The 57,671-nt window shown below is 36.7% G+C and carries 50 protein-coding genes (1 of these 50 running past the window's edge); 26 read left to right on the top strand and 24 right to left on the bottom strand.

The window, feature by feature from the left end:
• Window positions 1–436 carry the 5' portion of an ATP-binding protein gene (locus IM793_RS09105; RefSeq protein ID WP_227256194.1) on the bottom strand. It extends 713 nt beyond the left edge of the window, so 436 of the gene's 1,149 nt are visible here — the first part of the coding sequence; its start codon is at window positions 434–436; the stop codon falls past the left edge of the window.
• A 353-nt stretch (window positions 437–789) separates the two neighbouring features.
• Here IM793_RS09105 and IM793_RS09100 point away from each other — a divergent pair, with 353 nt between their 5' ends.
• Both IM793_RS09100 and IM793_RS09095 read left to right on the top strand, forming a co-directional pair.
• Window positions 790–1,383 carry a hypothetical protein gene (locus IM793_RS09100; protein ID WP_193420685.1) on the top strand — a complete coding sequence of 198 codons (594 nt, stop codon included), beginning with the start codon at window positions 790–792 and terminating at the stop codon, window positions 1,381–1,383.
• Between the two features lie 123 nt (window positions 1,384–1,506).
• The gene (locus IM793_RS09095) at window positions 1,507–2,016 is read left to right on the top strand and encodes a hypothetical protein (RefSeq protein WP_193420684.1); all 510 of its coding nucleotides are present in this window, start codon (window positions 1,507–1,509) and stop codon (window positions 2,014–2,016) included.
• 87 nt (window positions 2,017–2,103) lie between these two features.
• Here the strand turns inward: IM793_RS09095 and alaS are convergent, their stop codons facing one another.
• Window positions 2,104–4,716 carry an alanine--tRNA ligase gene (gene alaS / locus IM793_RS09090; protein WP_193420683.1) on the bottom strand — a complete coding sequence of 871 codons (2,613 nt, stop codon included), beginning with the start codon at window positions 4,714–4,716 and terminating at the stop codon, window positions 2,104–2,106.
• A 116-nt stretch (window positions 4,717–4,832) separates the two neighbouring features.
• On the opposite strand from alaS, the gene IM793_RS09085 reads away from it, so the two are divergent.
• The 6 genes from IM793_RS09085 (at window position 4,833) to IM793_RS09060 (ending at window position 13,365) form a co-directional block, all read left to right on the top strand.
• On the top strand, window positions 4,833–5,168 hold the full coding sequence (locus tag IM793_RS09085) for a MerR family transcriptional regulator (protein ID WP_121284799.1): 336 nt from the start codon (window positions 4,833–4,835) through the stop codon (window positions 5,166–5,168).
• Window positions 5,169–5,326: 158 nt separating this feature from the next.
• Complete coding sequence (locus IM793_RS09080) at window positions 5,327–7,558, top strand: helix-hairpin-helix domain-containing protein (RefSeq protein WP_227256193.1); 2,232 nt, start codon at window positions 5,327–5,329, stop codon at window positions 7,556–7,558.
• A gap of 3 nt (window positions 7,559–7,561) precedes the next feature.
• Window positions 7,562–9,649 (top strand): ComEC/Rec2 family competence protein, encoded by a 2,088-nt coding sequence (locus IM793_RS09075; RefSeq protein ID WP_193420682.1) that lies wholly within the window; start codon window positions 7,562–7,564, stop codon window positions 9,647–9,649.
• A 1-nt stretch (window position 9,650) separates the two neighbouring features.
• The gene (locus tag IM793_RS09070) at window positions 9,651–10,427 is read left to right on the top strand and encodes an enoyl-CoA hydratase/isomerase family protein (RefSeq protein WP_193420681.1); all 777 of its coding nucleotides are present in this window, start codon (window positions 9,651–9,653) and stop codon (window positions 10,425–10,427) included.
• A 23-nt stretch (window positions 10,428–10,450) separates the two neighbouring features.
• Entirely contained in the window at window positions 10,451–11,098 is a 648-nt protein-coding gene (locus tag IM793_RS09065) for a DUF4412 domain-containing protein (RefSeq protein ID WP_193420680.1), read from the top strand.
• Window positions 11,099–11,196: 98 nt separating this feature from the next.
• Complete coding sequence (locus IM793_RS09060) at window positions 11,197–13,365, top strand: S9 family peptidase (RefSeq protein ID WP_193420679.1); 2,169 nt, start codon at window positions 11,197–11,199, stop codon at window positions 13,363–13,365.
• Between the two features lie 35 nt (window positions 13,366–13,400).
• Here IM793_RS09060 and IM793_RS09055 read toward each other — a convergent pair whose 3' ends face one another.
• Entirely contained in the window at window positions 13,401–14,111 is a 711-nt protein-coding gene (locus tag IM793_RS09055) for a DUF3307 domain-containing protein (RefSeq protein WP_193420678.1), read from the bottom strand.
• Window positions 14,111–14,722, bottom strand: a complete 612-nt coding sequence (locus tag IM793_RS09050; RefSeq protein WP_193420677.1) for a SatD family protein — start codon at window positions 14,720–14,722, stop codon at window positions 14,111–14,113. Before IM793_RS09050 ends, IM793_RS09055 begins: the two co-directional genes overlap by 1 nt.
• A gap of 156 nt (window positions 14,723–14,878) precedes the next feature.
• Between IM793_RS09050 and IM793_RS09045 the strand changes: the two genes are divergently transcribed.
• The 4 genes from IM793_RS09045 (at window position 14,879) to pdeM (ending at window position 21,038) form a co-directional block, all read left to right on the top strand.
• Window positions 14,879–15,907: a ligase-associated DNA damage response exonuclease gene (locus tag IM793_RS09045; RefSeq protein WP_193420676.1), complete on the top strand. Its 1,029-nt coding sequence runs from the start codon at window positions 14,879–14,881 to the stop codon at window positions 15,905–15,907.
• Window positions 15,908–15,909: 2 nt separating this feature from the next.
• Window positions 15,910–17,499: an ATP-dependent DNA ligase gene (locus IM793_RS09040; RefSeq protein ID WP_193420675.1), complete on the top strand. Its 1,590-nt coding sequence runs from the start codon at window positions 15,910–15,912 to the stop codon at window positions 17,497–17,499.
• Window positions 17,500–17,849: 350 nt separating this feature from the next.
• On the top strand, window positions 17,850–20,327 hold the full coding sequence (locus IM793_RS09035; RefSeq protein WP_193420674.1) for a ligase-associated DNA damage response DEXH box helicase: 2,478 nt from the start codon (window positions 17,850–17,852) through the stop codon (window positions 20,325–20,327).
• Window positions 20,328–20,399: 72 nt separating this feature from the next.
• Window positions 20,400–21,038 carry a ligase-associated DNA damage response endonuclease PdeM gene (gene pdeM / locus IM793_RS09030; RefSeq protein ID WP_121284789.1) on the top strand — a complete coding sequence of 213 codons (639 nt, stop codon included), beginning with the start codon at window positions 20,400–20,402 and terminating at the stop codon, window positions 21,036–21,038.
• Window positions 21,039–21,041: 3 nt separating this feature from the next.
• On the opposite strand, the gene trxA is transcribed toward pdeM, so the two are convergent.
• From trxA to IM793_RS09005, 5 genes are all read right to left on the bottom strand, one after another.
• Window positions 21,042–21,338, bottom strand: a complete 297-nt coding sequence (gene trxA / locus IM793_RS09025; protein WP_193420673.1) for a thioredoxin — start codon at window positions 21,336–21,338, stop codon at window positions 21,042–21,044.
• A 115-nt stretch (window positions 21,339–21,453) separates the two neighbouring features.
• Window positions 21,454–22,068 (bottom strand): hypothetical protein, encoded by a 615-nt coding sequence (locus IM793_RS09020; RefSeq protein WP_193420672.1) that lies wholly within the window; start codon window positions 22,066–22,068, stop codon window positions 21,454–21,456.
• 72 nt (window positions 22,069–22,140) lie between these two features.
• Entirely contained in the window at window positions 22,141–23,493 is a 1,353-nt protein-coding gene (locus tag IM793_RS09015; RefSeq protein ID WP_193420671.1) for a dihydrolipoamide acetyltransferase family protein, read from the bottom strand.
• 56 nt (window positions 23,494–23,549) lie between these two features.
• The gene (locus IM793_RS09010) at window positions 23,550–24,794 is read right to left on the bottom strand and encodes a competence/damage-inducible protein A (protein WP_193420670.1); all 1,245 of its coding nucleotides are present in this window, start codon (window positions 24,792–24,794) and stop codon (window positions 23,550–23,552) included.
• Window positions 24,795–24,798: 4 nt separating this feature from the next.
• Entirely contained in the window at window positions 24,799–27,369 is a 2,571-nt protein-coding gene (locus tag IM793_RS09005; RefSeq protein ID WP_227256192.1) for a putative LPS assembly protein LptD, read from the bottom strand.
• Window positions 27,370–27,533: 164 nt separating this feature from the next.
• Here IM793_RS09005 and IM793_RS09000 point away from each other — a divergent pair, with 164 nt between their 5' ends.
• The 3 genes from IM793_RS09000 to IM793_RS08990 all read left to right on the top strand — a co-directional run bounded on the left by IM793_RS09000 (window position 27,534) and on the right by IM793_RS08990 (window position 30,309).
• Window positions 27,534–28,397, top strand: a complete 864-nt coding sequence (locus IM793_RS09000; RefSeq protein ID WP_138822336.1) for an N-acetylmuramoyl-L-alanine amidase — start codon at window positions 27,534–27,536, stop codon at window positions 28,395–28,397.
• Window positions 28,398–28,408: 11 nt separating this feature from the next.
• Window positions 28,409–29,185, top strand: coding sequence for an N-acetylmuramoyl-L-alanine amidase (locus IM793_RS08995; protein ID WP_193420668.1), 777 nt, complete (start codon window positions 28,409–28,411; stop codon window positions 29,183–29,185).
• Between the two features lie 170 nt (window positions 29,186–29,355).
• Entirely contained in the window at window positions 29,356–30,309 is a 954-nt protein-coding gene (locus tag IM793_RS08990; protein WP_121284782.1) for an MlaD family protein, read from the top strand.
• Window positions 30,310–30,786: 477 nt separating this feature from the next.
• Here IM793_RS08990 and IM793_RS08985 read toward each other — a convergent pair whose 3' ends face one another.
• The 5 genes from IM793_RS08985 to IM793_RS08965 all read right to left on the bottom strand — a co-directional run bounded on the left by IM793_RS08985 (window position 30,787) and on the right by IM793_RS08965 (window position 34,575).
• Window positions 30,787–31,692, bottom strand: a complete 906-nt coding sequence (locus IM793_RS08985) for a ribonuclease Z (RefSeq protein WP_193420969.1) — start codon at window positions 31,690–31,692, stop codon at window positions 30,787–30,789.
• Window positions 31,693–31,762: 70 nt separating this feature from the next.
• Window positions 31,763–32,140 (bottom strand): STAS domain-containing protein, encoded by a 378-nt coding sequence (locus tag IM793_RS08980; protein ID WP_193420667.1) that lies wholly within the window; start codon window positions 32,138–32,140, stop codon window positions 31,763–31,765.
• A gap of 43 nt (window positions 32,141–32,183) precedes the next feature.
• Window positions 32,184–33,128 (bottom strand): phosphoribosylaminoimidazolesuccinocarboxamide synthase, encoded by a 945-nt coding sequence (locus IM793_RS08975; protein ID WP_193420666.1) that lies wholly within the window; start codon window positions 33,126–33,128, stop codon window positions 32,184–32,186.
• A 114-nt stretch (window positions 33,129–33,242) separates the two neighbouring features.
• Complete coding sequence (locus tag IM793_RS08970; RefSeq protein ID WP_193420665.1) at window positions 33,243–33,521, bottom strand: hypothetical protein; 279 nt, start codon at window positions 33,519–33,521, stop codon at window positions 33,243–33,245.
• A 94-nt stretch (window positions 33,522–33,615) separates the two neighbouring features.
• Entirely contained in the window at window positions 33,616–34,575 is a 960-nt protein-coding gene (locus IM793_RS08965; protein WP_132397547.1) for a PhoH family protein, read from the bottom strand.
• Window positions 34,576–34,678: 103 nt separating this feature from the next.
• Between IM793_RS08965 and IM793_RS08960 the strand changes: the two genes are divergently transcribed.
• Window positions 34,679–35,458, top strand: coding sequence for an S-adenosyl-l-methionine hydroxide adenosyltransferase family protein (locus IM793_RS08960; RefSeq protein WP_121284777.1), 780 nt, complete (start codon window positions 34,679–34,681; stop codon window positions 35,456–35,458).
• Between the two features lie 295 nt (window positions 35,459–35,753).
• Complete coding sequence (locus IM793_RS08955) at window positions 35,754–36,272, top strand: hypothetical protein (RefSeq protein ID WP_193420664.1); 519 nt, start codon at window positions 35,754–35,756, stop codon at window positions 36,270–36,272.
• A 176-nt stretch (window positions 36,273–36,448) separates the two neighbouring features.
• On the opposite strand, the gene IM793_RS08950 is transcribed toward IM793_RS08955, so the two are convergent.
• The 7 genes from IM793_RS08950 to IM793_RS08920 form a co-directional block, all read right to left on the bottom strand.
• Window positions 36,449–37,399: a D-2-hydroxyacid dehydrogenase gene (locus tag IM793_RS08950; RefSeq protein ID WP_193420663.1), complete on the bottom strand. Its 951-nt coding sequence runs from the start codon at window positions 37,397–37,399 to the stop codon at window positions 36,449–36,451.
• A 68-nt stretch (window positions 37,400–37,467) separates the two neighbouring features.
• On the bottom strand, window positions 37,468–38,541 hold the full coding sequence (gene serC / locus IM793_RS08945; RefSeq protein ID WP_193420662.1) for a 3-phosphoserine/phosphohydroxythreonine transaminase: 1,074 nt from the start codon (window positions 38,539–38,541) through the stop codon (window positions 37,468–37,470).
• A gap of 406 nt (window positions 38,542–38,947) precedes the next feature.
• Window positions 38,948–41,440, bottom strand: a complete 2,493-nt coding sequence (locus tag IM793_RS08940) for a TonB-dependent receptor (RefSeq protein WP_227256191.1) — start codon at window positions 41,438–41,440, stop codon at window positions 38,948–38,950.
• A 73-nt stretch (window positions 41,441–41,513) separates the two neighbouring features.
• The gene (gene rpe / locus IM793_RS08935; RefSeq protein ID WP_193420661.1) at window positions 41,514–42,185 is read right to left on the bottom strand and encodes a ribulose-phosphate 3-epimerase; all 672 of its coding nucleotides are present in this window, start codon (window positions 42,183–42,185) and stop codon (window positions 41,514–41,516) included.
• 300 nt (window positions 42,186–42,485) lie between these two features.
• Window positions 42,486–44,621: a polyribonucleotide nucleotidyltransferase gene (gene pnp, locus IM793_RS08930; protein WP_193420660.1), complete on the bottom strand. Its 2,136-nt coding sequence runs from the start codon at window positions 44,619–44,621 to the stop codon at window positions 42,486–42,488.
• Between the two features lie 177 nt (window positions 44,622–44,798).
• The gene (gene rpsO / locus IM793_RS08925; protein ID WP_055913898.1) at window positions 44,799–45,083 is read right to left on the bottom strand and encodes a 30S ribosomal protein S15; all 285 of its coding nucleotides are present in this window, start codon (window positions 45,081–45,083) and stop codon (window positions 44,799–44,801) included.
• Between the two features lie 350 nt (window positions 45,084–45,433).
• Window positions 45,434–45,637, bottom strand: coding sequence for a hypothetical protein (locus tag IM793_RS08920; RefSeq protein ID WP_193420659.1), 204 nt, complete (start codon window positions 45,635–45,637; stop codon window positions 45,434–45,436).
• A 113-nt stretch (window positions 45,638–45,750) separates the two neighbouring features.
• Here IM793_RS08920 and IM793_RS08915 point away from each other — a divergent pair, with 113 nt between their 5' ends.
• Both IM793_RS08915 and IM793_RS08910 read left to right on the top strand, forming a co-directional pair.
• Complete coding sequence (locus IM793_RS08915) at window positions 45,751–46,170, top strand: thioesterase family protein (RefSeq protein ID WP_132397533.1); 420 nt, start codon at window positions 45,751–45,753, stop codon at window positions 46,168–46,170.
• A gap of 288 nt (window positions 46,171–46,458) precedes the next feature.
• Entirely contained in the window at window positions 46,459–47,883 is a 1,425-nt protein-coding gene (locus IM793_RS08910) for an MATE family efflux transporter (protein ID WP_193420658.1), read from the top strand.
• 273 nt (window positions 47,884–48,156) lie between these two features.
• Here the strand turns inward: IM793_RS08910 and IM793_RS08905 are convergent, their stop codons facing one another.
• Window positions 48,157–49,065: a hypothetical protein gene (locus IM793_RS08905; protein WP_193420657.1), complete on the bottom strand. Its 909-nt coding sequence runs from the start codon at window positions 49,063–49,065 to the stop codon at window positions 48,157–48,159.
• Window positions 49,066–49,725 carry an ATP-binding cassette domain-containing protein gene (locus tag IM793_RS08900; protein WP_193420656.1) on the bottom strand — a complete coding sequence of 220 codons (660 nt, stop codon included), beginning with the start codon at window positions 49,723–49,725 and terminating at the stop codon, window positions 49,066–49,068.
• A gap of 229 nt (window positions 49,726–49,954) precedes the next feature.
• On the opposite strand from IM793_RS08900, the gene lepA reads away from it, so the two are divergent.
• The 4 genes from lepA to IM793_RS08880 all read left to right on the top strand — a co-directional run bounded on the left by lepA (window position 49,955) and on the right by IM793_RS08880 (window position 53,583).
• A complete protein-coding gene (gene lepA / locus IM793_RS08895; RefSeq protein ID WP_121284766.1) occupies window positions 49,955–51,742 on the top strand; it encodes a translation elongation factor 4 in 1,788 nt (595 codons plus the stop codon).
• Between the two features lie 129 nt (window positions 51,743–51,871).
• The gene (locus tag IM793_RS08890; RefSeq protein WP_193420655.1) at window positions 51,872–52,753 is read left to right on the top strand and encodes a bifunctional 5,10-methylenetetrahydrofolate dehydrogenase/5,10-methenyltetrahydrofolate cyclohydrolase; all 882 of its coding nucleotides are present in this window, start codon (window positions 51,872–51,874) and stop codon (window positions 52,751–52,753) included.
• Between the two features lie 146 nt (window positions 52,754–52,899).
• Window positions 52,900–53,160 (top strand): DUF6364 family protein, encoded by a 261-nt coding sequence (locus IM793_RS08885; protein WP_193420654.1) that lies wholly within the window; start codon window positions 52,900–52,902, stop codon window positions 53,158–53,160.
• 3 nt (window positions 53,161–53,163) lie between these two features.
• Window positions 53,164–53,583, top strand: a complete 420-nt coding sequence (locus tag IM793_RS08880; protein ID WP_132397523.1) for a PIN domain-containing protein — start codon at window positions 53,164–53,166, stop codon at window positions 53,581–53,583.
• A gap of 100 nt (window positions 53,584–53,683) precedes the next feature.
• On the opposite strand, the gene IM793_RS08875 is transcribed toward IM793_RS08880, so the two are convergent.
• A complete protein-coding gene (locus IM793_RS08875) occupies window positions 53,684–54,019 on the bottom strand; it encodes a Rieske 2Fe-2S domain-containing protein (RefSeq protein ID WP_193420653.1) in 336 nt (111 codons plus the stop codon).
• A gap of 107 nt (window positions 54,020–54,126) precedes the next feature.
• On the opposite strand from IM793_RS08875, the gene IM793_RS08870 reads away from it, so the two are divergent.
• From IM793_RS08870 to IM793_RS08860, 3 genes are all read left to right on the top strand, one after another.
• On the top strand, window positions 54,127–54,750 hold the full coding sequence (locus IM793_RS08870; protein ID WP_193420652.1) for a 7-carboxy-7-deazaguanine synthase QueE: 624 nt from the start codon (window positions 54,127–54,129) through the stop codon (window positions 54,748–54,750).
• Window positions 54,751–54,811: 61 nt separating this feature from the next.
• Window positions 54,812–56,674: an OmpA family protein gene (locus IM793_RS08865; RefSeq protein ID WP_227256190.1), complete on the top strand. Its 1,863-nt coding sequence runs from the start codon at window positions 54,812–54,814 to the stop codon at window positions 56,672–56,674.
• Between the two features lie 279 nt (window positions 56,675–56,953).
• On the top strand, window positions 56,954–57,604 hold the full coding sequence (locus IM793_RS08860; RefSeq protein ID WP_193420650.1) for a YceH family protein: 651 nt from the start codon (window positions 56,954–56,956) through the stop codon (window positions 57,602–57,604).
• Window positions 57,605–57,671: the final 67 nt, after the last annotated feature.

Genomic DNA, 57,671 nt, shown 5'->3' with positions numbered 1-57,671 from the left:
CGGCAGTAAAACCAAAAGCACTTTCCATTTCAGCAAAACTCCAATGCCCTAAATAAGTTAATTCGAATCTTCCAGCTAATGATTCAGTTAGTCCTTGTTGAATGAGCAGTCTGGAAGATCCCAATAAAACTACTTTTAAGTTTACTCCATTTCGCATGTCTTCATCCCATAAGCGCTTCACAATTTCACTCCAGTTGTCTATCTTCTGAATTTCATCAATAACAAGAAGATATTCATTAACTCCAGGTTCTTTTAGTACTTCTCTGGTATTAAACCAAATTAACTCTATCCAGGTTCTATCTGAAGCAGCAACAGCATCTGCAGACTCAAATATACAAGGCGTATCAATTTCTTTGATCAATTGACTGATCAAAGTTGTTTTGCCTATTTGCCGGGGGCCAACAAGCACCTGAATAAACCTTTTTGGTTCATTCATTACCTTTACAAGCTTCTGTAAATAAGATCTTTGGAACATTTTAAACAATTTACTCAATAAACTGAGTAAATTTACTCAATGCGTTAAGTAATTACAAATGTTACTTATTTTTAATTCTCATAATATGATTTATAAGGAAATATCATCAAATTGATTAATTAAAAATTATTTCATAAAACACTAAATATAAGTAAGTTATAATGGTTTAAACAATTTACTCAATATATTGAGTAAAATTACTCAGTTACATATTAATAGTTAAAAAAATGTTAAACGGGATTTTATAATTAAACTGCAACCAAGTATCGTAGTCTATCTAACCAAACACAAAAGAAACCTTTAATTAAAAAGTTATGAAAAAGTTAGTTTTATTTGCCGCAGTACTGATGGTTTCATTATTCGGCATCAACAATGCAAAAGCACAGGTTAGCTTAAATATTAATATTGGCTCACAGCCAGTTTGGGGACCGACAGGTTACGACCACGTAGACTATTATTATTTCCCTGATATAGATGCTTATTATTATGTTCCTTCAGGCCAATACATTTATTCGAATGGTGGACGTTGGGTTTGGACAAACAATTTACCTGCCCAATATGGGAACTTTGATTTATACCGTGCTTATAAAGTGGTAATCAACGAACCTAAACCTTATTTGAGAAATAATATATACGTAACCAGATATAGTAAATATAAAAACTATGGTGGTCGTCAAACCATTATCAGGGATAGTAGAGATACTAAGTACTATGTTGTAAAAGGACATCCTAATTATAACCAAAGGCCTGGAAGAAATGTTACTGTTATCAATAACCGCCCTAATCGTGTAGTGCGAAAAAACGTAATAAGACCTGCTCAAAATAATGGACGTCCTCAATTTAACAATGGTCGAGATAACCGCCCGGATAGGGATAACAGAAAAGGCCGTGATAACGAACGCCATTAAAATTAATATTTAGTTGTGGTTAAAGGAGTTTCGAAAGAGGCTCCTTTTTTTATATGTCTGTTACAATAGAAGTTTTGGCACAGCATTTGAATTAATGAAGTACACACAAATAAATAGATTATTATGAAAAAGCTATTCATCATTTCCGCGATTTTAGGTATCGTGGCTTTAACATCTAATCAATCTAACGCTCAGGTAAGTATCAACGTAAATATTGGCGCGCAGCCTGCATGGGTTCCCGCGGGTTATCAGAACGTTGATTATTACTATCTCCCAGAGGTACAATCTTATTATTACGTACCGCAAAGGCAGTTTGTTTATTTGAATGGCAACCGATGGACAAGATCGAGATATTTACCAGCAAGGTACAGAGGTTATGACCTGCGTCACGGGCGTAAAATTGTAATGCACGGAAATAACCCATATCGCTATTATAACATACATAGAGTAACCTATGTTAGCCGCAACAACTATTACCGTTCATCATACGGTGGTGGCGATAGGATCAGATATCGCGGTCCAAAAAATCATTACGAACCTCAGCATGTAGATCACAGACATCATGATAGAAGGGTAAATTCAGGTTTATTCTCCAGAGGACACCGGGAAAAACATGGTCATGGCAGACATTAAAACGAAAAAAGAGGCTTTTAGCCTCTTTTTTTATGGATATACCTGTTAATAAGATTGCTTCGTTGTTCCTCCTCGCAATTGACGATCTTAAGGAATAAAACTTTCTGCTTTTTCCAACACAACTTTTAATCCCGCTGGATTTTTACCGCCTGCTGTAGCATAGAAAGGCTGTCCGCCGCCGCCGCCTTGAATTTCTTTACCCAATTCGCGAACAATATTTGAAGCATTTAATCCTTTCGTCACCAGTTGATCAGAAAGCATTACCGTTATCCCTGGTTTACCATCAATTTCTGTTGTGAAAACCAGAAACAGGTTATCAACCATATCTTTCAAAGAAAAAGCCAGGTTTTTAATTGCTTCGGCACTTTGCAGATCGATGTGTTTTGCAATCAGGTTGATTCCATTAATTCCTCTTACATGGTGAACGATTTCATGTTTCAAAGTATTTACACGTTCTATTGTCGATTTTTCGATTTCCTTTTTCAGTTTTGCATTTTCATCCAATAAAGCCTGAACAGAAGCTGATAAATCTTTGCTCCCGTTTAATAAAGCTTTTAACTGTCCTAATTCTTTTCTTTGATCTAAGAAAAACTGCTCTGCTTTATCAGCGGTAATGGCTTCAATACGGCGAACACCTGCGGCAACGGCACTTTCAGAAATAATCTTGAATGAACCGATTTGTCCTGTAGCTTTTACATGTGTACCACCGCAAAGCTCTTTCGAAAAATGATCGTCAAAAGTAATCATACGAACAAAATCGCCATATTTTTCACCAAACAGAGCCGTTACACCACTTTCAATGGCATCCTGGTAAGGAACATTACGTTGTTCTTTTAACTTAATATTCTGGCGGATTTTCTGATTCACAATTACCTCAATCTGTGCTAACTCCTCGTCAGTAACTTTAGCAAAGTGAGAAAAGTCGAAACGCAGGTAATCTGCATTAACTAACGAACCTTTCTGGTTAACATGTTTGCCTAAGACCTGTTTAAGGGCTGCATGCAATAAGTGTGTGGCAGAGTGGTTATCTTCCGTTAAAACACGTTTATCTTCATCTACAACTGCCCAGAATTTGCCTTCCAGATTATCGGGTAAGATATCGGTAAAGTGAACCGTTAGTCCGTTTTCTTTTTTGGTATCGGTAATATCTACCCAAAACTGTCGACTATGGTCTTCTAAACGGCCTGTATCGCCAACCTGACCACCGCTCTCTGCATAAAAAGGCGTTTGGCGTAAAACGATCTGATATTGTTCTTTCCCTTTAGCTTTAACTTTACGGTATTTTAAAATTTCTGTTTCGATTTCTAAATCATCATAACCAACAAATTCGCTCTGCTCATCAGTATTTACGATAATCCAATCGCCCGTGTCAATGGCAGTAGCAGCACGGCTATCGTCTTTTTGTTTTTTCAATGCCTGTTCGTAGCCAACCAAATCAACACTCCAGCCTTTTTCTCTGGCCATTAATTCTGTTAAATCTACCGGAAACCCAAAGGTATCTGATAATTCGAAGGCAAAAGCTCCTTCAACCACATCATCATTGGCCTGGTATTTTTCGAAACGTTGAATTCCTGTAGATAAAGTTCTTAAGAAAGAAACTTCTTCTTCCATCACTACTTTCTGAACGAAATCCTGTTGAGAAATCAGTTCATCAAATACACCTTTAAATTGCTCAGCCAATAAAGGAACCAATTGATTCAAAAATGGCTCTTTAAAGTTTAAAAATGTATAAGCATAACGTACAGCCCGGCGTAAAATCCTGCGGATGACATAACCTGCTTTATTATTGGAAGGTAACTGACCATCGGCAATAACAAAAGAAATAGCACGGATATGATCGGCCATTACGCGCATGGCAATATCTGTTTTCTCGTCAGCACCGTATTTAATTCCAGCTTTTTCAGAGATAAATTGAATCATTGGCTGAAAAACATCGGTATCGTAGTTAGAGGTTTTTTCCTGTAAAACACGTACCAAACGTTCAAAACCCATTCCAGTATCAACATGTTTGGCGGGTAAACTTTGCAATGAACCATTTTTTAAACGGTTAAACTGCATAAATACATTATTCCAGATTTCGATTACCTGGGGATGATCTGCATTTACCAGGGAAGCACCATCAACTAAAGCTTTTTCTTCATCGGTACGGCAATCTACGTGGATTTCAGAACATGGTCCGCATGGTCCGGTATCACCCATTTCCCAGAAATTGTCTTTTTTATTTCCAGGTAAAATATGGCTTTCATCCACATATTGTTTCCAAAGGTCATAGGCTTCCTGGTCTTTTTCCAGACCTTCCTTCTCATCGCCTTCGAAATAGGTAACATATAATTTTTCTTTCGGGATTTTGTAAACCTCGGTCAATAATTCCCAACTCCAGGCAATGGCTTCTTTTTTGAAATAATCGCCGAAACTCCAATTACCCAACATTTCGAACATGGTATGGTGATAAGTATCAATCCCCACTTCTTCCAGGTCGTTATGTTTGCCCGAAACACGTAAACAGCGCTGGGTATCAGCAACACGAGAATATTTTATGGCGGCCTCCCCTAAAAACAGATCTTTAAATTGGTTCATACCCGCATTGGTAAACATTAAAGTTGGGTCGTTTTTAACCACAATCGGTGCTGAAGGAACAACATGATGTTGTTTCGATTCAAAAAAACTAAGGAATGCCTGTCTAATCTCTTTTGCTGTCATTTCAATATTATTGGAGGGAACAAAATTAAAATTTTATTGCGTTAATAAGGAAAAATCGAGCTACATTTGAATACTTTAATTAAACGATATAAAACACTCATAATCAACTACAAAATATGCCGTATAAAGAAAGAGACATTAATAAAATGTATTATACCATGGGTGAGGTGACTGAAATGTTTAATGTCAACGCATCGCAGATTCGTTTTTACGAGAAAGAATTCGATATCCTCCAACCCAAAAAAAACAAGAAAGGTAACCGCCTTTTTACACCAGAAGACATTGAAAACCTAAAAATCATTTTCAACCTGGTTGATGAAAAAGGTTTTACATTAAAAGGTGCCAAAGATTATTTGAAGAACAATAAAACAGGTGTTAGAGAGAATCAAAAGATTATTGATTCATTAGAAAAACTGAAAAGTTTTTTAGTAAATCTGGCAGAAGAACTTTAGGTACGCTATACTATTATAGTATAGATCTCTTTGCATTTATTGAAGTATTTAAGTAATTAAAAAAAATACATTTTTTGTAGTTTTTTAATTATTTCCCTATATTAGGATCACCAATACAAAATCACCCTATTTTTTATTAACCAGTTTAAACTCTGCTTATGAAAATATGGTATGTATTGTTGCCTGTTCCTTTTTCCCATTTTTTAGTTCCCAAAAAGCATTTGGGTGTTGGCTTATCTGCATTATTTTGTAGTAAGCTATCGCAAGTAAATTCCTTTAGAGGTTCCTTGTTCCGTAGCCGGGATCTGATCATTTCACGGCTAACTGACATTTATGATAAATTTATAACTGGAAGTGGTTATGCATTTAAGTTCTTAACTGTTGCCCTTGTAATGGTTGGATTTATGGCAAATGCCCAAACCAACACACAGGAAATAGCTATACGTGATATTTTGGAAAGCATGGCTGAAAACCTCCCCGATGATTACGATATGACCGAGTTGGTTGATGTGTTGGAGAAATATCGTAAACACCCAATTAACCTGAATCGCACTTCAGTAGAAGAATTAAATACTTTGGTATTCCTGTCTCCATTACAGATTGGTAATTTCTTTACCCATTTAAAGGAAAATGGTCTGCTTGCCGATGTGCTGGAATTACAAAGCATTGCTGGCTTTGATATTAAAACGATTCAAATGCTGCTCCCATTTGTAACATTAACCAATATTGCCGAATATCAGCAGCTCAGTTTTAGAAACCTCGTGCATACTGGTGAAAATGACCTGATGATGCGTTTCGCGCAAACTTTACAAAAACAAAAAGGTTATACTGATTTACCAGGCAACAGGTATTTAGGTTCGCCAGAGCGATTTCAGATGAGATACCGGTATCAATACAGTTCAATTCTATCGGCGGCCGTAACTTTAGATAAAGATGCAGGAGAAAAATTTATCGGTAAGCCTTTCGATTTTTATTCAGGAAATATTGCACTATTCAAATTAGGTAAATTAAAAAAATTGGTAGTTGGCGATTATACACAACAATTTGGTCAGGGCTTAACCTTATGGTCGGGTTTTTCTTTTGGTAAAGGACCTGATGTAACCAGTGTAGCTAAAAAAGATTTGGGGTTAAGGCCTTATAATTCTACAAACGAATATTCCTTTTTTAGAGGCGCTGCCGCAACGATTAATTTATTTAAGAATGTAGATATTACTCCTTTTATTTCGTTCCGCAATCTTGATGCGAGTCAAAAGTTAGATTCTGAAGGAAATTTAGTTCAGTCTACGATTAATCAAACTGGCTTGCATAGAACGCCTACTGAGATTAAGAATAAAGGTGTTTTGGCACAGCGCGTATTTGGTACAACGATTCAATATACCAAAAACGAACTTGCCGTTGGTGCAATCGCTTATCATACCAATTATAAGAATCGTTTTATTACGCAAACTGCAGCTTACGATCAGTATAGTTTCACAGGTAAATCGTTAACTAATTTGGGTTTATATTATAATTATACCTATAAAAACATGTATCTCTATGGTGAAGGAGCAAAAGGTTTGGGTGGTGGCTTTGCCTATATTAATGGAGTACTAATTAGTTTGTCGTCATCAGTTTCTGCCGCCTTAACCTATCGCAATTATGCTAAAGATTACCACAGTTTCTTTAATCAGGCAGTATCCGAATCAACCGAAGCAGTAAATGAAAGAGGATTGTATGCGGGCTTAAATGTTAACCCGAATAAACATTGGGCCTTTTCTTTCTACGGCGATTTATTTCGGTTCCCCTGGTTAAAATACCGGGTTGATGAACCTTCAAAGGGCTACGAAGTTTTAGCTCAGGCCATTTATATGCCAAGCAAAACCTTTAAAATTTTAGTTCGGTTTAAATCAGAAAATAAACAACAAAATACCGATGTGGATGTTCCTGTAAATTTTTTAGATCCTGTAAAAAGAGAAGGTTACCGGACCGAGGCAAATTGGCAACTGAACAAGAATTGGCACTTTCAAAACCGGATAGAGGTTTCTCAATATAAGAAAGGAAGTGCAAACAGGGAATTTGGGTATCTCATTTATCAGGATATTGACTATTCGCCAATGTTCGCTAAGTTAACCGGCAATATAAGGTTTGCCTATTTCAATACGCCGAGTTACAACAGTAGAATTTACGCCTACGAAGATGATGTTTTATACAGTTTTGCTTTTGGATTGTATAATGGAAGAGGTTTCAGAACCTACCTCAACCTGAAATACAACGTAATTAAAAAACTAAATGTTTGGATCCGATATGGGTTATTTGTATATAAGGACGTAGAAACAGTAGGTACTTATCTGGACGAAATTAAGGGTAATAAAAAATCGGAAGTTAAAATTCAAGTACGCTATCAATTTTAAACAATGTTTAAGACCGAGTATATTTTTGTCAGGATCTTGGTTCCTTTTATTTTGGGCATCTCTATTTTTTATTTCTTCCCGGCCTTAGCATATATTAAATGGTTGACCTTAACGCTAGTTGTTGTTTTACTAAGCATTTTATTTTTAAACGTTACTTATAAAAGATTCAATATCTATCGTTACAAAGGTGCAGTTGGTATTTTGATTTACATACTTTTTTTCAACCTTGGCAGTTTGTTTTGCCTGCTCAATAACGAAAGTTTAAACCAAAATTACTTTGCAAAAACCAATTGCAATTATTTAAAAGTTTGGGTTAACAATGAGCCTCAGCAAAGTGGCAATATTGTGCGCTTTAAAGCAAAGGTAAGATCTGGATATCAAAAAGATAAACAGATCAGCTTATCAGGACAAATGCTGCTTACCGTAAAATTAGATAGCCTTAAACCTATCCAACTAAAGTATGGAGACGAAATGATGATTTCGGTTAGCTATACCGAAGTGGAACCGCCATATAATCCTGCAGAATTTGACTTTAAAGCCTGGCTAGGCAGTCAGAATATTTATCATCAGGCATTTATAGATCAGAATCATATTGTTAGCACCAAAAATAATGTTGGTAATCCGATTATAAAGATGGCCCTAAACTTAAGAGAAAAACAAGTAGCAAAATACAGGACATTAATTAAAAGTGATGAAGCTTTTGCTGTGGCCTCTACCCTCATTTTAGGTTACCGTGCCGATTTAAGCAAAGAAACTTTGTCGGCCTATTCCAAAACAGGAACCATTCATGCTTTATCGGTATCAGGAGCGCATGTAGCTATCATCTATGTTGTTTTAGATTTTATGTTCTTCTTTTTGAATAAGAATAGGGCATTAAGAATATTGAAACTATTACTCCTCTGTACTTTGATTTGGGGGTATGCTTTGTTAACCGGATTATCGCCTTCTGTTGTTCGCTCAGCTATAATGATCAGTATTTTAATAACGGCTAAAGTTTTATCTAAGAAAACCAATAGTTATAATGTTTTGGCCTTTTCCGCATTTTGTCAACTCATTTACAATCCATTTTTAATCTGGGATGTTGGATTTCAACTCTCCTACCTGGCGGTATTTGGACTAATTTATCTTCAGCCCAAAATCTACAATCTTCTTTATACTGAACATAATTGGATAGATAAATTATGGAGTTTCACATCCATGTCTTTAGCGGCACAAATAGTCACGTTTCCATTAAGTATTTACTATTTTCATCAATTCCCATTTTACTTTCTCTTTGCTAATCTTTTCATCACTATTCCATTAATATTAATGATGTATTTAGGGATTGTAGTATTAATCCCATCATTCGGGTTTCTGGCGCAGATTTTCGAATGGATAATAAACTTTACGAATGCTGTATTAAAATGGATTGCCAGTTTGCCATATGCCAGCTTTTCATCAATATGGATTAATATGCCTGAATTTGCCTTGTTGAGCCTTTCGCTAGGATTGTTTATTTATGCATTGACAAAATTTAACAAACAACTTTTATTCTCTTCTTTATTTCTATTTGTTTGTTATCAACTTTTGATTGTGCGCGATGATCTAAAGGTTTTTCACCAGAGAAAAATCATTTTCTTTTCCTTAAGAAAAAATTATGCTGCTGCATTTATTAATGGAAAAGAAGCTGTTTTAATTTCAGATTTAAATAGTGAAGATAAAAACTATGTTTTCTCTGTTCAACCTGCATTAGCCCAATTACAATTAAAGAAGATATATTTTATTAATTTCAAGAAAGACACTGTTTTAAGGCATTTTACATTAAAAAACAACCAGATTACATTTTTTCAATATAGGATACTCCTGGTTGATGAAAAACTGAACAATAAAAAGATAAATGGAGATGCTACCTTTTCTAGTATCTGGTTAAGCGGAAATACTAAATTTAATTTAGGCAAAATAGATACTGGTATAAAATATAAAACATCAATAATAGATGCCACTAATAAAGATTATAAAATCCAGATCTTAAAGAAGGGCATGGAGAATAATGATAAAGATGTACATGTTTTAAAGAAAAATAAAGCATATTTGGTGCAACTAACCCAATAACATGGAAAATTTGGTTTTATATCAGGTTGCTGAAAGAATAGCAACGATAACGATCAACAGACCCGAAAAGAGAAATGCGTTAAACCCTCAACTTATCGCTGAATTAACTGCCGCATTTATAAGGGCATCAGAAGATGACCAGGTAAAAGTGGTCATATTGAATGCAAATGGTGATGCTTTTAGTGCTGGTGCCGATTTAGCATATCTTCAGCAATTACAGCACAATACATTTGAAGAAAATGTGGCTGATTCTGATCGTCTAAAAAAACTCTTTACAACTATTTATTACTTGCCCAAGGTGGTTATTGCACAGGTAGAAGGTCATGCCATTGCTGGTGGCTGTGGTTTGGCAACGATATGTGATATCGTTTTTGCTACTCCTGAAAGTAATTTTGGTTATACTGAAGTGAAAATTGGTTTTGTGCCCGCTATAGTTTCTTGTTTTTTAAAACAAAAGGTGAGCGAATCCATCGTTAAGGAAATTTTACTGACTGGAAAAACTTTCTCTGCAGAGCAGGCATTGAAATATAATTTGATAAATTTTGTAACAAATTCATTCGATATTCATCAAAGGGTAAGAAAATTTGCATTAAGTTTGTGCAGCGGGAGCTCTGGTAATTCGTTAATGATTACGAAACAATTGATTACGCAAACAACCAATCCCCTATTGGAAAAATGCTTGGAAACAGCGGTACAGATCAATGCCCGTGTAAGAGAAAGTGAGGATTTTAAAAAGGGGATTTCTTCGTTTTTGAAAAAAGAAAAAATTAATTGGTAAATAACTTAAACTAAAATAAAAACATGTTCAAATCAATCAAAACTAGTGTTGTAGCTTTAATCTTAGTAAGTACTGCTATAATTGCTCATGCACAAAAGAAAATTGCTGAAGGTACTTTGGTATTTGCTGTAACAGCTAATGGCGCAACAACCGACGTTAAAACTAAATTTAATGGAAACTTAACCAAAATAGAAATTGAAAATGGCCCTGCCATGGTTAACATTATTTCAAATACGGCAGAAAAAACCGGATTATTATTAATTGACGTTCCGGTAGCTCAAAAACAGTTTGCAGTAAAGGTGAGCAAAGCAGAAACAGAAGCACAGGAAGCTTTATTGCCAAAATATTCTGATTATAAAGCAACTGGTGAAAAACAAACAATTGCTGGATTAAGTGCTGAAAAATATACTTACAAAGACGATAAGGGTGGAGCTCATGAATTATGGGCAACAAAAGATGTTGATATTGCTTCAATTACCAATGGTGGTTTCTTTAAAGGCTTAGGTGCACTTCCTGTAAAATATTCTGCAGTAATTAATGGCGTAAATTCAGACCTGGTACTAAAATCTCTTTCTGAAGCCAAAGTTGGTGCCATTAGCACTGAAATTCCTGCCGGTTACGAAGTAGTAACCATGGAAGAATTGAAAGCCATGCAAGGTGGTGGTGAATAATTAACCAATTCCAGATAATTTACGGCTTTTTAACTGCCGGCTTTTTATTTAAATTAGCCGAAAAGTTAAAAAGCTTTTTTTATGCCCCAAAATTATATATGATTAAAAACTTATTACTCAGATTATCAATTGCCTGCATCGCAATATGTACGCTAATTGATGCAAAAGCCCAAAGTATCAACTGGGCAAAAGATGGTAACTCCTACTACCAGATTGCAAGCGGAGAAATTATTTCGGTTACCCTCCCTAAAAGCGACAAAAAAACAATTATTTCCAGAACGTTATTAACGCCAGCAGGAAAAGATAATGCCATTGCGGTAAGAAGTTTCCAATTGTCGGATGATGGTACAAAAGCATTAATCTACACCAACAGTAAAAAAGTTTGGCGTTATGATACCCGTGGCGATTATTGGTTGGCAGATTTAACCGCTAACAAGATTACCCAGATTGGAAAAGATAAACCTGCATCATCTTTAATGTTTGCAAAATTATCTCCCGATGGAAGTAAAGTAGCTTATGTAAGCAAACACAATTTATATGTAGAAAATATTGACGGAACTGGTGCTAAAGCCTTAACTACTGATGGCACAGACCGCATGATCAATGGTACTTTTGATTGGGTTTATGAAGAGGAATTCGATTGTCGTGATGGTTTTAGGTGGAGCCCTGACGGGAAATCTATTGCTTATTGGCAAATTGATGCGACCAAGATCAAAAACTTTTTGATGATCAACAATACTGATTCGATTTATCCGTATACCATTCCGGTTGAGTATCCGAAAGTTGGCGAAAATCCATCTGTTTGCAAAGTTGGTATAGTTGATATCGCCACTGCGAAAACAAACTGGTTAAACGTTCCGGGCGATAATATCCAGCATTACATTCCACGCATGCAGTGGGTACCAAACAGCAACAACATTATTTTACAACAGCTTAACCGTGAGCAGAACGAAAGTAAAGTATTTATCTGCAATGCCAGTACCGGAGATGCAAAAGCGGTTTATACTGAAAAGGCAAAAGCCTGGATTGATGCGCAGGATGAATGGAAATGGTTAAACGACAATAAAGAATTTACCATCGTATCAGACAAAGACGGTTGGAACCATTTGTATAGAATCAGTATTGATGGAAAAAAAGAAACATTGGTTACAAAAGGTAATTATGATGTAATTGATGTGAAGTTGATTGATGTAAAAAACAATACGGTTTATTTCCTTGCTTCACCAACAAATGCCACTCAGAAATATCTTTTTAAAACGAAGTTAGATGGCAAGGGAAAATTAGAGCAGGTTACCCCTTCTGTTTTACCAGGAACACATAATTATGATATTTCTCCAAATGCTGCTTTTGCCCGTCATACCTATAACAGTTCAATCGTAAGGCCAATTACCGAGTGGATGAACTTTACTACAGGTAATCCATTTACGATGGATGGAAGCATAACTACCCAATTATCAAAACAGGAAGCTGCTAAAAACAAAGTTGAGTTTTTCAAAGTAACCACTGAAGATGGCATTGAAATGGACGGATGGATGAAAAAACCTGATAATTTTAATCCTGCTAAAAAATACCCAGTTGTATTTTATGTTTATGGTGAACCTGCTTCGCCTACAGCAGCAGATACTTATGGCGCCGGAAGAAACTTTTTATACGCTGGCGATATGGCCAAAGATGGTTATATCTATATTTCAATGGATAATAGAGGTGCCCCTGTACCAAAGGGAAGCACTTGGCGTAAAAGCATTTATAAAAACATCGGCGTGCTTAACATCCGCGATCAGGCCATGGCAGCCAAAAAACTATTGGCTACCAATGCTTTTATGGATAAAGACCGTGTAGCCGTTTGGGGCTGGAGCGGTGGCGGTTCGTCTACCTTAAACCTAATGTTCCAGTATGCTGAAATTTACAAAACAGGTATTGCTATTGCAGCGGTTGGCAACCAGTTAACTTACGATAATGTTTATCAGGAACGTTATATGGGTACACCTTTCCCAAGTAAAGAAGCTTATGTAAAGGGCTCTCCTATTACTTATGCCAAAAACTTAAAGGGAAATTTATTGTACATCCACGGTACCGGCGATGATAATGTACACTATCAGAATGCCGAAATGTTGATCAATGAACTGATTAAAAACAGAAAGGTTTTTCAACTGATGAGCTATCCTAACCGTACACACAGTATCTCAGAAGGTGAAGGAACAAGCGAGCATTTATCGTTAACCTACACTAAGTTTTTAAAAGAAAACTGCCCTCCGGGAGCAAGATAGAAAATTTTAAAAAGCAGCTTTCGGGCTGCTTTTTTTTATGCGATAAAACTTTGGGTAAGCATAGCGGTTACAATAGCTATCCCGAAACTTAACAAAGTTCCGATCAGTACATATTCGGTCAGTTTCAGATCATGCTTTTCTTTTAGGTCGCCAAACCTGAATATCGATTTTGCGGCAAGTAAAAAACCAACGGCCTCAAAATGATTGGTAAGTATAAACAGAAAAATCAACGTCCTTTCCAATATCCCAATGTATTTACCTGCATTCTCTAACGATTTTGGACTATCAGGCTGATTATCCGGGATCCATTTAGCAATGATCACCTTCATTACAATTGATGTAGGCATGGTTAAAAACAAAGCGCCTGAAATTAACACCCAGGTATGTGGATCGTTTAAAAAACCAATATCCAGGCTTCCTTTATAGAAAAGATGCCACACGGCCACAATCGAGCTAAAGTGCAAAACCTGATCAGCAAAAAAGAGTATACGGGCATTTTTATTGGTCTGAAATATGGATTTTAACGCATCAATGATCAAATGGATTATACCTATTGTTAAAGCCGTTTTCCAAACATCAAAACTTAAAAAAATAACAAATATCAGAGCCACATGTATCATTACATGCAAATAGAGCTTGGTTGATTTTAATTTTTTTCTTTCCTTATCTTTTACCCAGGCATTTGGCTGCAAAAAGAAATCACCGATTAAGTGGGCAATAATAAGTTTGATTAAATAGATATCCATTATTTCAAAATCATTTGGTTCAATTTTTTACGGTAAAGCCTGTCCATTTCCATTATTTCGGTATAATGTGCGCGTTTTAGCGCTTCGCTTACCGAAGATTGCGTTCTGCCTGAAATGGCTGCAAGTTCGCTTTGTAACAGGTTTTCATTTTCGAGTGCAAGCTTTACCATTTCTGCGGCTACTATCCCCCAGCTATCCATGGCAATTAACGACAGTTTAATTACCACATTAATTTCTTCATCAAAATCAGGATAATCTGTTTTAATGGCTAAATTGGTTTTGGCCTGTTTTAAACTATCAAAAGCTGCCCCCGAGTTAATAAACGCATCTCCACTTGATTCGGAAAGCTTTTTCCGTTTGTTTTTTATCCCGCCAATACCAATGCCCATCCTTACGTCGGCAGGTTTGTTTACCCTTATACAAGCTTTTAAATAAGCTGCAACTTTAATCGCATTTTCCGGCTCAACCTCAACCTGAAAACTATCCCCACGAAAGATTTCCCATTTTCCATGCTGGCCTGAAGTTGCTTTTAACGCTGTTTTTAAGCTCAACAACCAGCTGTCTTTAATCTTTCTCGAACCTACAATATCACCTGTTACAATACAAATCATATTACAATATCGAACTTATTATTCATATTGCAAAACTAATATCGGCTAATTAGCCGATATTTCGATTTATCGGGTAATTAGCCGATATTTTAAATTATCGGGTATTTACCCGATAATGATTTAAAACTAATCAATAAATTTATTGTTTAGTTAGTTATGGCATTAATAGAATTTACCAAAAGAGGAATTTACTGTGAGCAGGGCGATTTTTATGTAGACCCATGGTTGCCAGTGGATTATGCCGTAACCACACATGGGCATAGCGATCACGTCCGGTTCGGAAACAAATATTACCTCTGCCATACTTTAACCAAACCCATCATCAAACGCAGGATCAGCGAAGATTTAAACGTAGAAACATTGGAATATGGAGAAAGCATTACCCGCAATGGAGTGAATATTTCATTTTTTCCTGCCGGGCACATTATTGGTTCGGCACAGGTACGCCTGGAATATAAAGATGAAATTTGTGTCATCTCTGGTGATTATAAAATTGAAGATGATGGTATTACCACACCTTTCGAGCCTGTAAAGTGCCATTCTTTTGTTTCTGAAAGCACTTTTGGTTTACCTGTTTACAAATGGCAAAAGCAGGAAATTGTTTTTAATGGCATCAGGAGTTGGATAAGTGATAATATTACACAGCAAAAAACAAGTGTATTAATTGCCTATAGTTTGGGCAAAGCACAACGTTTAATTAAAAACCTGGCCGGCGATACCCCTATTTATGTACATAACAGTATTGCCAACCTAAATGAAGTGATTATAGAAGCCGGTGTAAACCTTCCAAAAACCATCAGGATTACCCCCGAAACCACTAAAGATGAATTACAGAAAGGAATTGTAATTGTACCGCCTGCCATGCGGGATAGCCGTTGGATCAAAAATTTATCTCATCCGGTTACTGGTATATGTTCTGGCTGGATGCAGGTACGGGCACACCGCCGCTGGCAAAGTGCCGATGCTGGTTTTGCACTCAGCGATCATGCCGATTGGCCCGGTTTAATGGAAGCCATTACTGCAACAGGCGCAGAAAAAGTATATGTTACACATGGTTTTACAGCTGCTTTTAGCCGCTTTTTAAATGATGAAGGTATAGAAGCTGCTGAAGTGTTAACTAAGTTCGGGCAAGAAGATGATGAGGAAAATAAAGTTGATCTGGTTGATCAAAACGAAATTAAATAAGGATGAAACGTTTTGCCCAATTGATCCAACAGCTCGAACTGAGCAATAAAACCAATGATAAAATTGCGGCATTGGTTGATTATTTTAACTATGCCGATGACAAAGATAAGGTATGGGTTATTGCGTTATTTACAGGCAAAAAGCCTAAAAGGCCAATTAAATCGGCCTTGCTTAAATACTGGGCGATAGATATTACCGAAACCCCTGAATGGTTATTTGCCGAAAGTTATGCCAATGTTGGCGATTTAAGTGAAACCATTGCGCTGTTATTGCCCCCTGCCGAAAACACATCAAATTTACAATTGCATACCTGGATAGAAGAGTTGCACGATTTGGAAGGTAAAGATGATGAAACCAAAAAAGAATTTATTTTAAATGCCTGGAATAAACTAGAAACACAGGAACGTTTTATTTTTAACAAACTAATCTCTGGAAATTTCAGGATTGGTGTTTCCAATAAAATGCTGGTGAATGCACTGGCTAAACAGAGTAGTTTAGATAGTGCGCAGATTATGCACAGCATCATGGGTAAATGGAATCCTTATGAAATTACCTTTCACGAACTGATCAATGGTATCCATGTGAATACCGATAATTCCTGGCCTTACCCCTTTTGCCTGGCTTATGCTTTAGAGCAGGAACCTGAAAAACTGGGAGACATTTCTGAATGGCAGGCCGAATGGAAATGGGATGGTATCCGTGGGCAGATTGTAAAACGGAATGGAGAACTCTTTATCTGGAGCCGTGGAGAAGAACTGGTTACAGAACAGTTTCCTGAATTGCATTTTATGATCGATGTTTTGCCTGATGGCGTGGTTTTGGATGGCGAAATACTGGCTGTGCAGGATAAACAGGTGTTATCATTCAGTACATTACAACAACGCTTAAACCGTAAAACGATCAACAAAAAACAGCTTGAAGATGCCCCTATTGGCTTTTTTGTTTATGATATTTTAGAATATGAAGCCAAAGATTTCAGAGAGGAACCATTAAGCGTAAGACGAAAAATACTTGAGCAATTGATCGGTGATTTAGATGAAAGTCATGTGATAATATCTCCTGTAATCAATTGCAGTTCGTGGGAAGAATTGGCTGATTTAAGACAAACTTCGAGATCGATCAATAGCGAAGGGATCATGCTAAAAAAGCTGAGTTCTCATTACCATAGCGGTAGGAAGCGTGGCGATTGGTGGAAATGGAAAATCAATCCCTATACTGTTGATGCAGTAATGATATACGCTCAAAAAGGAAGTGGCAGAAGGGCCAATTTCTTTACCGATTATACCTTTGCAGTACGCGATGGAGAAAACCTGGTAACCATTGCAAAAGCCTATTCGGGATTAACGGATAAAGAAATTAAAGAAGTAAACAGTTTTGTAACCCGTAACGCGATTGAGAAATTCGGTCCGGTACGTACAGTAAAACCCGAACTGGTTTTCGAAATTGCATTTGAGGGAATTGCTGAAAGTAAACGGCATAAAGCAGGTTTAGCTTTGCGTTTTCCACGTATATTGCGTTGGCGAAAAGATAAAAAAGCAGATGAAATTAATACGCTGGAAGATTTAAGGCAGTTGCTGCAATCAACTTTGTAATGCGATTCCATGGTTTGTATCCTCACAGACCAAGGGAGATTTAATAGAATTGTTATTAGAAAAGCAGGTTTCTGTGTGCATCTGAACCGAAAGTCCTGCCATTCGCTTTATCCCGATAGAAAAAATCGGGATGCTCGCTACTGTCAGGTTTAGCTTACTTAGGTATGCCTGGCGATTTTAAACCCGACAGGAGCGGCACCCTTTTTTGCTGGAATATAATTAATGTTAAAAGAAAAATCGCAAAAAAGGTAAAGCGTATGGCGGGGCTGCTGTAATCGAAGGACTACTATTATTGTTTTTCAAAAAACTAAAACTTATCAATATAAAACCTATAAGGAAATAAATTGCGCATGGACCAAACCAAAACCAAAGGTTATAAAAAGATAAAAGCCTGGCTAAAGACCAATAAACGTAAGCCTTTTCAGTTCCAGGAAGATGCCTGGCAGTATTATTTGAATGGTTACAGCGGTTTGGTAAATGCGCCAACGGGATTTGGGAAAACTTTTTCTTTATTTCTAGCGGTGGTGATTGAAGCTTTAAATGCCTCAGAAGCGAACAACAAAAAAGCTAAAGATCGTTTGCAGTTAATCTGGATTACCCCACTCCGCTCTTTGGCCAAAGATATTGCAAGGGCCATGCGCGAAACTTTATTGGAGCTGGAATTAGATTGGCATGTGGGCGTCCGCAATGGCGATACCTCTCAGGCAGAAAAATTGCAGCAGAAAAAATCGATGCCCGAAATTTTATTAATTACCCCGGAAAGCCTGCATTTGTTACTGGCACAAAAGGGTTCCTCAACCCTGTTCCGAAATCTTAAATGCATTGTGGCGGATGAATGGCATGAACTTTTGGGCAGTAAACGTGGGGTATTGGTTGAATTAGCCGTTTCTCGCATTAAAGGCTTACAAAAGCTTGAAAAAAAACAGTTTTTGAGGGTTTGGGGAATATCAGCAACCATTGGAAATATTGAGGAAGCTTTGGATGTATTAGAGCCAAACTTAGAAGCCAAAAGAATCATTGTTAAGGCCGATCTGGAAAAGAAAATCCAGATCAAATCGATCTTACCTGATGATATTGAAACATTACCCTGGGCCGGACATTTAGGCTTAAAACTGGCCTATAAGCTTTTACCCATTATTGAGAAAAGTAAAACCACATTAATTTTCATCAATACCCGGGGGCAATCGGAAATGTGGTATCAGCATTTGTTGAATATCGAACCAGAACTGGCAGGTCGGATTGCCATACACCATGGATCAATAGATTTTGAGTTGCGTAACTGGATTGAAGACGCCTTACATACCGGACAGCTTAAAGCCGTTATTGCTACTTCCTCGCTGGATTTGGGCGTAGATTTTAAACCTGTTGATACCGTTGTTCAGGTAGGATCGCCAAAAGGTGTTGCCCGTTTTTTACAAAGGGCGGGTCGCTCTGGCCACTCCCCGCATGAGGTATCTAAAATATATTTTTTACCTACTCATGCTTTAGAACTGGTTGAAGCGGCAGCAATTAAAGAAGCGGCTAAAACCAACAATATAGAAAGCAGAGAGCCTTTTATTATGGTGTTTGACACCTTAGTTCAATACCTGGTTACATTGGCCATAGGCGACGGATTTGATGATAAAGTTATTTATGAAGAAATTAAAAACACACATGCTTTTAAACTTATCCTTCCTGAAGAATGGACCTGGGTTATGCAATTTATCACCTCTGGAGGAGATAGTTTAAGTGCCTATACCGAATTTAAAAAGGTAGTTAAGGATGAAGATGGGCTTTGGAAAGTGAAGAGCAGGCAATTGGCCATGCGACATAGGTTACATATCGGAACAATCGTAAGTGATGCGATGCTGAAAGTAAAATTCATTTCTGGTGGTTATATCGGAATGGTTGAAGAATATTTTGTTACCCGCCTGAAAGCCGGCGATAATTTTCGTTTGGCGGGCAGGGTTTTAGAATTTATCCAGGTAAAAGATATGACTGTTGTGGTAAGGGTGAGCAAGCAAAAAAATGCAATTTCGCCAAGCTGGAATGGTGGCCGCTTACCCTTATCATCAAATTTAGGATCAGTTTTAAGAAAAAAATATAATGAGGCGCTAGATAAAACCCATCAGGATGAGGAATTAGATTCTGTTTATCCATTATTCCTATTACAGGAAAAGCGATCTCATGTGCCCAAAAACGACGAATTACTGATAGAACTCATTAATAACAAAGAGGGTTTTCATTTGTTTGCTTATCCATTTGAAGGGCGTTTGGTGCATGAGGTTTTGGCAGCGCTGGTAGCCTATCGTCTAAGTAAACTGCTACCCATCAGTTTTTCTATTGCCATGAACGATTATGGTTTTGAACTTTTGAGCGAAATAGAAATTCCAATGGACGAATCGATTGCATACGAGGTTTTCTCCCCTAAAAATTTAACGGAAGATATTACATTAAGTATTAACTCCACGGAAATGGCCAGACGAAAATTTAGGGATATTGCCTGCATTTCTGGCCTCGTTTTTCAAGGCTATCCGGGTAAATATGTAGCCAATAAGCACCTCCAGTCATCCGCTGGTCTATTTTTTAATGTTTTTAGCGATTACGATAAACATAATTTACTTTTGCGACAGGCTTACGATGAGGTTTTTTATCAGCAGCTGGAAGAACCCAGGTTAGCAGCCGCTTTAGAAAGGATTCAGAATGGAGCGATTATTATTACCAATCCGAAAAGTTTTACCCCACTATCTTTTCCAATCAAAGTAGACAGTTTGCGGGAGAATATGAGTTCAGAAGAATTAGAACAGCGGATTGCCAGAATGAAGGCCGAATCTGAGAAAATTAAATAAATACATCTTCTTGCGACCTGTCGAAAATTAAAAGATCCTTCGACAAGCTCAGGATGAAATAGCATAAAATAAATGACCATTACAAGCCAGGGTGAAGAACTGATTTTAGATAAAGAAAGGGCTTTATTTTTACCCAAGCATCAACTTTTAGCCATAAGCGATTTGCATTTAGGTAAATCCGCACACTTCCGTCAGGCCGGTTTGCAAGTACCTGCTACCATTGCGCAAACAGATCTTCAGCGTTTAAGTTTATTGATTAAACAGTATAACCCAAAAACACTGCTGATTAATGGTGATATGTTTCATCATGGTTTAAATACTGATATTGATGAATTTTTAGCATGGAGAAAACAATATCAGGAACTTAATCTTCTATTGGTAAAGGGGAATCACGACAGGCTTTCGGGTGCCAATTATGCTGCGATGAATATCGAAATACATGAATCAAATTATTGTTTAGGGCCTTTCTGTTTTATCCATGATGCACCCAACTGTACCGATGAAGAATTATATCCTATCAGTGGCCATATCCACCCAGGTGTAACTATAGTGGGTAAAGCGAAACAAAGATTAAAATTTCCTTGTTTTTATTTCGGCAAGGATTATGCTGTTTTACCTGCTTTTAGCTTGTTTACAGGGCTTTATACTATCTATCCGAAAGCAAACGAACGTATTTTTGCGGTAACGCCTAAAAGTGTTGTAGAAGTTTAGTGGCTAAGTATGTGTATCAATCACCTGCTTCAATTGCGAAGCTTGTAAAACACCACTTTGCCTCCATACCTGCTTTCCTTTTTTGAACAGAATTAAAGTAGGAACACTTTGAACATTGAACGATGAAGCGGCTGGTTGATTTTTATCGATATCTACTTTAATAATCGATACTGAATCTACCAACTGCGATTTTAATTGTTCCAAGATCGGTTTCATCATTTTACAGGGACCGCACCACTCAGCAAAAAAATCTACCAATACAGGTTTATCACCGTTAATTAAATCTGAAAACTTAGACATGATATTTATCTTTATTTAGAAACAACAAATAATTGGATTGGTTTTTAACCAAAGAAGTCAAGTTTTTTAAAACTTGACTTCTTAATGTATTTTCGCTCTGACAATCAGCGATTATTTAAGCGCTTATTGGCAATTCTGCAGCTAAGGCAGCAACCCAACCTTCAAACAAAGCTTTTTCGATTTTGATTACTTCAGCTGCATGATTTTCCCAATCGTCAGAAAAACTAACCAATTGATTCATCATTTCTTCAAGGTGCCCTTCTTCTTCCAAAATAATAGATTTTACGTTCACCTTGCTTTTAGCTTCATCTAAAACGGCCTGATAAATTGGATACAGTTCATCTGCACGCACTTCGATGGCGTAAGTCACAAATAAATACGCCGCGAATTTTAAGTCATAACCGGAAAGATTAAATACAGCTTTTAAATAACGGCAAACCGCAATATCTAAAGCATGTAAATAGTATTTTGTATGATTTGGAGATAACAACTCGGCATTGGTATAAGTTTTACAAAGTGCCTCGTCAATCTTCGAGATCTGCTTTTTTAAATAATAAGCATGGCGGTGTTCTTCTGCAGCGTGTTTAAGAATAATCAGGTTTACATTTTCTTTATGCTCTGAAGCTGAAATCTTCTTTGCACCTGCATTTTCCATATAAGACAACGTATTTAACCATTTGGCATGCAATATATTATCTGAAACTATCGATTTTAAATTTGACGCTAACATTCTTAATTGTTAAACTGGTAATTGTTGGTATCAAGCCAACTGAAAATTTTTAATTGAAAACTGCAAACTGAATTAAATTTCTCTGTTTAGGTCCCAGCTTTCTAAATAATCTGCAACTCTCCGCACAAACATTCCTCCAAGAGAACCATCTACAACCCTGTGGTCGTACGATAATGATAAAAACATCATATGCCTGATCGCAATCACATCACCGTGCTCGGTTTCCAACACTGCAGGTTTCTTTTTAATGGCGCCAACTGCCAAAATTGCCACCTGTGGCTGGTTAATAATTGGCGTGCCCATTACATTTCCGAAACTACCCACGTTGGTTAATGTAAAAGTTCCACCTTGCGTTTCATCAGGCTTTAATTTAGAGTTTCTCGCTCTTGCAGCCAAATCGTTAACTGCTTTTGTTAAGCCAACCAAATTTAACTGATCAGCATTTCTAATTACAGGAACGATTAGATTTCCACTTGGTAAAGCAGCAGCCATACCAATATTGATATCACGTTTTTTGATAATCTGTGTTCCATTAACTGAAACATTGATCATCGGGAAATCCTTTATCGCTTTAGCAACTGCTTCTACAAATATTGGAGTAAACGTTATTTTTTCATTTTCACGTTTCTCGAAACTATTTTTTACTTTATTACGCCATAAAACCATATTGGTTACATCGGCTTCAACAAAAGAAGTAACATGCGGAGAAGTGGTTTTACTCATTACCATATGATCGGCAATCAGCTTGCGCATCCTGTCCATCTCAATAATTTCGTCGCCACCACTCACACTGGTTGTTGAGGTTTTATTTACAACCGGTGCTGAACTTACTTTATTTTCTACTATTTGGCTTATTGGTGGAGCAGGTGGCGTTAAAACAACTGTTTTAGTTTTTGAAATGGATTCTCCATTATTGTTATCAGCGATATATACTAACAAGTCATCTTTAGTTAACCGTCCGTCAGCACCAGAGCCTTTAATTGCATCTAACTCAGCTAATGAAATATTTTCTTGAGCAGCAATACTTTTAACCAGAGGGGAATAAAAGCGTTCAGACGCGCTGAAATCAGTTGCTACGTTCGCATTTTCTGATGGTAGTTGTTCAATACCGGGAATAGTCTCAATTTTTTCTTCAGCTATTGGTTTTTCTGCAACTGTAGCTTTAGTTGTAGCGTCATCTCTGCCTTCGGTTTCAATAATGGCAATTACATCGCCCACCTGAGCAACTTCATCTGCAGCAAATAACTGTTTTACCAATTTACCGGCAACCGGAGATGGAACTTCAGAATCTACCTTATCAGTAGCGATTTCCAGAATGGTATCATCTAAATCAATAGAATCACCTGGTTGTTTTACCCATTTAATCACCGTTGCTTCCGCAACACTCTCACCCATTTTTGGTAACAATAGTTCGTATTGAGCCATATTAAATTACAGTATTTTATATTGGTAACGCTACAAAAATACAGTTTTTATTCTTTCTAAACTGTTTCTTTAAGGAGATTTAATAACATGGCCAATGCCGATGCAGCAGAACGTTCAATGTTTTGAATCCGTTTGTTACTGAAATTAAACACCTTAGCTACAGTTTTGTTTTTTGAAGAAATTGCAATCCATACTGTACCAACTGGTTTATCTTCTGTCCCACCCCCCGGACCAGCAATACCACTAACCGCAATTGCATAATCTGTTTTAAAATGTTTAATTGCACCTTCTGCCATTTCTGTTACAGTTTGCTCACTTACGGCACCGAAAGTGTTTAACGTACTTTCTTCTACGCCAAGAATAGATTCTTTAAGTTCGTAAGCATAGGCTACTGCCCCGCCCCAATATACTGAAGAAGAACCAGCGTGTTGCGTAATTAAATGTGCAATGTAACCACCGGTACAGCTTTCTGCTGTCGATAAAGTAAGTCCTTTACTTTTCATCAGGTTCAGAATCGCTTTTTCAAGGGGAATATCTTCATCGGTTACCACAAACTTATTCACTTTTGATATGATCTGTCTGGCGTAAAGCTCAATCTCTTTATGTAATTCTGCTTCATTATCGCCTTTGGCTGACAAACGTAAACGTACTTGCCCTAATTTTGGCAGATAAGCCAGTTTGATATGCTCCGGTAAGTTATCTTCTATTTCCTCAATCTCTTTGGCTAGAAATGATTCGCCTATATTGGCAGTAAGAATCGTTTTATGAATAATAAACGGCAACTTAAATCTGCTTGTAATTCTAGGTAGAATTTCATCATCCATCAGGTACATCATTTCGTAAGGCACACCTGGCATGGATACAAAAATGGTGTTGTTTTGTTCAAACCACATGCAAGGCGCAGTACCATTTTTATTTACAATGACCTCACAACCATCAGGAACATCGGCTTGCTGAATATTGATATCCAATAACGGACGTTTGTATTTTTCGAAAATCTGACGAACAATTTCCAATGCATCGGGATCATTACGAAAGCCCATATTAAAATACTTTGCCAAAGTTTTCTTGGTAATATCATCTTTGGTGGGGCCCAGACCACCAGTAATTAAAACAAGGTCTGCTCGTTTTTCGGCAAGTTCGAGTGCTTCTAAAATATGTTGTTCATCATCAGAAACTGAGGTGATCTGCTTCACGGAAACGCCAATTAAATTTAACTGTTTAGCCATCCAGGCAGAATTGGTATCAACGATTTGGCCAATGAGTATCTCATCACCAATGGTAATTATTTCGGCTAGCATAAATTTATCGGTATGTGCTGTAAAAACCCTGTCTTTTGCTCAATTTTAAATCCTGTAATATCGATGCCTTAACTTTTATGGTAACAGAATAACTCTTGTAAGCACCATATGGAACCCAGTTTACACTCATATCCCAGCAATGTAAATCGCGGTAAATTGCTAAATTCATTGGCGTTAAGCCATTATTCTTAAAATCGTAGCCGGAGTTAAAAGTAACCTTCCATTTTGGTGTTAAATTAACATCACCATTAAAGTTTAATGTATTCGAAATTGTATTGTTGTTTCCATCATTTGAATATTGAAAACTATATGAAAACGAGAAATTCCATGGAATGTTAAAATCAACAAATGCATTCGGATCACGGCTTATAGCCGCCAATTGCTCAGACTGTATATCGGTCAATCCCTTTTTGTTGGCTGCCTCTCCCAATTTGTCGTTAGCCTCATTTTTACGTTTTAACGCCTCTGGGTTTAAACTGTAGTCGAATGAGAAACCAAAATTAGCCAGGCGCGGTAAAAATTTACCACTTTGCCAGAAATAACGGTCTTGTCTGATCTGCCGTGTAGAACCTGGTATAGTATCTGCTCCCAGTGTATAAGGATCTAAGGTTCCGTTGTAGTTAATCCCCAGTTTATCAGTAAACTGAGATCTACCACTAAAGCCGATAGTCGATAATTTGTAGGATGTAGCCAGGAAATTATATGAACCACTAAAACTCAAACCCTGGATGATTGGAATCTTTTTTGAGCCTGTTCCTGTTGTATCATTCTTATTCCTCACCTTTAGTTCGACTGTATTATCCAAGCCAAAACCAATAGATGCATTGGCGCCACCAAAAGAGCCTGGCTGTGCCATACCATCAAAAATAGAATATTTTAAAGGTTGCCCGCTTATATAAATTTGATTCCCATCCTGATTTATTGCGGGTCTAAAAGGCCCTGCCCCTGCTTTGGTAAAATCCGGAGAGTAAGAGAAAGATACATTTGGGGTCATTACATGCCTCATTGCCTGTATCTTACCGGCCGGATTAAAATCTCTTCTTCCGTAAATTTTAGTCGACATACTGGTTGACAAACTGTAACTACCTGCTCTTTTAAAGCCACTAAGAGTATCTTCTCTAAAAGAATAAGTATTATCCGCATAACTGGTATATCTTCTGTTTACACTCTGGAAATTCCAGACTTCGTTGTAGGTACCGCCCAGGCTAAAGTTAAGATATTTCAAAGCTGTGAACGACATATTTATAGGAATACTGTGCGAAAAGCCACTCCTTAAACGTTTCAAACCGTCATTTTGAAAAAGTAAACTGTCAAAAGTATCAATTCGGTTTGTTCCCTGTAAGCTATAACCTACCGTAATTTTTTGATACCATTTTTGCTCGCCTACTGCATTTTTAGAGCTAAATGGGTTAAATGTAGGCACGTTGAAAGTCATTTCAGGTAACCTAAGCGATATTGCTCTTGTACTTAAAGTCTGATCACTTGATGCAGACAAAGAGAAATTCATACCGTTCGAATAAGCCTTGGCATAACTGATACTACTACTTGTAGAATTGGTTGCAATCGTATTAATATCATAGCTGGCACCAGCAGCAGTATTTTTATAGTATCCTTTTCTTCCTGTTGATACCAATCTTACACTGGCGCTAAATGTAGTCCCAGGATTGGCATTGGCATTTTGGCTATGACTCCAGTTAATGCTAAAGTTTTTGGTTGGGTTTTTAAAAGCTTCAGTACCTTCTAAACCATCTTTGAAACTAGAGTAAGCTAAGTTGATATTACCGTTGTATTTATATCTTTTGGTATAATTACTCAGTACGCTTGCTTCATAAGAGCCGTTGGTATAAATAGAACCTAAAAGTTTAGCATCCCAATAATCGTTTAATCCGAGATAATAACCACCGTTCTGTAAGAAAAACCCCCTTGTCGCATCTTCACCTGGTGTAGGAAGGATTACGCCTGATGTTCGTTTGTTTGGTTTAGGAAAAAATGCGAATGGCAGCCCCAGGAAAGTAGGAATGTCTTCAATAATCATGTAAACTGGCCCGGTAATAATCTGTTTTTCTGTTACTACCCCTTTAGAAATCATTAATCCAAAATGCGGATGTGGAAGATTACAGGTACTGTACATTACATTTTTAATGTGCAGCTCATCATCTATTTGCTTTTTACTCTGTCCGCCAGAGAAGAAACCACCTTCCTGCTCCGAAAAAACACCATATACTTTGGCCCGGGTTGTTTCTGAATTGTAAAAAATAGAATCGGCTATGGCAGTCCCCTCGGCACCTGATTTAAAGATCGGTTTTCCGGTATATCTGCCAGTTTTTGGATCTTTAACGCCACGTGCGAAAATAGAATTTTGCTTTTTATCATACTTGATATACGCCGCATCTAGCTCAAAATCACCGTATACCACCCTTGCGTTTCCATATAGATAGACAATACTTTTATCGGCACTCATTTTTACCGAATCCTCTGCTTTGTATTCTACTTTCTGGTCGATACTACTATTATTTTTACCTGTCTTTTTAGTCGTATCCTTTTTGGTTGTGTCTTGCTTTATGATTTGTTGCAATGAAAAATGAGAAAATGCGTTAGCTTTACCAACAACAAGTGTTAATAAAATGACAGATATTAATAAAATAGAGCTCTTAAGGAGTTTCAAATTCGTGTTTGAATGTTATTTTTGCACCGATGTTTAATCAAAAACGTTCAAAATTAGTGAAAAATATACCATTGATGTATCTTAAATCCATTTTAACAATTATTATTTATTTAGTGTTATCAAATTCGTTTGATAATCAGGCATTTGCACAGGAATATAAAATTAAAACAATTGTGATCGACGCCGGTCACGGTGGTAAAGATGGTGCAACCCATGGAGTGTATTCTAAGGAAAAAGATGTGGCACTTAAAACCGCATTAAATCTTGGCCGCGCGCTTCAGGATAGTTTGAAAGATATTAAAGTTATTTATACCCGCGAGTCGGATGTGTTTATTCCTTTATATGAGCGTATCAATATTGCCAATAATGCAAAGGCCGATTTATTTATTTCCATTCACTTAAATGATATGCCTGTTAGGGTATCAAGAGTGGTAGATTATTATAAGAAAGTACGGGGTAGAAAAGTACCTGTTTACAGAACGGTTACCTCTAAGAGTACCTCAACAAGAGGAACAGAAACCTTCGTATCTGGAACACGCCGTTTAGGTGAGCAGGATGAGGTGATCAAAAGGGAAAATGCATCCATGTTTCTGGAGGAGAATTATCAGAAAAACTACGAGGGTTTTATTGCAAATACCCCTGAAAGTGACATTATGTTATCCTTAATGAAACAAACCAATAGAGATAGAAGTTTAAAATTTGCTTCAATGCTTCAACAGGAATATGTTAATGCTGGCCGGATCAACCGGGGCGTACAAGAGAAAAGCCTTGCCGTTCTGGCCCGTGCTGCGATGCCTGCTGTATTAACGGAAATAGGTTTTGTGAGTAATCCGGAAGAAGAGGACTATATGAACTCTGCTGAAGGACAAAATGAAATTGTGAGTGGCATTATTAAAGCGATTAAAAATTATAAACGTATAGCCGAAACATCATTTTAATATCCTAATGCATGAAGATTAAACTTCTGATTACAATACTTTTATTTTCGTTACTGGTTGTTGAAAAAGTATCCGCCCAAAGTTATAAGATCAAAACAATTGTTATTGATCCTGGTCATGGTGGCAGAAAACCTGGTGCCTCCGGTAGTTTTTCGAAAGAAAAAGATATTTCGTTAAAGGTTGCTTTGAAGCTAGGTGCATTATTAAATGAGGAAATGCCCGAAATTAAGGTAATTTTCACACGAAAAAAAGATATAGACGTTGATTTATACAGAAGGGCCGAAATAGCGAACGAAGCTAAAGCAGATCTTTTTATATCTATACATTGTAATTCAATGCCTCCGGGTAACAAACATATTAAAGGTGTTGAAACATTGGTTGCAGGATCGCACCGGTTAAAGGAACAAGATGCAGCCATACGCGAGAATGCCGATATTAAATTGGAAAAGAACTACAAAAGTAAATATGATGGTTACGATCCGAGTAACCCGAGTAGTTTTATACTTTTATCGCTTTTAAAAAACACCTTTAGAGACAAAAGCATTAAATTTGCCAAATTAGTACAGAATAGTTATGTCAAAAGGGATGAACGATTTAGCCGCGGTGTTAAAGAACAGGGCGTTTTGGTATTGCAACGCTGTGGTATGCCTGCAGTTTTAACAGAAGTAGGTTTTATCTCGAATACAGAGGAAGAAAAATATATTAATTCGCAAAATGGACAGAACGAGATCGCCAATTCTATTTTGGAAGCAATAAAAACATACAAAAAAAATATTGAGGTTAAATAAGTGTCATTATAAAAGATAGTTATTTTAACTTTGAAAAAAATATAAATCAGATACCAAACAAATAGTGCCGCCTTTATGTATTTATAGGGTTTAGCACAATAAAAAAATAATACGCTCTAACAAGTGAAGAAAACATATTTCAGCACTTGTAGCCATTAAATAAAACACTCATGAAGATTAAGAACGAAACCAAAGTAGGTATTTTAGCTGCATTTGCCATTGCTTTATTAATAATTGGATATAATTTTTTAAAAGGAAATTCAATTTTCTCAAGTGAAACTACGTTATATGCAAAATATACCAGGGTTGACGGTTTAACTGTATCAAAACCCATTTTAATTAATGGTTATCAGATTGGCCGCGTGGCCAAATTGGAGCTACAGGGAGACGGCAGTATTATTGCTACGTTAAGCGTAAACAGCAAGTATGAAATTCCCGAAAACAGTATTGCACGCTTAGAAGGTACAGATCTTTTGGGTAGCAAGGCTATTGTAATGTCATTAGGTAACTCTAAAAAAATGGCTGAAGATGGCTTTACCTTAAATGCTAATGTAGAAAAAGGTTTAATGGAGCAGGTACAGCCGGTTCAAAAGAAAGCGGAATTAATCATTGGTAAAATGGACTCTATTTTAAGTAGTGTGAATTCTATCCTGAACCCTAACTTCCAGAAAAACGTTGATAAAAGTTTTAATAGCATTGCAGGTACATTAGCTTCGTTAGAAACAACCTCGAAAAAAGTTGACGGTTTAGTAGGTTCGGAAAGTAAACGTATTGAAGCCATCTTTAGGAATGTAGAAGGCATTACTGCCAATTTAAATAACAACAACCAAAAGATAAGTGATATTTTAACCAATATTAATACCGTTACCGACAAGTTTGCTGCTGCTAATTTTAAACAGACTTTAGATAACGCAAACAATGCTATTGCAGATTTACAAAGCGTAATTTCTGGAATTAAAAGTGGAAAAGGCAGTTTAGGATTGTTACTAAACGACGATAAAATGTATCAGAATTTAAATAATGCTTCAAAAAATCTTGATGAATTAATGATTGATTTAAAAGCCAATCCTAAGCGTTATGTACACTTCTCTGTATTTGGCGGTGGCAATAAAAAAGATAAGTAATTAATTTTTATAAATTCAAAAGCCTTACAGTTTTAAATTGTAAGGCTTTTTTTGTTCAATTCTATATGAATGTTTTTATGACACGTAAAATTGATTAGTTCAATTCTTTGTCATCCTGAATGCAATGAATAATCTTTAAACGAATTTAAAATTGACGGAATTAATTTTGCGGCAATTTGCGTAATCCGCGGGGAAATTTTCTATTGGGTTCCCGCAGATTTAAGAAGATAAACTCAGATTACACATCATCATTAGCTACACTTTACTTCAAAATAATTTGCACTTCGTTGCGTGCTCTGCGGTGAAATGGAAAATTTAGAGTCAGTAATAGAATTAGTTATTGCATAATCCAAGGTAAAAGCTTCTGTTATGAGGCCTCACAGATATAAGCAGATCGTATTTAACTTTGCTTTGAACCTAGCTCTGCGAATCTTTGTGTATTATCTAAGTGCGTTGCAGTAAAAAAGATAAAAATTCCTAAAGTTGAAAGGTTCTTCCCTCAACTGCTAACTCCGTATTTTCGAAAACAGACTGTGCTTCTTCTAAAAGCATTTGTAAGGTTTTGTAACGTGAAGAAAAATGGCCGATGAGTAATTTCTTCGCTCCGTTAATTTTTGCTACCTCTGCTGCCTGTAAAGCGGTTGTATGATGTGTTTCTTTAGCCCTGTCCAATAAGTCATGCATAAAGGTGGCTTCATGGTACAAAGTATCGCAGTCTTTAATGGTCGTAAAATAGCTTTCGTCAAACAAGGTATCCGAGCAATAGGCATAACATCGCGGTGCATCTGGCTCGGTAGTATAATCTTCACTTCGCAAAATATCACCATTGGGCAGTTCTACATCAATTCCTTTTTTTAAGGCCGTATAATAAGCCATAGGCACTTCATCAGTCTTCTCTTTTATTAATTTACGTTGTCGTTTCTTTTGCTGAAAGATAAAGCCTGTTGTAGGGATGCGGTGATTTAAAATAATGGTTTTAACTATTAAATCGTTATTCTCGAATATCTGTATGGACTGATCGGCTTCGATTGGAAAAAACTCAATTGGATACCTCAACATGGTATCAGAATATTTAAACTGGATTTCTAAAATTTCTAATAAAGGTCTGGGACCAAATATCTGCATGGGTTTTGATCTGCCATTCAAATGCAAACTGGAGAGCAATCCGATTAAACCGAAGTAATGATCGCCATGTAAGTGGCTGATAAAAATATAATCTATACGAGCTGCTTTAAGGTTGTATTTAGCCAATTGTTGTTGTGTACCTTCACCACAATCAATCAGGTAATATTTTTCATTACAATTTAACAGTTGTGCAGAAGGATTCCTGTTAAATACAGGAGTTGCAGAACTGCTTCCTAAAATTGTAACTTCAAATTTCATCATGATAAGATATAAAAAGCCTCGTAGATCTTTAGAAACTACGAGGCCGGAATGTTATTTAAATATTTTGTTATTTAGCGCCTCTAAACTCTTTCTCTAACTCATCCATAAAGATAAAATCAGTAGCTTCATCTATTGTATTAACAAACGTTACAGATTGAAATATGTTTGATAATTCGATAATTGATGCCAGCTCATCATTAATTCCGGTTACAATAAATAATCCGCCTGCCGATTTGCAAAGTCTGTCGCCAACCAATAAGCAGCTTAAATCCTGTGCATCACTACACTCTGTAACATAACTTAAATCAACAATGATGTTCTGAAATCCCCCTGCATTAAGCAAATAGAACTCTGATTTTAAACCTGGGGCATTGTCATTTGTAAACTTATGTTCTTCTAACTTTAAGGTTACATATTTATCGTGTTTATCTACTGAAAATTTCATCTCTCTAATCTTTATGGTACTAATGTATAAATTTCTTTCGAATTTAAAGTGTTTCTAAAGCCTTTAAAACATTAGTTTCAATGCGGCTTGAAATTGCATCAGCATCAGCTTTTATAAAGGTCTCCCCTACAATTTTTTCATAAAGTTCAATGTAACGTTCTGAAATTGAATTTACAATTTCCGGTGTCATTTCTGGAATAACCTGTCCATCTTTTCCCTGAAAACCATTTTCAATTAACCATTTTCTTACAAACTCTTTTGAAAGTTGTTTCTGTGGTTCATTGTTATCCTGGCGATCCTGATAGCCATCGGCATAAAAATAACGGGAAGAATCTGGAGTGTGAATTTCGTCGATAAGGTAAATTACACCATCAGCCATACCAAACTCGTATTTCGTATCAACTAAAATCAATCCGCTTTTTGCCGCAATCTCAGTTCCACGTTGGTATAGTGCATGAGTGTATTCCTCTAATTTTTCATAATCGGTTATGGAAACAATACCTTTTGCTAAAATATCTTCTTTTGAGATATCCTCATCATGCCCAACAGAAGCTTTTGTTGTTGGTGTAATAATTGGCTGAGGCAATTTATCATTTTCTTTCAATCCATCAGGCAAAGAAACGCCACATACCGAACGTTTTCCTGCGCTATATTCACGCCATGCATGACCTGCTAAGTAACCTCTGATTACCATTTCAACCTTAAATGGTTCACAGATACGGCCAATGGTAACCATTGGATCTGGTACATCTAAAACCCAGTTGGGAACGATATCTTGGGTAGCTGCTAAAAATTTAGCTGCAATCTGGTTTAATACCTGTCCTTTAAATGGAATCGCTTCAGGCAATACAACATCGAATGCAGAAATACGGTCAGATACCACCATTACCATAAACTGGTCGGCTATAGTGTATACATCGCGGACTTTACCCTTGTAAAAATTACTTTGATTTGGGAAATTGAAATGAGTTTCTTTAAGTGCTTTCATGAGGGGATAAAAATAGGGAAAAAGTCCGAAAGTCCGAAAGTGTTTAGTTCGAAGACAGCGGCCAGAAGATAAAATATTATAAAGAAACCTGCAGTTTGTAGGCTGCAGGTTTCTTTATCTTAAATTATTTAAGGCCTGTTTAAATTTTTCTGCTGAAATGGTGCTGATACATTTATTGTTAACCTGAATACCGATGTTATCATCCAATTTAATCAACTGAAGACGTCCTTTAAAAATATGTGCCTGATTAATATCTGTAAATGCAATTAAATTTTCAAGTTTTTCTTTTCTGCAAACCCATTCTTCATCATTTCTTGAAACGATCAACCGAATGGTTTGCTGCAATTTCTCAAAAGAAAGCTTTAAATTATTTTCCAGATAAATACTTTCCATAATTATGATGTGAGATGTATTGATATAAGATGGATGATGTTTTTAAAAGAATTAAATCTTTTCCGTTTTACATTATCCATCTTACACCTTCCATTTATTGAATATCACCATAAGCTTTTAAGATATCTTTAACCAGTTTATGCCTCACCACATCTTCGCCGCTTAGATAAATAATATCAATTCCTTTAATATCTTCTAAAATTCTTAAGCCATTGAATAAGCCCGACATTTGTTTTTTAGGTAAATCTATCTGTGTAACATCACCTGTAACAATAAATTTTGCGGTTGGCCCCATACGGGTTAAAAACATTTTTAACTGCATATCGGTAGCATTTTGAGCCTCATCTAAAATCACAAAGCAATTATCTAAGGTACGGCCACGCATAAATGCCAGGGGTGCAATTTCTATTGTACGGTTTTCGATGTAGAATTTCAATTTCTCAGCAGGGATCATATCATCTAATGCATCGTATAGCGGGCGTAAATACGGATCGATTTTTTCCTTTAAATCGCCTGGTAAAAACCCCAGGTTCTCTCCTGCCTCAACCGCCGGCCTGGTTAAAATGATGCGTTTAATTTCTTTGTTTTTTAAAGCCCTAACTGCTAGTGCTACTGCAGTATATGTTTTTCCAGTTCCGGCAGGGCCAATGGCAAACAGAATATCGTTTTTAGCAATACTGCTTACCATTTTACGCTGATTTGCAGTTCTTGCTTTTACCAACAGACCGTTTGTACCAAAAACAATCACTTCTCCTCCGCCACCTGTTGGTTGTTCTACATCTTTTTTTGTAACGCCCGCTGCCTTTGCACCTAATATTGTTTCTACATCATTATTGCTTAGCGAGCTATATTTTTCAAGATGCGCAATCAGTTGGTTAAACTTCTCTTCGAAAGCCTTAAGTTCCTGTTCATCACCGAGAACCTTAACATCACTCCCTCTCGCCACCAGTTTTAACTTCGCGAAAGCACCTTTAATCATTTCGTAATTCTCATTGTTCGGCCCCCAAAAGTGAGCAGGATTTACGGTATCCAGGGTTAATTTTAATTCGTTCAAACTGTAGTATTTTAAAAAGTTATCGGGGTATATTAATTAAAATTTGAATATTTGCAGACGCTTAGGCCTGTACACAAGAATAAGCAATAATAATGAATTTTTAATGGGGATAATTACTTTAACAACAGATTTAGGTTCAAAAGATTTTTACCAGAGTGCCCTTAAAGGTAGTTTGTTGAGTCTTATGCCAAATGTTAATTTAGTTGATATTACCCACGAGGTTCCATCATTCAATATTTCGTACGCTGCCTTCGTTTTAAAAAATGCTTATCCTTACTTTCCGAAGAATACCGTACACCTAATCGGCATCGATTCTGTGTACAGCGAAAACACCAAGTATATTGCTGTAAAGCACCGTGATCACTTTTTTGTAGGGGCTGACAATGGCATTTTCTCTCTTCTTTTTGATGATGTTCCTGAAGATGTGGTAGAGCTGAACATTATGCAGGATCTTAAGTACCTGCACTTCCCCTTGGTTGATATTTTTGTTAAGGCAGCAACACATCTGGCCAAAGGTGGCAAACTGAAAGACATCGGTTTACCTGTAGCAGAGATTGAACAGAAGATGCTTTTACATCCTGTAATTGAGCGGGATGTGATCCGTGGAAGTGTAGTGTACATTGATACTTTTTGCAATGTGATTACCAATATCACCAAAGATCTTTTTACCAAAATACAGAAGAATAGAGATTTTACCCTTTATTTTAGAAAAAGCGAAACCATTACACAACTAAGCTGGCACTATAATGAAGTGCCGGAAGGCGAAAAACTTTGTCTGTTCGGTATTAGTAACCATTTGGAAATTGCCATTAATAAAGGTAAAGCGAGTGGATTGTTAGGTTTGCATTTAGGTGATATTGTACGGGTGGAGTTTCATTCTTAAAAGGAGAAAGATTAAAGGTGAAAGACTAAAGATCAATGCGGAGAATAAGGAGGAAAAACCATCATTTCGGACGGAGTGCAACGATGTTGAGAAATCTATCGTGGCAGATTTCTCCAGTACACTGCGTTTCAGTCGAGATGACGGTCATTTTTAGGCACGAAGTGCTTGTAACTACCAATTTTAAAGCACTAGAAAGACCATCAATATTGGACATCTTGCATTACCAATGAACGAGTGACAAATGAACGAGTGAACCAGGTAAAACAACTTCTACTCTTTTCGCGTTTATATCTACATGAAGAAATATTTTTATCTGCTCTCGCTTATCTTATTTAGTTTTCAAGCTTTTGCGCAACAGGATACTGCCGCTTATGCAGCACAACGCAATAAAGTAAATTCACTGCTTCAAGAGCGAAGCGCAAAATTTGGCCAATATGATGAAAGTTTAGCGCAGCGTTCAGGCATTTTTGGGTGGCAAACGAAGAAAGACATCAAAAATTCAAATGAAATTCTCCGTCAGGTGGTATTAACCGATAATAATATTTTTAAGGAACTGAAAGTCTTAATGGATTATAAAGACCTGCAAAATCAACAAAAAGTGGCCGTTGCAGATAATTCACAGGAACGCATAGAACGTTATATGCAAACCATTAAAAAATTACAGGATCAGAACGCACAGCTTAAAGAAGATTTAGAGAAAAAAAATAAAGGAGGTTTATCAACCTATATCATTGTCTTTTTGATTTTGATAATGGCAGGTGGATTTTATTTCTTCAATAGAAAACTACAGAGGTATGAAAAAAGGACTGTTTAAAATCTTGGCGAAGATAAACAAGGCTGTTCTGCCAAGCTTGTATAAAAAAGATCCGAACAAGCTGACCACTTTTCAGAAAGTGATATTGGGTTACCGTTATTGGGTTACAACGAATGCGTTGGACTAGTTTAGAAAAACCTCACAGATTTTAAAAACCTGCGAGGTTTAAAATATTATTATTTCTTAAAATGCTCAATAATCAATTTAGCCAATTCCGTACCAATACGTTCTTGTGCTTCGTTGGTTGATGCACCAATATGTGGTGTCAATGAGATTTTAGGGTGTGTTAAAATTTCTGCCAATGGAGTTGGTTCATTATCGAAAACATCTAAACCCGCGAAAGAAACTTTGCCTGAATTTAAGGCTTCAATTAAAGCTGGCTCATCAATTGTTCCACCGCGTGAACAGTTTACAATACCTACCCCATTTTTCATTTTAGCGAATTCTGCTGCACCTAAAATCGGTTTTTCAGCAAATGGAGTGTGTAAGCTAAAGAAATCACTTCCTATAATTACCTCATCTAATGAAACTGTTTTAATTGGGATACTTACGGATTTACCACCCTGGAATTCCAAAGTAATTTCAGATTCTGAAGGATATAAATCGTAAGCTAATACATTCATACCTAAGCCTAAAGCCACTTTTGCAGTTGCACGGCCAATACGACCAAAACCAATAATACCGATAGTTTTGCCGCTTAATTCAGTTCCTTTAGCATAAGCTTTTTTAAGGTTATTGAATTGTGTAGCACCTTCTAAAGGCATTTTACGGTTAGCATCCTGTAAAAACCTGATACCGGTAAATAAATGTGAAAAAACCAATTCAGCAACAGATAATGAAGATGCAGCTGGTGTATTTACCACTGCAACACCCTGACTGCGTGCATATTCTACATCAATATTATCCATACCAACGCCACCTCTACCAATTAATTTGATATTCGGAACGGCATCAATTAATTCTTTTCTAACTTTTGTTGCGCTACGAACGGTAATGGCATCGTAGTTTTTCAAAGCCTCGGCTAATTTATCCTGAGGAATGGTTTCTGTATCAACCTGGAAACCTGCTTTTTCTAATAATTCTTTTCCGATGGGATCAATCCCATCGTTTGCTAATATTTTAATCATTGTATATATGATTGCACAGATTTGATTGATTAAATAATCGCATTAATCATCTGTGGTTAAAATTTAAATTAATTTGCTTTTGCTTGTTGTTCCTCAAATATCTGCATGGCCTCGACCAAAGCATGAACACTTGTAATTGGCAAGGCATTATACATCGAAGCGCGGAAACCGCCTACACTTCTGTGGCCTTTAATCCCCACAATACCTTGTTCTTCTGCATATTTTAAAAATGGTTTTTCCAATTCTGAATTTTCCATTACGAAACAAATGTTCATTCTGGAACGGTCTTCAACTGCGCAAGTTCCTTTAAACAATGGATTACGATCGATCTCTCTGTAAAGTGCTTCAGCTTTTTGTTTGTTTTCTTTTTCAATTTCTGCAACACCGCCTTTAGATTTTAACCAACGAAGGTTTAATAAGGCAACATAAATAGAAAAAACCGGAGGTGTGTTATACATTGAACCGTTATCGATATGCGATTGATAGTTCAACATTGATGGAATTTTACGGTCAATTTTACCTAAAATTTCATCTTTAACAATAGCGATGGTTAAACCTGCCGGACCAACATTTTTTTGCGCACCTGCATAAATTAAATCGAACTGAGAAACGTCGATTACACGGCTCATAATATCTGACGACATATCGCAAACTACAGTAACATCGGTTTTAGGTACTTCGAAAAGCTCTGTTCCATAAATAGTATTGTTTGAAGTATAGTGGAAATACGCACTATCAGCAGGAATTTCAAAATCTTTCGGGATGAACGTATAATTCGCATCTTTAGACGATGCAACGACATTCACATTGCCGATAAATTTAGCCTCTTTTAATGCTTTGGTTGCCCAAACACCAGTATCTAAATAACTTGCTGTTTGTCCATCGCCCAATAAGTTCATCGGAACCATCGCAAACTGTAAACTTGCACCACCTTGTAAAAATAAAACGGAATAACCCGACGGCACATTTAATAATTCTTTTACCAACTTATCAGCTTCAGCAACAACTGCCTCAAATTCGGTTGTTCTGTGCGAAATCTCTAAAATTGATAATCCATCGTTAAAATCTAAAACAGCCTGAGCTGCTTGTTTAAACACTTCTTGAGGTAAAATACAAGGGCCTGCGCCAAAATTATGCTTCATCTTATTATATAATGTTTTATGGCAGTAAATGTAAAATTTTTAAAGCAGTTATGCCCATAAAATCGTCACCTAAAAAATTAAATTTTGTTAAAAAAAAGAATGAAATTGATTGATTTATTGCAGTTTTTGTAATTAAATCGTTTTATTTAAATGAGACGAAACGAACCAGTTATTTTCGTAAACCTGTTAGGTTTAAATGTAGCAAATCAGCTCCCAATACAAGCTCTGTAAGATAATACGGTCTGAAAATTACCCTAATTATCCCGCGGGTTTCCAAAATTTGATGATTCTCCAGGATCAGTTAGCAATTCTCAATCTGCAGTTTACATTTATCGGTTTGAAATTCTCAGTTAACGATTTGCAATTAGGTTGACATTAAAGAACTGAAAACCTTTTAGGACTAAGCTTAGTTTTTCAACTTCACAATTAACTTTAAATTAAACTGCCGGCCGGTTAAATAATTTGGAATGGCATATTGTACATTATCTACATCTTTTAGCCAGAGATAAGAAACGGTATTATTGAGATTGAGCATATTAAAAACCTCAAAAAACAGAATTACAGCATTAAAATTTCTATCCAGAAATTTTGGTTTATGTATGGCTGCATCATCTAAAAAATCTTTTGAAAACCCTATATCAACCCGCTTGTAAGATGGAATGTAAAATTTATCTAAATATCTTGGAGTTTGCGATGGACCAATTGGCAAACGTGAACCATAAAGTGCGTTAAGGTGAACTTTATAAGTCGGGCTATTCAATAGTTTATCCTGAAAAAATATGGAAAAATTCAGGCGTTGATCTGTTGGTCGTTTTAAGTAGCCCGGATAAATTGTGGTTCCATTTTGAACATAACTATCATCAATAATATCTTCATTGGCATGCATTACCGACATCCTGAAATAGGAAACCAGGTCCTTTACAAATTCGCCACCAATGCTGAAATCAGCACCATAAGCGTAACCACGCGATACTTCGTTCGCCAGGTACTTAATCCTTAGATTATCAATTTTATAGGGAATTAAGCGGTCTGAATATTTAAAGTAAGCTTCTGAAGTAAACTTTAACCTTGTTCCTAAAGCATCAAATGCATATTCGTAACCCAGCGAAGTATTATAAGAACTTTGCGCTTTTTGGTTGATATTTAATTGCCCGGAAAAATCGCGTATGGTACGGTATGATGGTGGTTGTTTGTATACACCTGCAGAAAACCTCAGAATCTTATTGTTCGAATTTGGCCTATAGGCGATCAATATCCTCGGACTGATCAGTAATTGTTTACTTAAAGAGCTATAAGTCGACCTTGCTCCCAGCTGTAATTCTGCAGAACCGGAAAGTGAGTAACTATCCTGGATGTATGCGCTGTAATTGCTGATATCAAGATTGTTTTTTACATTAATTACGTTTTGCAAAACAATGTTTTTGGAGTTATTGGGTAAGATAAACCCAGCCGAATCGGTATAATTATATTCGTTTAACTGATCCTTATATAAGGATTTATCGAATTTTAAGCCCCAGGAAAAAACATGGTTATCAAAATTCTGATCGACCTTAATTTCAGAAGCAAAAATTTGGGTATTTAAACTATTCCTTCCATAATTATAATAGCTGCCAATACCCTTGTTTTTACTTACCGGCCCAAAATTTTCTCCAGGAAAGTTATTATCCACTTCATCAAAAATATAGCTGCCGTTGATATCAAAACGTTCCCTTTCAATCGTGTTAAAATAGCTATTGATAAACTTGATGACCAAATTTGGTTCTGGCGAGTATGTTGCGGTAACAGCGCTACCTAAGGTTTGGTAATCGTCAATCTCCTGTCCCGTGTAATCTACATTTAACCTTAATGTAGTGCTTAAAGTACCAAACTTTGTTTCTCTGTTTGTGGGTACCAGTTTAAATTGCCCAAGGTTAAAACTTCCCAAATAACTGATATTGAATTTCTGCGAAAAATCGTACTGATAAAGCAGCTGTGCGTCGGCAAAGTTAGGACTATAACTACCTTGCTCATCTTGTTTGATGAGCACGCTCGAATTGTTTTTATAGCGTAAACCAGCCAATAAAAAACTGTTTTTAAATATCCTTTTTGTAGTTAACGAGGTATTTAAAAGACTGGTGCTAAAAGTAGTTTGATTGCTATCTGGTTTATCATATCTGATATCTAAAATAGAAGAAAGTTTATCGCCATATTTCGCTTCAAAACCACCGGCGGAGAACTTTGCTTTACTGACCAGGTCTGAATTGATAAAACTCAGCCCCTCTTGCTGTCCGTTGCGGATCAGCACTGGCCGATTAATTTCTACATCGTTAATATAAATAAGGTTTTCATCAAAATTGCCTCCCCGAACGCTATATTGGGCACTTAATTCATTATTTGTAGATACACCAGGCAGCGTTTTGAGCATGCTTTCAAAATTACCAGAAACCAATGGCATGGAGGATACATCTGCAATATTAATGGTAGTGGTGTTACTTAACTGATTCTGTTTATTGGTGATGTTAACCTGCTCTAACTCATTAATATTAGCGATTAAGTTCACTTGTTTAACAATCCGCGCACCTGAACGTTCATTAAATTTGATGGTTTGGGGCTGGTAACCTAAAAGAGAATATTTAATGCTAAATGTTTTCGATTTGGAATAAATGGTATAAACACCAAATTCGTCTGTAACGGTTGATTGCGCTTGTCCGAGAACAATAACAGTAACCTGAGATAATGGAAACTTTTCATTATTATAAACTATCCCCGAAACCCTAACTAAAGGCTGCGCTACAGCAAAACAGCAACCGAAAATTAAAAGAAGCAGGATGAGCCTAAATTTGAGCATTTTACGCGTAGAGATTTGGTTAAAGTAGCCACAGATGCATACAAGATAAACACGGATGTCTTTATTTCTCAAAAAGGTAAGTAACGGTAGAATCCTGAAAACATTCCCAATATGTGCCCATCCTTTTTTATCTGTGGTTAAAAACTTAAATGCTTACAGCATTCGTTGTTAAGCTTTTCATTTTGGCAATCGTTTCAGTCGGATTATCCGTTGCGAAAATTGCATTTCCGGCTACAAAAGCATTGGCACCTGCTGATGCTAACATAGCAACATTTTGTAAACCCACACCACCATCTACTTCAATAATCAAGTTTTCGTTTACACCTTGAATCAAGTCTTTTAAATCTTTTATTTTCTTATAGGTATTGTGGATGAAAGCTTGCCCACCAAAACCTGGATTAACCGACATAATCAGCACCAGATCCAGGTCTTCAATTACATCCTGTAATAAGGTTACCGGGGTATGCGGGTTCAACGCTACACCTGCCCTGCAACCAGAAGCTTTGATTAATTGAATCGTTCTATGCAAATGCGTGCAGGCTTCGTAATGTACTGTGATGCGGTCAGCACCTGCTTTCGCAAATTCACCGATAAATTTATCCGGCTCAACAATCATTAAATGTACATCCAAAGGTTTGATAGCATGTTTTTTTACAGCAGCCATTATCGGGAAACCAAAAGAAATATTTGGAACGAAAACACCATCCATCACATCAACGTGGAACCAATCGGCCTCACTTTGGTTAATCATTTCAATATCGTGTTGTAAGTTGCCAAAATCGGCAGAAAGTATGGATGGGGCAATGATGTATTTCATTTAATGATCTCTTAGTATTAAAGTAACATTTTAAAACGACCGTCACCCTGAATTCATTTCAGGAACTTATGAGTAGGTAAGATGCTGAATAAATCCGATAGTTATCGGATCAGCATGACGGTATGATGCAAGTTACAAAAGAACTGTGAAAATTTTTAAGTTAGAATCAAAGATGCTGAAATAAATTCAGCACGACGAAGCGTATTAATTCGATTTAGAAGTAAAAAGCCCTTTCAGTTTTACACTGAAAGGGCTGATCTTAATATCTTCCGACTCTGGTCTCCCCGACTCGGACTTGTTTTACGCTTGTGGCGCTGCTGGTTTTTCTGGTCTTGGCAATAAAACTTTGCGAGAAAGTTTCATTTTACCTTGTTTATCAATGTCCAGCAATTTAACTTCGATTTTATCACCTTCTTTTAATACACCATCCATGGTTTCTAAACGCTCCCATGAAATTTCAGAGATGTGTAATAAACCATCTTTACCTGGCATCACTTCAACAAATGCACCAAAAGGCATAATCGATTTTACCTTACCCTGGTAAACTTCACCAATTTCTGGTTTGGCAACAATGTTACGGATACGTGTAACCGCTGCATCAATAGCTGATTTGTTATCAGCAAAAACTTCTACAATACCTTTACCATCAACTTCTTCTATAGAGATTGAAGCACCGGTTTCGCGTTGCATTTCCTGGATAATTTTACCTCCAGGGCCGATAATGGCACCGATAAATTCTTTATCAATAGTTAAAGATACGATACGTGGAGCGTGTGGTTTGTAATCTTCGTTAGGGCTGCTAATGGTTTTCTTCATCTCGTTTAAGATGTGTAAACGACCTTCTTTAGCCTGTAACAAAGCTTTAGTTAAAACTTCGTAAGATAAACCATTGATTTTTAAGTCCATTTGACAAGCAACGATACCATGTTCAGTACCGGTTACTTTAAAGTCCATATCACCTAAATGATCTTCATCACCTAAAATATCAGAAAGGATTGCATATTTACCAGTTTTCTCATCGGTAATTAAACCCATTGCGATACCAGAAACCGGAGATTTGATTTTAATACCAGCATCCATTAATGCTAATGTACCAGCACAAACAGTTGCCATTGACGAAGAACCGTTAGATTCTAAAATATCAGAAACAATACGGATGGTATAAGGATTTGCTTCACCTTGAGGCAATACTTTTTTCAATGAACGTTGTGCTAAAGCACCGTGACCAATTTCACGACGGCCAGCGCCTCTGTTTGGTCTAACCTCTCCAGTTGAGAAACCAGGGAAATTATAGTGCAATAAGAATTTGTTGTAACCATTAAAGAAAGCACCATCAATCATTTGCTCATCATCTTTGCTACCTAAAGTAACGGATGTTAAGGATTGAGTTTCACCACGTGTAAATACAGCCGAACCGTGAGCAGCAGGTAAATAACCAACTTCACTCCAGATTGGACGGATTTCTGTAGTCTTACGACCATCTAAGCGGATACCCTCATCCAGCAATAGATTTCTAATGGCATCGTACTGAACATCATGATAATAATGTTTAGCCATTGCTTTGGTTAAATCAGCAGTATCTTCTGGCATTGCTTCGAAGAATTCGTTAATGATTGCAGTGAAACCTTCTTTACGAACATCTTTATTGCCACCAGCTTTTGCTACAGCATAAACTTTATCGTAAGTATCAGCATAAACTTTAGCTTTTAAATCAGCATCATGATCTTCGTGGTTATATTCACGTTTAACTGTTTTGCCGGTAGCTTCAGTTAATTCAACCTGAATGGCACATTGAACTTTAATTGCATCGTGTGCAAATTTTAAAGCTTCAACCATTTCGTCTTCCTGAATTTCATCGCACTCACCTTCAACCATGCCTATATCGTTAGCTGAACCAGCAACCATAAACTCTAAAGTTGCACGCTCTAAATCGCTGGCTTTAGGATTGATAATTAATTTACCATCAATTTTAGCAACACGTACTTCAGAAATCGGACCGTTGAAAGGAATATCAGAAACTGATAATGCAGCAGATGCTGCTAAACCTGCCAAACAATCCGGCATAATATCTTTATCAGCAGAGATTAGAGAAATCATCACCTGTGTATCAGAGTGATAATCACTTGGAAACATTGGGCGTAAAGCTCTGTCCACTAAACGTGAAATTAATACTTCGTAGTCAGATAATCTTGCTTCACGACGTAAAAAGCCTCCTGGAATACGGCCAGTAGCCGCGTATTTCTCCTGATAATCAACCGATAATGGTAAAAAATCAGTACCTGGTTTAGCGCCAACAGTAGATACAACTGTTGCTAACAACATCGTATCGCCCATTTTTACTACAACCGAACCATCAGCCTGTTTAGCTAGTTTACCAGTTTCAATTTCTACAATTCTGCCATCGCCCAAATCGAACGATTTTTTTATTACATTCATTTAATTAGAATTATGGTGTGTTTTCCTCTTTCTACACACCGTTGTTTATACATGTTTTTGTTTTTGCAAACGAAGATAGGATTAAAAAAGCCTATCTATAATAAAACCCGTTAAAAAAATTAACAGGGAATTAAAAAGCCATTCCCTGAAGAATGGCTTTTAATGATAAACTTGCGCTTATTTTTGTTTGATGATATCACGAAGCGATAAAGCTTTGATGATAGCACGATAGCGCTCAATATCTTTTTTGTATAGGTAAGCCAAAATACCGCGGCGTTTACCTACCAATTTTTGAAGTGACAACTGAGTAGAGAAATCTTTACGATTTTTCTTTAAGTGTTCTGTTAAGTGCGCAATACGGTATGTAAATAACGCTACTTGACCTTCTGCAGAACCCGTGTTGGTTTCTACTTCGCCGTGCTCTTTAAAGATTACAGCTTTTTTCTCTGGACTTAAATACATTCTTGAATAATATTAAAGCAATAAAAAATTAATTAATTGTGGCGCAAAGATAAGGTTATTTTTGGTTAAAAACAAGAGGTGTTTTTTATTAACTTGAATCAGATAAGTCAGTAGAAAAGTCGTCATCTCGACTGAAGCGTAGCGAAATGGAGAGATCTATCTTCATAGATTTCTCGACTGTGTTGCACTCCGCTCGAAATGACGACTTTAGACTTACAATCGCCAATATTTTAATGCTTTTGACTAAAAAACTAATCTTACTCTATGACGATTGCATCAGGAAAGATTAAAAATTAAATCATCAGAATAAAGATTAAACTGTTACTTCTTTATCAAAAGACATAAAGTAATTATATGGTTGGCTTACGAATTACAAGCCCCTTGCCTTGCGGAGATTTTAATGGCTTGCCGCCGTTCATGGTAACCGAAATGTAATTAAGCTGCAGAACCCCAAAAAAACGCTGCTCGGGGGTACGGCTCAAATAAATAGCATCACGCTCCTCAGCAATTGTTTCGCGTGGAGTATTGACATCATATAATTTGAGTTTTCCCATTTCATATCAAAAATACAAAAAAAAAGCAAGTAGTGCTTTACATTTCTTCCACATTTAGTAAGCAATACTTTACAATCAAGCTTTATTTATACTTTTGCTGAAAACATCAACCCTTGGAAAAGAATCAATATAGCATTTTTGAAAGCGAACTACGCGTCCGCCCGGATGATATAGACATGTTTAACCATGTACATAACAGCAAATACTTAGATTATGTATTGGCTGCACGTTATGAGCAGATGGAAAAATTCTACGGCATGCCATGGGAACATTTTACCAAACAAGGTTTAGGCTGGGTAGTAAGTCATGTAGATATTAACTTCAAACGTCCCCTGCTAATGAACGATTTAATGCTGATCAGAACCGGAATTTTAGCTATGAATGATAAAGGCTGCTCTGTTCAGTTCGAAATTATTAATCATAAAACGGGCAAAGTGGCTTCAGATGGTATTTTTGATTACGTACTGATTGATTTAAATACCGGTAGAGGGACAAAAGTTAACGAAGAAATGATTAAGGCCTATAGTATTTAATATTGATTACACAGATTAAAGAGATTAGAAGGATTATAATTCTGTGGATTCTGTGTTTCCGTGGCAAAAAGAAATCGCAAAATTTAATCAATCCCTTGAAAATTGGTCATCAAAACTTGACAATTCAAAATTTTAGCTATCTTTGCTTTATCAAAAAGACCAGAGCCATGATAGTATCTGCAATCAGTTTGAGGTTTTAAGTAACTGAGGATTCCCTCCATTTCAATTTTAGGTATGTGCGCTTAGCCGCGTATCATTGGTTTATACATCACAATTTATTTTTATTATATGTCACAGTCTACAAAGGCACAGGGCAAACTATCGTCATTTTTCGATATTCTAATCCAGTCCTTAAAAGGTCACGAAGTTGACCTCACTTCCATTAGTATAAAACGCGCCATTATTTTATTGGCCATTCCCATGATGCTGGAAATGGCTATGGAATCGGTTTTTGCTTTGGTCGATTTATATTTTGTTGGCCACCTGGAAAATAGTAGTCATGCTATACAGACCGTTGGTTTAACGGAATCGGTTTTAACTATTATTTATTCATTAGCCATTGGCTTAAGTATGGCTGTAACTGCTGTGGTTGCACGTAGAATTGGCGAAAAAAATCCAGAAGCGGCATCAAAGGCTGGAATGCAAACCATTGTAATAGCTGTTTTCGTAAACATAATAATCAGTATCCTGGGGTTAATTTACGCCAGAGATATTCTATTACTCATGGGCGCTTCAGCTGAAACTGCTGAGCAAGGTGTCGCATTCGTTCGCATTATGATGGGTGGAAGTATCATTATTGTATTGCTATTCTTGATTAATGGAATTTTTAGAGGTGCTGGTAACGCGGCAATCGCAATGCGGAGTTTATGGATCGCCAATATTGCCAACATCATCCTCTGCCCTATTTTTATTAACGGTTTTGGACCAGTACCTGCATTTGGTTTAACAGGCGCTGCAATTGCAACCACAATTGGTCGTGGTTTGGGTGTTAGCTACCAGGTATACAATTTATTTAGCGGTAAAAATGCGCTTAAGATACGTATCAGCCATTTTATTCCAGATTTTACGCAGATTAAGGCGATTGTTAAAATTGCCGCTCCAGCTATTTTTCAGTTTGTAATTGCAAGCTGCAGCTGGGTGTTTTTAGCAGAACTGGTTGCCACTACTGGTGGTGATACGGGATCGGCAGGTTACCAAACAGCACTGCGACTCATGATGTTTTTTATGTTACCAGCCTGGGGCTTAAGCAATGCAGCCGCCACGTTGGTTGGTCAGAATTTGGGTGCGGGCCATATAGATCGTGCTGAAAAGTCCGTTTTCCAAACCTTAAAATACATTTTGATTTTTATGGCGGTAGTAAGTGTACTCTTTCTTACTTGTGGGCATTTGTTCGCTGCATTTTTCACTTCAGATGAAAAGGTAATAGCTATTGCCGGTAAGGCTCTTAGAATTATGAGCCTCGGTTTTGTGATTTATGGAGCGGCGATGGTATTTAGCAGCGCATTTAATGGTGCTGGCGATACCTGGACGCCTACAAAAATTAATGTTTTTGCATTTTGGCTGTTCCAGATTCCTTTGGCTTATTTACTGGCGAAATATTTAGAAATGGGTCCAACTGGAGTTTTTATTGCTATACCAACGGCAGAGGCTGGAATTGCTGTAGCTGCTTATTTCTTATTTAAAAAAGGTAAATGGAAAAAAACTATGGTTTAATAGGATTTAATCACAGATCAAATGAATAGACACGGATGAATCTATCTGTATTGTTCATCAATACCTGTGGTTAAAATTCTTATTGCTATTCCTCTATCCCTTTTAAATCGATTTTATTAAACATAATGAAGTAGTATAAAACACAGTTGCCTAACAGTACTAAACTGAACAAAACATAATAATGCCCGAGTATGGACCACATGGCAATAAAAAAGAAAAACAGCAGCCATTTCAGGTATTTATCCATATTTAACCTAACTATATATAATAATATTAAAAGAAAGATAATCCTGCAATGCCGAATAAGATTCCATTCGCTATAGCATATAGGTTAAAGCGAGCAGCCATAATCAAAAATATCCATTCAGGGATTAAAATAAAGACAAAAACCAATAACCAGTTTAGCATTCTTTTGAATACAGAAATCTGCAGACTTTTATTAAAATTTAAAAATTCAGTTTCAAATTTTAGTAGGGTAAAAACTAAAACTGCATGACATAAAACAGATGCCAATAACGCAACCAATATTACACGCATATCATTACGCACATCAGCAAACATCCATAACATTCCCTTAAAGAAAATGAATGACAAGACCTTGCACATCAGCAACATTAATGGTTGTTCTTTCAATAAATGAAACAGCGGCCAGCTAAAGAATGGTTTATTTACCTTCAGCCCTACTGATATCGGTTGTCTGTCTTTTTTTAGAAAGCCCAATGTTACGGATTGATAGGTAAGCCAGGATAAACCAAAAATTATGAGCGAAAAAACAATTAAAATAAATGCGATGCTAATGAAAAAGTGGTGATGGATACTTAAGACAATAAGTAGAAAAACATAAATAATAACTGGTAAGAGAATGGTAAAATATAACCTTAACCACAATTTTAGCTGCATCTTTTTTTCCAGAGCAGCTGTTTCTTTAATAAAATTATATTTGGCTGATGCTAATTTTTGTTTGATAAAGAAATGAACTTTTGTGGCGTATAAAAGCCATGATACAAATACAACGGCCATTCCGATTGGAGAAGAAACACCGGCTAATAATAAGGCTGTTTGGTAGCTGACTAATTGCGAGGGTTCTACTATGCCAAATAACATGTAAATGCCAACAAGAAAAAAGCCAGCATGTTGCTGGTAAAATTCTTTCGACAGCGTATTAATCAATAACTTCAGCATTTAGAGTTTAATAATTTGTTTATCAACGATTTGAAGTACAGTATTAAGTTGAATTTTATCGTTATTTACCTCTTGGTGTGATGATAAAAGAAACCCCTTTCCTTGCGCTGCTTTTTCTGTAATTAATTGATACAGTTTATCTGCCGAGTTTACATCGATAGTAATTAAAGGTTCATCTAAAATGTATAAATCGGAGTTACCAATAAATGCGCAGATCAGCGAAAGTTTTTTTAACATTCCACTAGAATAACTCCCTATTTTATTGCCAAGAAACAGCGTCATTGCAAAATATAGTGCAAGATTTTTTGCCTGTTTTCTTTCAGCACCCCTGGTTTCAATATAAAAATCGATCAACTCCTGCCCGGTTATAAACAAAGGATATTGGGGCTCAGCTTCGGCAAAACTAATGGCGGATTTGAATTTTACAGGGTCTCTTTTAAGGCTGATATCATTAAGCTCTACTTCTCCTTTAAAAGGTGTTTGTCCGGAAATAATGCGAAATAAGGTTGATTTACCAGTGCCATTCCCTCCTTTTAACCAATGAACTCCGTTATCGATTTTCCATTCGCCAAAGTTTAATACTTCGTGGCTACCGTATTTTTTATTGATATTGGTTAAACTGAGCAAAATGTTTGATTTTAGTCCTCTTTTAGATTCCATGATGTTCAATTTGTTACTTACTAAAGCTTCTTGCCGGAAAAATGTAAAAAGGACCATTATCTTAACTTTAATAAACCTGATTGGAACGAACACGCAATGCAATGGAGTAAAGTGGAAAGCAGGACTACTGTAACCGAAAAGCCCCTGTATTTGCTTTTCAAATCAAAGTGCCTGGGGTGAATATTTTCTAGATTAAAAATTACCTTAAAAAACATATCTTTGCGCAAAGATGAAGCATATACGTAATTTTTGCATTATTGCACATATTGACCATGGTAAGAGCACCCTGGCCGATAGGTTATTAGAATATACAGCGACGATTTCGCAGCGTGAAGCGCAGGCGCAATTGCTCGACAACATGGATTTAGAGCGTGAGAGAGGCATAACGATTAAAAGTCATGCCATACAAATGAACTATAAGGTTGGTGATATTGAGTACAATTTTAACCTGATTGATACGCCAGGACACGTAGATTTCTCGTACGAGGTTTCTCGCTCTATTGCAGCCTGTGAAGGGGCATTATTGATTGTAGATGCTTCGCAAGGGATTCAGGCCCAGACCATTTCCAATTTATATTTAGCTTTAGAGCACGACCTTGAAATTATCCCGATTTTAAATAAAATGGATTTGCCCGGGGCTATGCCTGAGGAAGTAAAAGACCAGATTATTGATTTAATTGGCTGTAAACGTGAAGATATTATTCCTGCATCTGGTAAAACAGGTTTAGGGATTCCTGATATAATTCAGGCCATCGTAGACCGCGTTCCTGCTCCTGTTGGCGACCCTGAAGCGCCCTTACAAGCCTTAATTTTCGACTCCGTTTTTAATTCTTTTAGAGGCATTATCGCTTACTACAAAGTGGTAAATGGTGAGATTAAAAAGGGAGATAAGGTAAAATTTATTAATACTGGCAAAGAATACCTGGCTGATGAGGTTGGTATTTTGAAGCTGGATATGGCACCTCGTAACGTAGTTAAAACCGGCGATGTGGGTTACATCATTTCTGGTATTAAAGAAGCCAGAGAGGTAAAAGTTGGTGATACGATTACAACTGTGGCCAGGCCGTCATTAGATGCCATTCAGGGTTTCGAAGAGGTTAAACCAATGGTTTTTGCTGGTATTTATCCTGTAGATACTGATGAATTTGAAGAACTGCGTGAGGCGATGCATAAGTTGCAGCTGAACGATGCTTCTATCGTTTTCGAGCCGGAAAGTTCTGCGGCACTTGGTTTTGGTTTCCGTTGCGGTTTCTTAGGGATGTTGCACATGGAGATTATCCAGGAGCGTTTAGAGCGCGAATTCGATATGACGGTAATTACAACGGTTCCCAACGTATCGTACATTGCACACACGACAAAAGGTGATGAGTTTATCGTAAATAATCCATCTGATTTGCCAGATCCAAGTAAACTGGATTCGGTTGAAGAACCTTACATCAAAGCAAATATTATTACCAAGTCTGATTTTGTTGGTCCGATAATGTCGCTTTGTATCCAAAAACGAGGAGCGATTATTAATCAATCCTATCTAACTTCAGACAGGGTTGAGTTGGTTTTCGAAATGCCAATGGCCGAAATTGTATTCGACTTTTATGACAGATTAAAAACACTTTCTAAAGGATACGCTTCGTTTGATTACCACCAAATTGGTTACCGTAAATCTGATTTAGTACGATTGGATTTATTGTTAAACGATGAGCCTGTTGATGCGTTATCATCACTGATTCACCGTAGCAACGCTTACGATTTCGGAAAGAAAATTTGCGAGAAATTAAGAGAATTAATCCCTCGTCAACAATTCGAGATTAAAATACAGGCTTCAATTGGTGCTAAAGTTATTGCACGCGAAACACTAAGTGCCTTACGTAAAGATGTAACGGCTAAATGTTATGGTGGTGATATTTCCCGTAAACGTAAGTTACTGGAAAAACAGAAAAAAGGTAAAAAACGCATGCGTCAGGTGGGTAACGTAGAAATTCCACAGACAGCGTTTATGGCAGTTTTGAAATTGGATTAAAATAGAATCTTGATACAAGTATCAGGTATCAAGATTCTCGCAAATTTAAATAATAGTTAAAATTATAAAGAGCAATCAAGTAGACCATTTAGTCTTGATACTTGGTACTCACTACCCGATACTTTTAAAATGAAATTATTAGACGGTAAATACGTATCAGAAAAAGTTAAAGTTCAAATTGCGGAAGAAGCTGCAGAATTTTTAAATAAAACAGGCCGTAAGCCACATTTGGTTGCCATTTTGGTCGGTAACGATGGTGGTAGCGAAACTTATGTGGCCAGTAAGATGAAAAACTGCGAAAAAGTTGGTTTTAAATCATCATTGCACAGATATGATAACTCGGTAACTGAAGCTGAGTTATTGGCAAAAATCGAAGAAATTAACCAGGATAACGATGTGGATGGATTAATTGTTCAACTACCACTTCCGAAACATATCGATCCTGAAAAAGTAACTGAAAAGATCGATTATCGTAAAGATGTAGATGGTTTCCATCCTGTAAATTTGGGCAGGATGATGCGTAATTTACCTTGCTTTATTCCGGCAACACCCTACGGTATTTTATTGATGCTACAAGAGTATGGGATCGATACGACAGGAATGCACTGTGTTGTTGTTGGTCGTAGTAACATTGTGGGTAGCCCGATGAGTATTTTAATGGCACGTAACGCAAATCCAGGCAACTGTACGGTAACACTTACCCATTCGCGTACTAAAGATTTAAAAGAGCAAGTCTTACAAGCAGATATTGTGATTGCCGCAATTGGTAAAAAGAATTTTGTTACTGCCGATATGGTAAAACCTGGCGCAATTATTATTGACGTAGGTATCAACAGGGAAACTTCTACAGAAACCAAATCTGGCTTTAAGTTATTTGGAGATGTAGATTTCGAAAACGTGGCGCCTAAGGCTTCTTACATTACGCCTGTTCCAGGTGGTGTTGGTCTAATGACAATTGTTGGCTTATTAAAAAATACATTGGCATCAGCCAGGAAAGAAATATATTCTTAAGGTTGAGGGTTTAAAGACAGAAGGTTTAAGACAAAGCCCAAAACAAAAAACAAAAGCGGTTCATACATTTGAGCTGCTTTTTTTACGTATACTATTTTTAAATTATACGTGTATTTTGTATATTTGTTTTATAAAACAACAAGACAATGGATGCTAAACTAACATTAAGCTTTAACCAAAACGTAGTTGATAGGGCAAAAAAATACGCTGCCGAAAACAACATCAGTCTTTCTCGCCTAGTAGAGCATCTTTTAACACAGGTTACTGCTAAAGAGTACAAATCTTTAGAAGACTTTCCCATTTCGGATTGGGTGAGTATGGTTGCTGAGGGTGAAGTAGAGTATAAAAAAACGCCAAAGCCAAACCGTAAAGTTTCAAAAGATGAATTCTTTTCTTCTAAAAAGTAATCGATGGAGATATTTTTAGATGCGAATGTTCTTGTTTCTGTATTGAATAAGGAATATCCGCTTTATACCTACTCGTCGAGAATTTTAAGTTTAGCATCGCATCCAAATTTTGAAATTTATACTTCTCCCCTTTGTTTAGCTATAGCATTTTATTTTGCTGAAAAAAAACATAAATCACATTTGGCTAAACAGAAAATCGACTTGCTTTGCCAACATATTAAGATTGCAGGAAATTCATCAAAAAGTGTTTTGGATACCTTGTTGAATAAATCAATTCACGATTTTGAAGATGGTTTAGAATATTACGCTGCCAAATCTGTCAATTGTAAATGTATTATCACGGAAGATATTGAAGATTTTTATTTCTCAGAAATTGAAATTTTGAACTGTCAGGAATTTTTTAAAAGATATTTGCTAAATTAAGTTTATAATAGACTCGGCACTCTGATCTGATAGCTATAGGATTTATTTCAGGGTCTTAATTAGAGAGCTGTTGAAATAAATTCAGTCTGACGGGAATAGATCATCCCCAAAGTTTACTCCACCAGCTTTCTTCAAAACCGATATAGAGACCATCTTCACGTAACTCAGTTGGATAGATATTGATATAGTCGCCCTGTCCTTCGGCTCCCCTGCCTGTAGTTAAACTATATTCATATCGATGGATTGGGCAAATTAGGTTTCCGTTTTTGCACCAGCCACCACTAAAATGGCCACCAGCATGTGGACAATGAGATTGGGTTGCAATAATTTTATCATCAATATTGATCAGACAGATCTGTTTTCCTGCAAGCTCAATTGTTTTAATTGTATCAGGTTGAGGAATTTGATTCTTATTTAGCGCCTTAAACCACTTCATTCTGCTAAAATACTGCAAATAAATATCACTCTTGTTTCATCTTTCTATTAAATTTCAAAAGAGGAACAGCATCACCATATTTTTTTAGGATATTTGCATCCTCAAAAATGAAACAAGAAATACCAGAAGACGGCACATTACTTCCTTTAATGGAAGAATTTTATACTATACAGGGCGAAGGATTTAATACTGGTAAAGCAGCTTATTTTATCCGTTTAGGAGGCTGCGACGTGGGTTGCCACTGGTGCGATGTTAAGGAAAGCTGGAACGCCGAAATGCATCCACTTACCCTAGCTGATGTAATTGTAGAGAATGCCGATAAATTTCCGGGTAAAGCTGTTGTAATTACCGGTGGTGAACCCTTAATTTATAATCTTGATTATTTAACCAACAAATTAAAAGAAAGAGGTATCCTTACCTTTATCGAAACGTCTGGTGCCTACCCACTTTCCGGAAATTGGGATTGGATTTGTTTGTCGCCAAAGAAATTCAAAGCACCAAGGCCAGATATTACACCATTTGCACACGAATTAAAGGTTATCGTTTTTAATAAAAGTGATTTTAAATGGGCAGAAGAATATGCCGCAATGGTATCTCCTACCTGCAAATTATATCTTCAGCCAGAATGGTCTAAGTCAACAGAAATTACTCCATTAATTATTGAGTATGTAATGGCTAATCCTAAATGGGAGATTTCCTTGCAAACACACAAGTTTTTAAATATTCCTTAAATTAGTTTACATTAGCTTTAATAACCAATGTTAATGTATGAGGTTTTGTCTATTCTTATTTTTGAGCCTATTCAGTTTTAATGCGTTTGCTCAGGTTTCGGGTAATAAAAAAGCGCAAAACTTTTTCGAAAAAGCAAATCTATTCATTCAAAAGCAAGATTATCCCTCGGCAGAACAGGCATTAAAAAGTGTTGTTGAAGCTGATCCTTTATTTCAAAATGCTTATATACTGCTTGCTGGAGTTTGCAAGGCACAAAAGAAATATCAGGATACCAGAACGGCCTACGAAAAAGCGATATTAATTAATAAAGCAGTAGCTCCTGAAGTAATTTATAACCTCGCAGAGACAGAATTTGCTACGCAGGATTATTTAAAAGCAAAACAGCATTTTAGTGATTTTTTGATGCTAGATTCCTCATCTGATAGAGTAAGAAGAGCAAAAAAATACCTTTTAGACTGTGATTTTGCTACCATTGCAATAAAGAAACCGGTAAAATATAGCCCGATAAATTTAGGTGAAGGTGTAAATACAAATGATGCGGAATACTTCCCAGCAATAACTGCTGATGGCGAAACCCTGGTTTTTACCCGCCAGATTAATGGAAATGAAGATTTCTGGACGTCACAGCTTAAAAATAATTCCTGGAGTATTGCTACTCCCTTGTCAAGCAAGATTAATACGACTAAGTACAATGAAGGTGCCCAAACCATTTCGCCTGATGGGAAATACCTGTTTTTTACAGGATGCAACCGACCAGATGGTTTAGGCAGGTGTGATATTTATGTTTCTCACCGTGAGGGGAAAGATTGGGGTGAGCCTTATAATGTTGGTCAGCCCGTTAATTCTGAATTCTGGGAGTCGCAGCCTGCTATTAGCCCCGATGGACGGACTTTATATTTTATTAGTAACCGGCCTGGCGGGTATGGTGGTTACGATATATGGAAGAGTACCATTACTGATGATGCCAAATGGGGACCTGCCATTAATCTTGGTTCAGAGATCAATACCGCTTTCGATGAGAATACCCCTTTTCTGCACGTAGATGGTAAAACTTTGTATTTTTCTTCTAATGGTTGGCCAGGTTTCGGAAATAAAGATATTTATTATAGCAGGATGGATAATGATGGCAAGTGGCAAAAGCCAATTAATATCGGTTATCCAATCAACTCTTTCGAAGATGAAAGCGGTTTGGTAGTGAGTGCCAATGGCAATTCTGGATTATTTTCATCAAACTTAAAAGCTGGTTATGGCATGCAGGATATTTACAGTTTTGGCATCCCTGAAATAGCTAAACCGCTAAAGGTATCTTATGTGAAGGGAATTGTAAGAGACCTGGATACTAAAAAAACGATCGAAAGCAACGTTCAGGTCGTAGATCTGAAAACCAATAAAACTGTTTTTGATGATTATACCGATCCGGAAACTGGTCAATTTTTAGCTGTAATGCCTGTGGGAAGTAATTATTTGTTTAACGTAAATGCCGAAGGCTACATGTTTTATTCTGAAAACTTTGAGCTCAAGTCTGGGGATATTAATAAACCTTATCAGATTGAAGTTTACATTGAAAAAATAAAGCAAGGCGGAAATGTAACCTTAAGAAACATTTTCTTCGATACCAATAAGTTTAATCTTTTACCCGCCTCTATTCACGAATTGGATCTGCTTATTGATTTTTTGCATCAAAATGAAAAAGTACAGATTGAAATTCAGGGACATACCGATAATGTTGGTGATGATAAATTGAACGAAAAGTTATCTTTTAACAGGGCCAATGCTGTTTACAAATACTTGATCAAAAATAGTATTGATTCTAAAAGGCTTACCTTTAAGGGTTTTGGGGCAAGTAAACCGATTGCTGATAATAAAACTGAAATGGGGAGAAAAAATAACCGTAGAACGTCGTTCGTGATTACGAAGGTGTAATTTTTCTTGTGTTCATCATTATCCTTGACTTGTTTAAGAACCCTCCTCCATGTTATAATAGCCCTGAATAAATTAAGCATGCCGAAATCTATAGCGCAAATCTAATTTTTCCCCTTTTAAGTATCCAAATTTCTGACTAGTATCTTGTTAAAAGTTATTTCTGGCTTGATTTGATGCAATTACATTTTTTCTATTGTGTAATATTTTTATAACTCCTTATAAACAAATCATTAACAAAATAATTTTCAAAAATGCTCAGCCAATTTATACTTTTATAACATGGACAATGTAAAACCACTACCCGACTTATCAGCAGAAGAGCAACGTGTTTTAGGCTCGTTAATAGAAAAAAGCCGCACCACGCCCGATTATTATCCAATGACTTTAAATAGTTTAACGGCTGCATGTAACCAAAAAAGTTCGAGAAATCCTGTGGTAAATTACGATGAGGAGACCATAACTTTAACACTAAACCAACTTAAAATAAAAGGTTTAATATCCACTGCTACAGGTGGTTCAAGCCGTGCAACAAAATATAAACATAACCTGGCTGTTGCTTATCCTCTATTACCTTCGGAATTGGCTATTATCTGTCTGTTACTTTTACGCGGACCGTTAACACCCGGGGAAATTAATAGCAATTCGGGAAGATTATATGAATTTGAAAGTATAGAAGAAGTTTTAGAACAGCTTCAAAAATTATCAGATGAAGAACCTGCCTTTGTAAAACAACTGCCCAAGAAAGCTGGTCAGAAGGAAGCTCGTTTTGTTCATCTTTTAGGCGAACAAGCTGAAACCCCTATCGAAACGGAAACTGAAACTGTGGCAGCATCGCAGTTTGATCCTACAGAACTGGAAAACAGAATAGAAAAATTAGAACTGGAGATTGAAGAATTAAAAGAACTGGTTAATTTGTTGATGGATAAGTAGGTTTTCTGAGCCTGGTCGAAGACCCTTGCAAATTAATTTTTCCGTGTCTCCGTGGAAAAAAACTAAT

Origin of the sequence: Pedobacter sp. MR2016-19 (genome assembly GCF_014947265.1) — a bacterium.
GTDB lineage: Bacteria > Bacteroidota > Bacteroidia > Sphingobacteriales > Sphingobacteriaceae > Pedobacter.
This window is presented reverse-complemented; position numbering and strand designations above follow the sequence as displayed.

Coding starts and splice junctions, on each gene's coding strand:
- IM793_RS09100 (WP_193420685.1), top strand. CDS start 790: ATGAAAAAGTTAGTTTTATTTGCCGCAGTACTGATGGTTTCATTATTC.
- IM793_RS09095 (WP_193420684.1), top strand. CDS start 1,507: ATGAAAAAGCTATTCATCATTTCCGCGATTTTAGGTATCGTGGCTTTA.
- alaS (WP_193420683.1), bottom strand. CDS start 4,716: ATGACAGCAAAAGAGATTAGACAGGCATTCCTTAGTTTTTTTGAATCG.
- IM793_RS09085 (WP_121284799.1), top strand. CDS start 4,833: ATGCCGTATAAAGAAAGAGACATTAATAAAATGTATTATACCATGGGT.
- IM793_RS09080 (WP_227256193.1), top strand. CDS start 5,327: ATGAAAATATGGTATGTATTGTTGCCTGTTCCTTTTTCCCATTTTTTA.
- IM793_RS09075 (WP_193420682.1), top strand. CDS start 7,562: ATGTTTAAGACCGAGTATATTTTTGTCAGGATCTTGGTTCCTTTTATT.
- IM793_RS09070 (WP_193420681.1), top strand. CDS start 9,651: ATGGAAAATTTGGTTTTATATCAGGTTGCTGAAAGAATAGCAACGATA.
- IM793_RS09065 (WP_193420680.1), top strand. CDS start 10,451: ATGTTCAAATCAATCAAAACTAGTGTTGTAGCTTTAATCTTAGTAAGT.
- IM793_RS09060 (WP_193420679.1), top strand. CDS start 11,197: ATGATTAAAAACTTATTACTCAGATTATCAATTGCCTGCATCGCAATA.
- IM793_RS09055 (WP_193420678.1), bottom strand. CDS start 14,111: ATGGATATCTATTTAATCAAACTTATTATTGCCCACTTAATCGGTGAT.
- IM793_RS09050 (WP_193420677.1), bottom strand. CDS start 14,722: ATGATTTGTATTGTAACAGGTGATATTGTAGGTTCGAGAAAGATTAAA.
- IM793_RS09045 (WP_193420676.1), top strand. CDS start 14,879: ATGGCATTAATAGAATTTACCAAAAGAGGAATTTACTGTGAGCAGGGC.
- IM793_RS09040 (WP_193420675.1), top strand. CDS start 15,910: ATGAAACGTTTTGCCCAATTGATCCAACAGCTCGAACTGAGCAATAAA.
- IM793_RS09035 (WP_193420674.1), top strand. CDS start 17,850: ATGGACCAAACCAAAACCAAAGGTTATAAAAAGATAAAAGCCTGGCTA.
- pdeM (WP_121284789.1), top strand. CDS start 20,400: ATGACCATTACAAGCCAGGGTGAAGAACTGATTTTAGATAAAGAAAGG.
- trxA (WP_193420673.1), bottom strand. CDS start 21,338: ATGTCTAAGTTTTCAGATTTAATTAACGGTGATAAACCTGTATTGGTA.
- IM793_RS09020 (WP_193420672.1), bottom strand. CDS start 22,068: ATGTTAGCGTCAAATTTAAAATCGATAGTTTCAGATAATATATTGCAT.
- IM793_RS09015 (WP_193420671.1), bottom strand. CDS start 23,493: ATGGCTCAATACGAACTATTGTTACCAAAAATGGGTGAGAGTGTTGCG.
- IM793_RS09010 (WP_193420670.1), bottom strand. CDS start 24,794: ATGCTAGCCGAAATAATTACCATTGGTGATGAGATACTCATTGGCCAA.
- IM793_RS09000 (WP_138822336.1), top strand. CDS start 27,534: ATGTATCTTAAATCCATTTTAACAATTATTATTTATTTAGTGTTATCA.
- IM793_RS08995 (WP_193420668.1), top strand. CDS start 28,409: ATGAAGATTAAACTTCTGATTACAATACTTTTATTTTCGTTACTGGTT.
- IM793_RS08990 (WP_121284782.1), top strand. CDS start 29,356: ATGAAGATTAAGAACGAAACCAAAGTAGGTATTTTAGCTGCATTTGCC.
- IM793_RS08985 (WP_193420969.1), bottom strand. CDS start 31,692: ATGAAATTTGAAGTTACAATTTTAGGAAGCAGTTCTGCAACTCCTGTA.
- IM793_RS08980 (WP_193420667.1), bottom strand. CDS start 32,140: ATGAAATTTTCAGTAGATAAACACGATAAATATGTAACCTTAAAGTTA.
- IM793_RS08975 (WP_193420666.1), bottom strand. CDS start 33,128: ATGAAAGCACTTAAAGAAACTCATTTCAATTTCCCAAATCAAAGTAAT.
- IM793_RS08970 (WP_193420665.1), bottom strand. CDS start 33,521: ATGGAAAGTATTTATCTGGAAAATAATTTAAAGCTTTCTTTTGAGAAA.
- IM793_RS08960 (WP_121284777.1), top strand. CDS start 34,679: ATGGGGATAATTACTTTAACAACAGATTTAGGTTCAAAAGATTTTTAC.
- IM793_RS08955 (WP_193420664.1), top strand. CDS start 35,754: ATGAAGAAATATTTTTATCTGCTCTCGCTTATCTTATTTAGTTTTCAA.
- IM793_RS08950 (WP_193420663.1), bottom strand. CDS start 37,399: ATGATTAAAATATTAGCAAACGATGGGATTGATCCCATCGGAAAAGAA.
- serC (WP_193420662.1), bottom strand. CDS start 38,541: ATGAAGCATAATTTTGGCGCAGGCCCTTGTATTTTACCTCAAGAAGTG.
- rpe (WP_193420661.1), bottom strand. CDS start 42,185: ATGAAATACATCATTGCCCCATCCATACTTTCTGCCGATTTTGGCAAC.
- pnp (WP_193420660.1), bottom strand. CDS start 44,621: ATGAATGTAATAAAAAAATCGTTCGATTTGGGCGATGGCAGAATTGTA.
- rpsO (WP_055913898.1), bottom strand. CDS start 45,083: ATGTATTTAAGTCCAGAGAAAAAAGCTGTAATCTTTAAAGAGCACGGC.
- IM793_RS08920 (WP_193420659.1), bottom strand. CDS start 45,637: ATGGGAAAACTCAAATTATATGATGTCAATACTCCACGCGAAACAATT.
- IM793_RS08910 (WP_193420658.1), top strand. CDS start 46,459: ATGTCACAGTCTACAAAGGCACAGGGCAAACTATCGTCATTTTTCGAT.
- IM793_RS08905 (WP_193420657.1), bottom strand. CDS start 49,065: ATGCTGAAGTTATTGATTAATACGCTGTCGAAAGAATTTTACCAGCAA.
- IM793_RS08900 (WP_193420656.1), bottom strand. CDS start 49,725: ATGGAATCTAAAAGAGGACTAAAATCAAACATTTTGCTCAGTTTAACC.
- lepA (WP_121284766.1), top strand. CDS start 49,955: ATGAAGCATATACGTAATTTTTGCATTATTGCACATATTGACCATGGT.
- IM793_RS08890 (WP_193420655.1), top strand. CDS start 51,872: ATGAAATTATTAGACGGTAAATACGTATCAGAAAAAGTTAAAGTTCAA.
- IM793_RS08885 (WP_193420654.1), top strand. CDS start 52,900: ATGGATGCTAAACTAACATTAAGCTTTAACCAAAACGTAGTTGATAGG.
- IM793_RS08880 (WP_132397523.1), top strand. CDS start 53,164: ATGGAGATATTTTTAGATGCGAATGTTCTTGTTTCTGTATTGAATAAG.
- IM793_RS08875 (WP_193420653.1), bottom strand. CDS start 54,019: ATGAAGTGGTTTAAGGCGCTAAATAAGAATCAAATTCCTCAACCTGAT.
- IM793_RS08870 (WP_193420652.1), top strand. CDS start 54,127: ATGAAACAAGAAATACCAGAAGACGGCACATTACTTCCTTTAATGGAA.
- IM793_RS08860 (WP_193420650.1), top strand. CDS start 56,954: ATGGACAATGTAAAACCACTACCCGACTTATCAGCAGAAGAGCAACGT.